Origin of the sequence: Brachybacterium sillae (assembly GCF_025028335.1) — a bacterium.
GTDB classification, from domain to species: Bacteria; Actinomycetota; Actinomycetes; order Actinomycetales; family Dermabacteraceae; genus Brachybacterium; species Brachybacterium sillae.
Genome location: NZ_JAFEUW010000001.1, coordinates 2,510,480 through 2,564,803, shown reverse-complemented (window position 1 = coordinate 2,564,803; position 54,324 = coordinate 2,510,480). Strand labels below are relative to the sequence as shown.

General features: G+C 70.8%; 59 protein-coding genes, 2 tRNA genes and 1 pseudogene (1 of these 62 running past the window's edge). 29 read left to right on the top strand and 33 right to left on the bottom strand.

What is annotated here, in order from left to right:
* Positions 1-493: 493 nt before the first annotated feature.
* The 4 genes from JSY14_RS11860 (at position 494) to JSY14_RS11845 (ending at position 5,131) form a co-directional block, all read left to right on the top strand.
* The gene (locus JSY14_RS11860; RefSeq protein ID WP_017824292.1) at positions 494-817 is read left to right on the top strand and encodes a cation transporter; all 324 of its coding nucleotides are present in this window, start codon (positions 494-496) and stop codon (positions 815-817) included.
* Between the two features lie 214 nt (positions 818-1,031).
* Entirely contained in the window at positions 1,032-3,284 is a 2,253-nt protein-coding gene (locus tag JSY14_RS11855; protein ID WP_432803639.1) for a heavy metal translocating P-type ATPase, read from the top strand.
* Positions 3,274-3,987 carry a response regulator transcription factor gene (locus tag JSY14_RS11850; RefSeq protein WP_259559363.1) on the top strand — a complete coding sequence of 238 codons (714 nt, stop codon included), beginning with the start codon at positions 3,274-3,276 and terminating at the stop codon, positions 3,985-3,987. The genes JSY14_RS11855 and JSY14_RS11850 overlap by 11 nt, the downstream gene beginning before the upstream one ends.
* A 67-nt stretch (positions 3,988-4,054) precedes the next feature.
* Positions 4,055-5,131 carry a sensor histidine kinase gene (locus JSY14_RS11845; protein ID WP_259559688.1) on the top strand — a complete coding sequence of 359 codons (1,077 nt, stop codon included), beginning with the start codon at positions 4,055-4,057 and terminating at the stop codon, positions 5,129-5,131.
* 26 nt (positions 5,132-5,157) lie between these two features.
* On the opposite strand, the gene JSY14_RS11840 is transcribed toward JSY14_RS11845, so the two are convergent.
* The 4 genes from JSY14_RS11840 to JSY14_RS11825 all read right to left on the bottom strand — a co-directional run bounded on the left by JSY14_RS11840 (position 5,158) and on the right by JSY14_RS11825 (position 7,827).
* Positions 5,158-5,925, bottom strand: coding sequence for a cytochrome c biogenesis CcdA family protein (locus JSY14_RS11840; RefSeq protein ID WP_259559361.1), 768 nt, complete (start codon positions 5,923-5,925; stop codon positions 5,158-5,160).
* Positions 5,925-6,521 carry a TlpA family protein disulfide reductase gene (locus JSY14_RS11835; RefSeq protein WP_259559359.1) on the bottom strand — a complete coding sequence of 199 codons (597 nt, stop codon included), beginning with the start codon at positions 6,519-6,521 and terminating at the stop codon, positions 5,925-5,927. Before JSY14_RS11835 ends, JSY14_RS11840 begins: the two co-directional genes overlap by 1 nt.
* Before the next feature lie 59 nt (positions 6,522-6,580).
* Positions 6,581-7,117, bottom strand: a complete 537-nt coding sequence (locus JSY14_RS11830) for a CueP family metal-binding protein (protein WP_259559686.1) — start codon at positions 7,115-7,117, stop codon at positions 6,581-6,583.
* 113 nt (positions 7,118-7,230) lie between these two features.
* Complete coding sequence (locus JSY14_RS11825) at positions 7,231-7,827, bottom strand: YdhK family protein (protein ID WP_259559358.1); 597 nt, start codon at positions 7,825-7,827, stop codon at positions 7,231-7,233.
* Between the two features lie 221 nt (positions 7,828-8,048).
* Here JSY14_RS11825 and JSY14_RS11820 point away from each other — a divergent pair, with 221 nt between their 5' ends.
* On the top strand, positions 8,049-8,459 hold the full coding sequence (locus JSY14_RS11820) for a four-helix bundle copper-binding protein (RefSeq protein ID WP_259559356.1): 411 nt from the start codon (positions 8,049-8,051) through the stop codon (positions 8,457-8,459).
* A gap of 76 nt (positions 8,460-8,535) precedes the next feature.
* Here JSY14_RS11820 and JSY14_RS11815 read toward each other — a convergent pair whose 3' ends face one another.
* A complete protein-coding gene (locus tag JSY14_RS11815) occupies positions 8,536-8,772 on the bottom strand; it encodes a C40 family peptidase (RefSeq protein WP_259559683.1) in 237 nt (78 codons plus the stop codon).
* Here JSY14_RS11815 and JSY14_RS11810 point away from each other — a divergent pair.
* From JSY14_RS11810 to JSY14_RS11800, 3 genes and pseudogenes are all read left to right on the top strand, one after another.
* Positions 8,741-8,866 carry a hypothetical protein gene (locus JSY14_RS11810; protein ID WP_259559711.1) on the top strand — a complete coding sequence of 42 codons (126 nt, stop codon included), beginning with the start codon at positions 8,741-8,743 and terminating at the stop codon, positions 8,864-8,866. The genes JSY14_RS11815 and JSY14_RS11810 overlap by 32 nt on opposite strands.
* 218 nt (positions 8,867-9,084) lie before the next feature.
* Entirely contained in the window at positions 9,085-9,447 is a 363-nt protein-coding gene (locus JSY14_RS11805) for a transposase (RefSeq protein WP_259559354.1), read from the top strand.
* A gap of 42 nt (positions 9,448-9,489) precedes the next feature.
* Positions 9,490-10,110, top strand: a pseudogene (locus tag JSY14_RS11800) (IS3 family transposase); the annotation flags it as partial.
* A 301-nt stretch (positions 10,111-10,411) separates the two neighbouring features.
* On the opposite strand, the gene JSY14_RS11795 reads toward JSY14_RS11800, so the two are convergent.
* From JSY14_RS11795 to JSY14_RS11785, 3 genes are all read right to left on the bottom strand, one after another.
* Positions 10,412-11,392: a ribose-phosphate diphosphokinase gene (locus JSY14_RS11795; RefSeq protein WP_259559352.1), complete on the bottom strand. Its 981-nt coding sequence runs from the start codon at positions 11,390-11,392 to the stop codon at positions 10,412-10,414.
* Positions 11,389-12,849 (bottom strand): bifunctional UDP-N-acetylglucosamine diphosphorylase/glucosamine-1-phosphate N-acetyltransferase GlmU, encoded by a 1,461-nt coding sequence (gene glmU, locus JSY14_RS11790; protein WP_259559680.1) that lies wholly within the window; start codon positions 12,847-12,849, stop codon positions 11,389-11,391. Before glmU ends, JSY14_RS11795 begins: the two co-directional genes overlap by 4 nt.
* A gap of 108 nt (positions 12,850-12,957) precedes the next feature.
* A tRNA-Gln gene (locus JSY14_RS11785) sits at positions 12,958-13,029 on the bottom strand.
* 76 nt (positions 13,030-13,105) lie between these two features.
* Here JSY14_RS11785 and JSY14_RS11780 point away from each other — a divergent pair.
* The 3 genes from JSY14_RS11780 to JSY14_RS11770 all read left to right on the top strand — a co-directional run bounded on the left by JSY14_RS11780 (position 13,106) and on the right by JSY14_RS11770 (position 16,144).
* Positions 13,106-13,753, top strand: a complete 648-nt coding sequence (locus tag JSY14_RS11780; protein WP_259559350.1) for a TetR/AcrR family transcriptional regulator — start codon at positions 13,106-13,108, stop codon at positions 13,751-13,753.
* 64 nt (positions 13,754-13,817) lie between these two features.
* Entirely contained in the window at positions 13,818-14,342 is a 525-nt protein-coding gene (locus tag JSY14_RS11775; RefSeq protein WP_259559348.1) for a MarR family winged helix-turn-helix transcriptional regulator, read from the top strand.
* Positions 14,342-16,144 carry an ABC-F family ATP-binding cassette domain-containing protein gene (locus JSY14_RS11770; RefSeq protein WP_259559346.1) on the top strand — a complete coding sequence of 601 codons (1,803 nt, stop codon included), beginning with the start codon at positions 14,342-14,344 and terminating at the stop codon, positions 16,142-16,144. The genes JSY14_RS11775 and JSY14_RS11770 overlap by 1 nt, the downstream gene beginning before the upstream one ends.
* A 48-nt stretch (positions 16,145-16,192) precedes the next feature.
* Here JSY14_RS11770 and JSY14_RS11765 read toward each other — a convergent pair whose 3' ends face one another.
* The 3 genes from JSY14_RS11765 to JSY14_RS11755 are packed head-to-tail and all read right to left on the bottom strand — an operon-like array spanning position 16,193 to position 18,839.
* Positions 16,193-17,131 (bottom strand): 4-(cytidine 5'-diphospho)-2-C-methyl-D-erythritol kinase, encoded by a 939-nt coding sequence (locus JSY14_RS11765; protein WP_259559345.1) that lies wholly within the window; start codon positions 17,129-17,131, stop codon positions 16,193-16,195.
* Positions 17,128-18,021 (bottom strand): 16S rRNA (adenine(1518)-N(6)/adenine(1519)-N(6))-dimethyltransferase RsmA, encoded by an 894-nt coding sequence (gene rsmA, locus JSY14_RS11760; protein WP_259559343.1) that lies wholly within the window; start codon positions 18,019-18,021, stop codon positions 17,128-17,130. The genes JSY14_RS11765 and rsmA overlap by 4 nt, the downstream gene beginning before the upstream one ends.
* Entirely contained in the window at positions 18,006-18,839 is an 834-nt protein-coding gene (locus tag JSY14_RS11755; protein WP_349773614.1) for a TatD family hydrolase, read from the bottom strand. Before JSY14_RS11755 ends, rsmA begins: the two co-directional genes overlap by 16 nt.
* 417 nt (positions 18,840-19,256) lie before the next feature.
* Here JSY14_RS11755 and rpmF point away from each other — a divergent pair, with 417 nt between their 5' ends.
* Positions 19,257-19,427, top strand: a complete 171-nt coding sequence (gene rpmF / locus JSY14_RS11750) for a 50S ribosomal protein L32 (protein ID WP_259559341.1) — start codon at positions 19,257-19,259, stop codon at positions 19,425-19,427.
* Positions 19,428-19,564: 137 nt separating this feature from the next.
* Here rpmF and rsmI read toward each other — a convergent pair whose 3' ends face one another.
* Positions 19,565-20,425: a 16S rRNA (cytidine(1402)-2'-O)-methyltransferase gene (rsmI, locus tag JSY14_RS11745; protein WP_259559339.1), complete on the bottom strand. Its 861-nt coding sequence runs from the start codon at positions 20,423-20,425 to the stop codon at positions 19,565-19,567.
* Between the two features lie 116 nt (positions 20,426-20,541).
* Here rsmI and JSY14_RS11740 point away from each other — a divergent pair, with 116 nt between their 5' ends.
* Both JSY14_RS11740 and malQ read left to right on the top strand, forming a co-directional pair.
* On the top strand, positions 20,542-22,128 hold the full coding sequence (locus tag JSY14_RS11740; protein ID WP_259559337.1) for a dolichyl-phosphate-mannose--protein mannosyltransferase: 1,587 nt from the start codon (positions 20,542-20,544) through the stop codon (positions 22,126-22,128).
* Between the two features lie 126 nt (positions 22,129-22,254).
* The gene (malQ, locus tag JSY14_RS11735) at positions 22,255-24,390 is read left to right on the top strand and encodes a 4-alpha-glucanotransferase (protein WP_259559327.1); all 2,136 of its coding nucleotides are present in this window, start codon (positions 22,255-22,257) and stop codon (positions 24,388-24,390) included.
* Between the two features lie 31 nt (positions 24,391-24,421).
* Here malQ and JSY14_RS11730 read toward each other — a convergent pair whose 3' ends face one another.
* The 3 genes from JSY14_RS11730 to JSY14_RS11720 form a co-directional block, all read right to left on the bottom strand.
* Positions 24,422-24,895, bottom strand: coding sequence for an S-ribosylhomocysteine lyase (locus JSY14_RS11730; RefSeq protein ID WP_259559325.1), 474 nt, complete (start codon positions 24,893-24,895; stop codon positions 24,422-24,424).
* Between the two features lie 111 nt (positions 24,896-25,006).
* On the bottom strand, positions 25,007-25,837 hold the full coding sequence (locus JSY14_RS11725; protein WP_259559324.1) for a uroporphyrinogen-III synthase: 831 nt from the start codon (positions 25,835-25,837) through the stop codon (positions 25,007-25,009).
* 52 nt (positions 25,838-25,889) lie between these two features.
* Positions 25,890-26,441, bottom strand: coding sequence for a LysR substrate-binding domain-containing protein (locus JSY14_RS11720; protein ID WP_259559321.1), 552 nt, complete (start codon positions 26,439-26,441; stop codon positions 25,890-25,892).
* A gap of 52 nt (positions 26,442-26,493) precedes the next feature.
* On the opposite strand from JSY14_RS11720, the gene JSY14_RS11715 reads away from it, so the two are divergent.
* The gene (locus JSY14_RS11715; RefSeq protein WP_259559320.1) at positions 26,494-27,144 is read left to right on the top strand and encodes a class I SAM-dependent methyltransferase; all 651 of its coding nucleotides are present in this window, start codon (positions 26,494-26,496) and stop codon (positions 27,142-27,144) included.
* 38 nt (positions 27,145-27,182) lie between these two features.
* On the opposite strand, the gene JSY14_RS11710 is transcribed toward JSY14_RS11715, so the two are convergent.
* A complete protein-coding gene (locus JSY14_RS11710; protein WP_259559317.1) occupies positions 27,183-27,884 on the bottom strand; it encodes an alpha/beta fold hydrolase in 702 nt (233 codons plus the stop codon).
* Positions 27,885-28,071: 187 nt separating this feature from the next.
* Here JSY14_RS11710 and JSY14_RS11705 point away from each other — a divergent pair, with 187 nt between their 5' ends.
* The 4 genes from JSY14_RS11705 to JSY14_RS11690 all read left to right on the top strand — a co-directional run bounded on the left by JSY14_RS11705 (position 28,072) and on the right by JSY14_RS11690 (position 30,865).
* Positions 28,072-29,385, top strand: coding sequence for an O-acetylhomoserine aminocarboxypropyltransferase/cysteine synthase family protein (locus JSY14_RS11705; RefSeq protein WP_432803659.1), 1,314 nt, complete (start codon positions 28,072-28,074; stop codon positions 29,383-29,385).
* A 222-nt stretch (positions 29,386-29,607) separates the two neighbouring features.
* Positions 29,608-29,862, top strand: coding sequence for a type II toxin-antitoxin system Phd/YefM family antitoxin (locus tag JSY14_RS11700; RefSeq protein WP_259559314.1), 255 nt, complete (start codon positions 29,608-29,610; stop codon positions 29,860-29,862).
* A gap of 3 nt (positions 29,863-29,865) precedes the next feature.
* Positions 29,866-30,126 carry a Txe/YoeB family addiction module toxin gene (locus JSY14_RS11695; RefSeq protein WP_259559311.1) on the top strand — a complete coding sequence of 87 codons (261 nt, stop codon included), beginning with the start codon at positions 29,866-29,868 and terminating at the stop codon, positions 30,124-30,126.
* A gap of 379 nt (positions 30,127-30,505) precedes the next feature.
* The gene (locus JSY14_RS11690; RefSeq protein ID WP_259559308.1) at positions 30,506-30,865 is read left to right on the top strand and encodes a glutaminyl-peptide cyclotransferase; all 360 of its coding nucleotides are present in this window, start codon (positions 30,506-30,508) and stop codon (positions 30,863-30,865) included.
* 247 nt (positions 30,866-31,112) lie between these two features.
* Here the strand turns inward: JSY14_RS11690 and JSY14_RS11685 are convergent, their stop codons facing one another.
* From JSY14_RS11685 to JSY14_RS11650, 8 genes are all read right to left on the bottom strand, one after another.
* Complete coding sequence (locus JSY14_RS11685) at positions 31,113-31,427, bottom strand: hypothetical protein (RefSeq protein WP_259559306.1); 315 nt, start codon at positions 31,425-31,427, stop codon at positions 31,113-31,115.
* 383 nt (positions 31,428-31,810) lie between these two features.
* Positions 31,811-31,883 (bottom strand) — tRNA-Ala (locus JSY14_RS11680).
* 138 nt (positions 31,884-32,021) lie between these two features.
* Positions 32,022-32,876, bottom strand: coding sequence for an inositol monophosphatase family protein (locus JSY14_RS11675; RefSeq protein WP_259559304.1), 855 nt, complete (start codon positions 32,874-32,876; stop codon positions 32,022-32,024).
* A gap of 47 nt (positions 32,877-32,923) precedes the next feature.
* Entirely contained in the window at positions 32,924-34,231 is a 1,308-nt protein-coding gene (locus tag JSY14_RS11670) for a D-arabinono-1,4-lactone oxidase (RefSeq protein ID WP_259559303.1), read from the bottom strand.
* Positions 34,232-34,275: 44 nt separating this feature from the next.
* Complete coding sequence (locus JSY14_RS11665; protein WP_259559301.1) at positions 34,276-35,229, bottom strand: type III PLP-dependent enzyme domain-containing protein; 954 nt, start codon at positions 35,227-35,229, stop codon at positions 34,276-34,278.
* A gap of 58 nt (positions 35,230-35,287) precedes the next feature.
* Positions 35,288-36,106: a hypothetical protein gene (locus JSY14_RS11660; protein WP_259559299.1), complete on the bottom strand. Its 819-nt coding sequence runs from the start codon at positions 36,104-36,106 to the stop codon at positions 35,288-35,290.
* Between the two features lie 5 nt (positions 36,107-36,111).
* Positions 36,112-36,303 carry a hypothetical protein gene (locus JSY14_RS11655; RefSeq protein WP_259559297.1) on the bottom strand — a complete coding sequence of 64 codons (192 nt, stop codon included), beginning with the start codon at positions 36,301-36,303 and terminating at the stop codon, positions 36,112-36,114.
* 56 nt (positions 36,304-36,359) lie between these two features.
* Positions 36,360-37,007, bottom strand: a complete 648-nt coding sequence (locus tag JSY14_RS11650; protein ID WP_259559295.1) for a GNAT family N-acetyltransferase — start codon at positions 37,005-37,007, stop codon at positions 36,360-36,362.
* Between the two features lie 35 nt (positions 37,008-37,042).
* On the opposite strand from JSY14_RS11650, the gene JSY14_RS11645 reads away from it, so the two are divergent.
* The 5 genes from JSY14_RS11645 to JSY14_RS11625 all read left to right on the top strand — a co-directional run bounded on the left by JSY14_RS11645 (position 37,043) and on the right by JSY14_RS11625 (position 40,593).
* A complete protein-coding gene (locus JSY14_RS11645) occupies positions 37,043-37,687 on the top strand; it encodes a 5-formyltetrahydrofolate cyclo-ligase (protein WP_259559294.1) in 645 nt (214 codons plus the stop codon).
* Between the two features lie 100 nt (positions 37,688-37,787).
* Positions 37,788-38,213 (top strand): FmdB family zinc ribbon protein, encoded by a 426-nt coding sequence (locus JSY14_RS11640; RefSeq protein WP_259559291.1) that lies wholly within the window; start codon positions 37,788-37,790, stop codon positions 38,211-38,213.
* Between the two features lie 162 nt (positions 38,214-38,375).
* On the top strand, positions 38,376-39,047 hold the full coding sequence (locus JSY14_RS11635) for an SAF domain-containing protein (RefSeq protein ID WP_259559289.1): 672 nt from the start codon (positions 38,376-38,378) through the stop codon (positions 39,045-39,047).
* A gap of 63 nt (positions 39,048-39,110) precedes the next feature.
* Positions 39,111-39,545: a large conductance mechanosensitive channel protein MscL gene (gene mscL / locus JSY14_RS11630; RefSeq protein WP_259559286.1), complete on the top strand. Its 435-nt coding sequence runs from the start codon at positions 39,111-39,113 to the stop codon at positions 39,543-39,545.
* A 142-nt stretch (positions 39,546-39,687) separates the two neighbouring features.
* On the top strand, positions 39,688-40,593 hold the full coding sequence (locus JSY14_RS11625) for an HhH-GPD family protein (RefSeq protein WP_259559285.1): 906 nt from the start codon (positions 39,688-39,690) through the stop codon (positions 40,591-40,593).
* A gap of 4 nt (positions 40,594-40,597) precedes the next feature.
* Here the strand turns inward: JSY14_RS11625 and JSY14_RS11620 are convergent, their stop codons facing one another.
* The 5 genes from JSY14_RS11620 to JSY14_RS12600 all read right to left on the bottom strand — a co-directional run bounded on the left by JSY14_RS11620 (position 40,598) and on the right by JSY14_RS12600 (position 46,147).
* Positions 40,598-41,101, bottom strand: a complete 504-nt coding sequence (locus JSY14_RS11620; protein WP_259559284.1) for an amino-acid N-acetyltransferase — start codon at positions 41,099-41,101, stop codon at positions 40,598-40,600.
* The gene (locus JSY14_RS11615; protein ID WP_259559283.1) at positions 41,098-41,820 is read right to left on the bottom strand and encodes a DedA family protein; all 723 of its coding nucleotides are present in this window, start codon (positions 41,818-41,820) and stop codon (positions 41,098-41,100) included. Before JSY14_RS11615 ends, JSY14_RS11620 begins: the two co-directional genes overlap by 4 nt.
* A 78-nt stretch (positions 41,821-41,898) precedes the next feature.
* Positions 41,899-44,490 carry an ATP-dependent Clp protease ATP-binding subunit gene (locus JSY14_RS11610; RefSeq protein WP_259559280.1) on the bottom strand — a complete coding sequence of 864 codons (2,592 nt, stop codon included), beginning with the start codon at positions 44,488-44,490 and terminating at the stop codon, positions 41,899-41,901.
* Between the two features lie 606 nt (positions 44,491-45,096).
* Positions 45,097-45,855, bottom strand: coding sequence for a hypothetical protein (locus JSY14_RS11605; RefSeq protein ID WP_259559278.1), 759 nt, complete (start codon positions 45,853-45,855; stop codon positions 45,097-45,099).
* 7 nt (positions 45,856-45,862) lie between these two features.
* Positions 45,863-46,147, bottom strand: coding sequence for an alpha-L-fucosidase (locus JSY14_RS12600; RefSeq protein WP_432803658.1), 285 nt, complete (start codon positions 46,145-46,147; stop codon positions 45,863-45,865).
* A 137-nt stretch (positions 46,148-46,284) separates the two neighbouring features.
* Between JSY14_RS12600 and JSY14_RS11600 the strand changes: the two genes are divergently transcribed.
* Genes JSY14_RS11600 through JSY14_RS11580 form a run of 5 tightly spaced genes read left to right on the top strand, consistent with a single transcriptional unit; the run spans position 46,285 to position 51,828 of the window.
* Complete coding sequence (locus JSY14_RS11600; protein WP_259559276.1) at positions 46,285-47,772, top strand: malate:quinone oxidoreductase; 1,488 nt, start codon at positions 46,285-46,287, stop codon at positions 47,770-47,772.
* A 39-nt stretch (positions 47,773-47,811) separates the two neighbouring features.
* On the top strand, positions 47,812-48,597 hold the full coding sequence (locus JSY14_RS11595) for a (Fe-S)-binding protein (protein WP_259559275.1): 786 nt from the start codon (positions 47,812-47,814) through the stop codon (positions 48,595-48,597).
* On the top strand, positions 48,594-50,162 hold the full coding sequence (locus JSY14_RS11590; protein ID WP_259559273.1) for a lactate utilization protein B: 1,569 nt from the start codon (positions 48,594-48,596) through the stop codon (positions 50,160-50,162). Before JSY14_RS11595 ends, JSY14_RS11590 begins: the two co-directional genes overlap by 4 nt.
* A complete protein-coding gene (locus JSY14_RS11585) occupies positions 50,159-50,890 on the top strand; it encodes a LutC/YkgG family protein (RefSeq protein ID WP_259559271.1) in 732 nt (243 codons plus the stop codon). The genes JSY14_RS11590 and JSY14_RS11585 overlap by 4 nt, the downstream gene beginning before the upstream one ends.
* On the top strand, positions 50,887-51,828 hold the full coding sequence (locus tag JSY14_RS11580; RefSeq protein ID WP_259559269.1) for an aldose 1-epimerase family protein: 942 nt from the start codon (positions 50,887-50,889) through the stop codon (positions 51,826-51,828). The genes JSY14_RS11585 and JSY14_RS11580 overlap by 4 nt, the downstream gene beginning before the upstream one ends.
* A gap of 88 nt (positions 51,829-51,916) precedes the next feature.
* On the opposite strand, the gene JSY14_RS11575 is transcribed toward JSY14_RS11580, so the two are convergent.
* The 4 genes from JSY14_RS11575 to panC all read right to left on the bottom strand — a co-directional run.
* On the bottom strand, positions 51,917-52,249 hold the full coding sequence (locus tag JSY14_RS11575) for a histone-like nucleoid-structuring protein Lsr2 (protein WP_259559267.1): 333 nt from the start codon (positions 52,247-52,249) through the stop codon (positions 51,917-51,919).
* Positions 52,250-52,402: 153 nt separating this feature from the next.
* Entirely contained in the window at positions 52,403-52,609 is a 207-nt protein-coding gene (locus JSY14_RS11570; protein ID WP_259559266.1) for a hypothetical protein, read from the bottom strand.
* Position 52,610: 1 nt separating this feature from the next.
* On the bottom strand, positions 52,611-54,119 hold the full coding sequence (gene lysS, locus JSY14_RS11565) for a lysine--tRNA ligase (RefSeq protein ID WP_259559265.1): 1,509 nt from the start codon (positions 54,117-54,119) through the stop codon (positions 52,611-52,613).
* A 58-nt stretch (positions 54,120-54,177) separates the two neighbouring features.
* Positions 54,178-54,324, bottom strand: the 3' portion of a protein-coding gene (panC, locus tag JSY14_RS11560) for a pantoate--beta-alanine ligase (protein ID WP_259559264.1). The gene runs 690 nt beyond the window's last position; only the last 147 of its 837 coding nucleotides appear in the window; the start codon falls outside the window, past its right edge — the gene reads right to left on this strand; the stop codon is at positions 54,178-54,180.

Here is a 54,324-nt window from a genome sequence, read left to right as displayed (position 1 = left end):
AGCTCCCCTCGCCGAAGTACCCCGACATCGTAGCGCCCCGCCGGTGGGCCGTCAGCAGTCCGGGACCGCCCGGGGCTGCGAGGTCGATCACGGCCCACGCATGCGCCGAGGCGGCGGAACCGGAGTTCCGCCGCCTCGGGGGGGCAGCTCCGCGGCCGGAGGCCGGGATGGTGCGTCGGGGACGCCGCCGCGCTCAGTAGCGGGCGACCTTAATAGCTCAAAAGCGGCTGCCCGGGCCGCGGGCGTGATTTCAGGGGTTCCTGCTAATGGCGGCGCCGCACGCAACTGCGAGCAGCAGGACGGGCAGGCTCGGCCGTTCGTCGATCGCGGACGAGAGCGTGTCCGACGACAGCCGCGCAGCCGGCACCGAGCAACCGGTCGACCCCATGCTCCCGCAGTGGATCACTTGCCAAATACCCCCGGGGGGTATAAAACTGAGGGGAGCAACGACAGTTTCCGCCGCTGCTGCACCCTCTGATGCGAGGAGTACCTCATGAGCCCCGAGACACTTCGACCCCTGCCGATGGCTTCCACCGGCTGTTCCTGCTGCGCCACCGCCCCGGTGGAGGACCGCGCCGCTGCTGAGGCGACTGCGACGTCCGCGGCCGAGACCACGACGTACCCGGTGCGGGGCATGACCTGTGGTCACTGCGCCGACAGCGTGACCACGGCAATCACCGTTCTCGAGGGCGTGGAGGAAGTACGGATCGACCTGGCGCCCGGTGGGATCTCCACCGTGACCGTGGCCGGAGCTGCCGCACCGGCCGCCGTCCGCGCCGCCGTCGCGGAGGCCGGCTACACCGTGGCCGACGCCTGACCCACCCCGGCAACACCCAGCCCCGTCCGGGGCCTTGCGGAAGGGACACCATGAGCACCCCCACCACCACCGCCACGACCACCCGGTTACCCCCGAACCCGACCACGCCGGGCACGACATGGCCCAGCACGGGCATCACCGCGGCACGGGCCCACACGGCCCGGCGGACGCTCCGCCGGGCGGGGACCGTCATGGCGGCTACGATGCCGAGCAGATGGCGCACGAGGGGCATGCCCTGCCGACCGCCACGCACACCGGCCATGACATGACCGGGCACGGTGAGCACGACATGACGGGCCACGAGCACCACGACCCGCACGCGGGGCACGACATGTCGGGTCACGGGGGCCATGCGGGTCATGGTGATCACGTGGGGATGTTCCGTCGGCTGTTCTGGATCATGCTCGTCCTTGCTATCCCGACGGTACTGCTGAACGGGATGTTCGCCGACCTGCTCGGCTATGCGCTGCCGGACGCGGCCTGGGTGCCGTGGGTCTCGCCGGTCATGGGCACGGTCATGTACCTGTGGGGCGGTCGACCGTTCCTGACCGGAGCGATCGAGGAGATCCGGGACCGCAAGCCCGGCATGATGCTCCTGATCGGGATGGCGATCACGGTCGCCTTCGTCTCCTCGCTCGGCGCCAGCCTCGGACTGCTCTCCCACGAGCTCGATTTCTGGTGGGAGCTCGCCCTCCTGATCGCGATCATGCTGCTGGGCCACTGGCTCGAGATGCGCTCCCTCGCGCAGACCTCCTCCGCGCTGGATTCCCTGGCCGCGCTCCTGCCCGACCAGGCCGAGAAGATCGAGGGCGAGGACATCGTCGCGGTTTCCCCGGCCGAGCTGCAGCTCGGAGACGTCGTGATCGTGCGACCCGGTGGCCGGGTCCCGGCCGACGGGGAAGTCATCGATGGTGGCGCCGACGTCGACGAGTCGATGATCACCGGCGAGTCCAGCCCCGTGCGTCGCGAGATCGGTGATCAGGTCGTCGCCGGCACGGTGGCCACGGACAACGCGCTGCGCGTGCGCGTCACCGCGATCGGTGAGGACACCGCCCTGTCCGGCATCCAGCGCCTGGTCGCCAACGCCCAATCCTCCACGACCCGGGCCCAGCTGCTCGCGGACAGAGCCGCCGGTTGGCTGTTCTGGTACGCGCTGATCGCGGCGATCGTCACCGCGATCGTGTGGACAGTCGTCGGGGTGCCCGAGAGTGCACTGGTCCGCGCGATCACCGTTCTGGTCATCGCCTGCCCTCACGCGCTAGGTCTGGCGATCCCGCTGGTGGTGTCCATCTCGACCGAGCGGGCCGCGAAGGGCGGCGTCCTGGTCAAGGAGCGCGCCGCCCTGGAGCGGATGCGCACCATTGACACCGTCCTGTTCGACAAGACGGGCACGCTGACCAAGGGCGAGCCCGCCCTGAACCACGTCACCACCGTCGGCACCCTGGACGAGGACGAGCTGCTCGCGCTGGCCGCCGCGGCCGAGGCCGACAGCGAGCACCCGCTCGCCCGGGCGATCGCCGCCGCTGCCGCGGAACGCGGACTCGACGTGCCGCGCGCCACCGAGTTCCAGTCCACCACCGCAGTCGGCGTCAGCGCGACCGTGGACGGGCGCACCGTCCAGGTCGGCGGACCCAACCTGCTGGCCGAGCACGGTCACCAGCCGCTGCCGGCGACCGGGTCGTGGTCGGCCGACGGAGCGATCGTCCTCCATGTCCTCCTCGACGGGCAGGTCACGGGAGCGATCGGCCTGGCCGACGAAGTGCGCCAGGAATCTCGCGAGGCCGTCGACGCCCTGCATGAGCTGGGAATCCGCGTCGTCATGATCACGGGCGATGCCCAGCCCGTTGCCCGCGCCGTGGCCGGCGAGCTCGGTATCGACCAGGTCTTCGCCCAGGTGCGCCCGGAGCACAAGAGCGAGAAGGTCCTCGAGCTCCAGCGCGACGGACGAGCCGTGGCGATGGTCGGCGACGGCGTCAACGATGCCCCCGCCCTCGCGCAGGCCGACGTCGGCATCGCGATCGGTGCCGGCACCGACGTCGCGATCGCCTCCGCCGGCGTGATCCTGGCCTCCGACGATCCCCGCTCGGTGCTCTCGGTAATCCAGCTCTCCCGTGCCAGTTACCGCAAGATGAAGCAGAACCTGTGGTGGGCTGCCGGGTACAACATCGCCGCCGTTCCGCTGGCCGCCGGTGTCCTGGCGCCGATCGGGTTCGTGCTGCCCATGTCGGTCGGCGCGATCCTGATGTCGTTGTCCACTGTCGTTGTGGCCTTGAATGCGCAGATGCTGCGCCGACTGGATCTGACCCCTGCCAAGAGCGCGGCGCGCCTGGCCGGCCGCGAGAGCTCGACCTCGGTGTCGACGACCCAGTCTTCGAGCCGCGCGGGCTCGGCCAGCTCCCGGTCGGACTCGAGCAGGACCTCCACGGCGCCCAGGAACGGAGACCAGACTGGAGCCCATGAGGAGTGAATCGGCTCGAGTTGCAGCGACGGTTCTCGTTGTCGAAGACGAAGTCGCGCTCTCGGACGTCGTGCAGGCATACCTCGTGAAGGCCGGCTACGCCACGGGGAGCGCGCGAAGCGGTCCGGAGGCGGTGGAGGTAGCCCGCGCCTTGTCACCGGACGTGATCATCCTCGATCTCGGCCTGCCTGGCCTCGATGGCTTGGAGGTGATGCGGAGGATCCGCGCCTTCTCCGACTGCTACGTGCTGATCACGACGGCGCGATCAGAGGAGGTTGATCGTCTGGTGGGACTGTCGGTGGGCGCGGATGACTACCTCACCAAACCGTTCAGCGTGCGTGAACTTGTCGCCCGGGTCCAGGCCGTGCTGCGGCGGCCCCGCGGCGAGCCCGGGACCGCGCCTTCGGGCACGGTGCGCGCGTTCGGAGAGCTTGAGATCGATACGGCCGCCCAGGAGGTGCGGCTCGCTGGCCAACCAGTCCCGCTGACCCCCACCGAGAGGGGACTGCTTATGACTCTGGCCCGTCGGCCGGGCCAGGTCTTCAGCCGCCACCAGCTGATGGAAGCCGTCTGGGGTGGTTCCTGGATCGGAGATGACCATCTCGTCGATGTGCATATTGCCAACCTGCGACGAAAACTGGACGAGACAGCGGGTTCGGCACGGTATGTCACCACGGTCCGCGGTATCGGGTACCGGATGGGGAAGGGGTGAGGGCGTGACTGATCCCCGCTCATCGGCCAGAACGATCCGCCCCGGCACGAGCCTCGCCTCACGTTTGATGATCGGCCAGCTCATCGTGCTGTGTGCCGGCGCCGTCAGCATCACCGCTCTGACGGTGATGATCGGACCCGCCGTCTTCCACTATCACCTGCTCCAGACTGCTCTTCCGGTGGGCAGCGCTGAGATTCTGCATATCGAGCGCGCCTACCGTGACGCTCTCGCCCTCGCCCTGGGGGTCGGACTGGTGGTCTCCCTCCTAGCGGCAGGCCTGGTCACCTGGAGACTGGCGCGACGACTCCGGCAGACGCTCCACCGCCTCACCCTGGCCGTGGACGAACTCTCCCGAGGCCACTACTCCACTCGGGTGCCCGCCCTCGGCGCGGGAACCGAGCTGGACTCTCTGGCCGCCACGCTCAACGACATGGCTGCACGCCTAGATGCCGTCGAAGAGAATCGCCGCCGGCTGCTCTCTGACCTCGCCCACGAGCTACGTACTCCCATTGCTACTCTCTCGGCACATCACGAGGCGATGGCTGATGGTGTCATCGAGCCGGAGGCGGCCATGCCCATCCTTGCCGGTCAGACCATACGCCTGTCCCGGCTGACCGACGACATCAGCGAGGTGTCCCGTGCCGAAGAGGGACAGCTCCCGGTCGAGCTGCGGCCAACGTCGGTCCGCGACCTGCTGGGCTCAACACTCCAGGAATGGGAGGAGAGGTTCGAGGCAGCGGGTGTGGCATTGCGACGAGATTTCGTTATGCGCCGATCACCGATCATTCACGCCGACCCGGACCGCCTCGCCCAGGTACTCGGAAACCTCCTGAGCAATGCCCTGCGGCACACCTCGCCCGGAGGCACCGTCACGCTTTCGGCCACGATGGAGGGCGGCACCGTGGTGATCTCTGTGGCGGACAACGGCGAGGGTTTCACCGCCGAGGACCGGTCACGCCTGTTCGAACGTTTCTTCCGCGCCGACAGCGCTCGCACCCGTGAGGACTCCGGGTCAGGTATCGGTCTGACGATCAGCCGCGCCCTGGTCGATGCGCACGGTGGAACCATGTCCGCAGCCAGTGAGGGGCCCGGACAGGGAGCCACCTTCACCATCCGGCTTCCTGGAGCGACCGCTGACCGCTGAGCCCGCCGCGCACGGAGGGCCGCCCCTTAGACGATCGTGGTGAAGTTACCGACTCGTACCTGCAGCAATGCCATCCACTGCTCCCACACCCCGGAGACCAGCAGCAGCCCGATGGTGATCAGGACGGACCCGCCGACGATCTGCAGCGTGCGGCGATGCCGGGACAGCACTCTGGAGATGCCCAGGGCTCGCCGGAACACGAGGGCGAAGAGGATGAACGGGACCCCGAGCCCGATCGCGTAACCGAAGGCGAGGAGGGCGCCGCGGCTGGCAGAAGCCTCCCCGAGGCTGAGCGCCGCGACCGCGGCGAACGTCGGGCCGATGCACGGGGTCCAGGAGAAGCCGAACGTGATCCCAAGCAAAGGTGCGCCGGCGAGTCCGGCATCGGGGCGCTTCCGGATCCGTTTCTCACCCGAGAGCCGGGGGAAGATCCCCACGAACACCAGGCCCATGAGGATGACCAGCACCCCGGAGATCCGATTGATCGCGCTGGTGTACTGGACGATCAGCGCCCCGATCGCGCCGACGAATCCGCCGATGACCAGGAATACCGCGGTGAACCCGGCGACAAACAGCACCGCGCCGGCGACCAAACGCCCTGGACGCTCACCCGGATCGCTGGGACTGCGCGGGCTGGTGTTCTGTCCGGTGAGGCCGGTGATGTATCCGAGGTAGCCAGGAACCACCGGCAGCACGCACGGGGAGAGGAACGCGACCAGACCGGCCACCATCGACAGCAGGAGCGCCACGGCCAGGGGCCCACTCAGCACGGTGGTGGCGAACATTTCACCCATCAGGCACCCTCCTCCAGCACGGCGTCCAGGAGACTCTCCAGGGTGCTCTGGTCGGCCGCGCCCGTGATCCGGGCAGCTACTCGCCCTTCAGCATCGAGGATCAACGTCGTGGGGACCGCGTTGGGCGAGACGCTGCCGTCCATCGACGCGATCACGGCCCCGTCGGGGTCTGGGATCGATGGATAGGTGATCCCGAAGGTCTCCTCGAACGCGGCAGCCGGCCCGGCCTTATCTCGGGTGTTCGCGCCCACAAATTGCACGCCCAGGGAGCCGTATTCGGCGTGCACGGCCTTCAGCGCCGGCGCTTCAACCCGGCATGGCGGACACGACGCATACCAGACGTTGATCAGCAAGGGTGCACCGCGCAGCGCCGTGGAGTCGAAGTCGTCGCCGTCGTCGGTGGTTCCCCGAATCTCCAGAGGATCGGCGCGTCCCTCCGGGGGGATCTCGACGACGACACCATCGCCGGAGACGTACCCGGCGTTCGCCTCGCTCGCGGCGTCCGAAGAACTGCTGCACGCCGCAAGAAGGGGCGCGAGGACGAGCAGGCTCCCGCCCAGTCGGAGCGTGGTCCGACGACTCAGGCGTGGTGTCACGCTCCGCCCAGTTGGGCTGACCACCGAATGCCAGAAGGCGGACCGGGTGCTTCACCTGCTCACGTCAGCTGGAGACTGGTCAGACAGGTCAGATCATCCTCCGCCTGGGTCGAGATGGACGCGGTCCCTGTGACGTCCTCGAGGGCGCACGTGAGCTCGGCGGTGATCCCGCGCGGCAACCAGAAACCGACAAACCCGTTGTCGTGCGTGGTGCGAGTGCCCTCCTCAAGGACCTCGCCCGAGCTGCTGTCGACCACGCTCACGGTGAGCTCGCGGCTGCGCAGTTCTCCGCGGCACGTGGTCAGGCTGTGGAAGGCGCACTCGTGGGTGGTCTCGACGAACGGGGCCACCGACAAGTAGAACTGGTCCTCGGGAAGGGGCAGCTCGGCCTCGCGCCCTGCATCGTCACTGAGCTGAAGGGATGTCGCGGTGACGCTGGCGATCAGGTTCTGCGGTCGCTCAGCCACCGGGAGCGCTTCAAGCTGGTCGATGATCTCCTGTGCGTCGGCGTCAGCGAACCCATGTTCCCGGAGCAGGTCCTCATCTCCCGTGACGGGAGCGTCCTCAGCTCCGCGGATCCCACAGCCAGCGACCACGAACGGGAGCAGTCCGACACCGATCAAGAGTGATCGTCGGGGCAGCTGGCCGATCCCGCGGCGGGATCCACCGCCGGAGGGACCCAACGCGCTACGCGGTCTTGCCGGGGAGTTCACTGGAGGGGCTCGATCTCGCTCTCGACGACCCACTTGTGGTTCGTCATCATCATCCCGTCGGCCTCGAAGTCGACCATGTACACGGTCTCCTCGGTGGCACTGTCGATGGTGGCCTCAGCACCCTCCATACCCGCCATGTGATCGGCGATGATCACCACCTCGGTGCCCTCCGCCAGCGGTGCCTCGCCCGGGTCCTCGAGCTCCTCGTGAACAACCCACTTGTGGTCGGTGACCGGATCGCCACCATCGGTCGGGGTGAAGCTGACCGCGTACGTGGTGGTGTCGAAGGCACCGGAGATCGTCGCCGTCGCGCCCTCCATGCCCTCCATGTGGTCCGCCGTGAGCGTCACCTCCGTGCCGACAGGGAACTCGGGATCCTCCGCCGGTGCCATCCCCTCCGGTGCCGGGCCACCATCCATCGGATGCTCCATGCCCCCGTGGCCGCCACTATCGGACGCTTCGGACGTCTCGGCCGCCGCCGACCCGCCCGAGGTCTGACCTTCGTCAGACCCGCTGTCAGTGCATCCGGCAAGCACAATCGCACCGGTGACGACGACCGCCGCGAAACGACCGAAAGAGCGACGAGAACGCATGATTTCTCCTAGCCAGAGGACATTTTGCACGAGCCTAGGACCCCCAGATCAAGGTCCCCTCAAGATCACGTCTCGATGTCTTGAGCACAGCGCTGACCAGTCTCTTCGTCCTGCCTCCGAACGCACGGTCCACTCGCTTCCGTCTCTCGTGATGGCCTGACTATCGTCGTCAGGGCGGGCCGCTATCCGCCGGTCCGTTCGGAGCGAGAAGGAGCAGAACCATGACCCATCACGTCGCATCCATGCTTCAGACCTACCCCAAGGACCTCGGCAGCATCGACCAGCAGAAGCTCGCTGAGTGCATCGAGGCTTGCTTCGAGTGTGCCCAGACCTGCACCGCCTGCGCGGACGCCTGCTTGGCCGAGGACATGGTGGCGGAGCTGACCCAGTGCATTCGCCTGAACCAGGACTGCGCCGACGTCTGCGCGACGACCGGTCGGGTCCTGTCCCGTCAGACGGGCACCAACGTTGCCCTGAACCGTGCTCTGCTCGAGGCGTGTCGGGCAGCGTGCCGTTCCTGCGCCGAGGAGTGCGAGAAGCACGCCGGCATGCACGAGCACTGCAACGTCTGTGCCGAGGCCTGCCGACGCTGCGAGAAGGCCTGCGCCGAGCTGCTCGCCTCGATCGGCTGACACCGCTGCCTCTGCACGTAGAGGGAGCCCCGACCGGTGGTCGAGGCTCCCTCTACGCTGGCGTCGTGGCGTGCTGTCAGCGGAAGGTGACGAAGGTCGGCGAACCCCAGATGGTGCGCTCGCTGACGGAGCCCTTGCTGTTGCCGGCGTCGATCACCGTGTTGCCGCCCGCGTAGATTCCCAGGTGGCTCGGCCACACCACGAGGTCACCCGGCTTAGCCTCGGACTTCGAGATCGTGGTGCCGGCCGCCTCCTGCTGCGACGAGGTGCGAGGCACGGCGATGCCGGCCTGCGCGTACGCGTACGAGCTCAGCCCCGAGCAGTCGAAGCTGACACCCGGCTTGGAGGTCCCCCACGAGTACGAGACCCCGACCTGGCTGCGCGCGGCGTCGACGATCGCCTGCTGAGAGTTCGTCGCAGAGTGCGCCGGAGCCGGAGCAGACGTTCCGCCGGTAGAGATCGAAGCGCCCCCGCCGTTCAGTGCACCGCGGGTCTGCGGGCCCACCCTGTGCGTCAGGATGGGGTGAGACACCAGCACTGCTGACCTTCGCACTGCCCGGGGCGAGAACGGACCAATACTGAGATGACGATGACGGTTGCTGACGTCGGCACCGATGATGGGGCTATGGCTCCTCGTGCTGACCGGCCCAAGAGGCGGACGTTCACCGCCGAGTTCAAAGCGGCGATCCTGGCCGAGTACGACGCCGCGGACCGCTCTGGGCGGGGGGAGATCCTGCGCCGGGAGGGCCTGTACACCTCCCACATCATCGAGTGGCGCAAGGCCGCGGCCGCCGGCTCGCTGTCCGGGCTGGGCAGCAAGCCGCGGGACCGGCGCGAGCGGGAGCTGCAGGCGCTACGGGCCCGGGCGGAGAAGGCCGAGGCCGAGCTGGCCAGGACCAGGGCGGCGCTGGACCTGATGGGAAAGGCACACGCGCTCTTGGAGACGCCCTCCGAGAGCGCGGACAAGCCGCCGCGGTCGCCGCGGTGATCAACCCGGCCGTCGACGGGCTGGCCGAGCACGTCGGCACCGCGGCTGCAAGGAATCCGGGGCTATGTGAAGAAGCGGCGGGTGCGGACCACGATCCCCGAACCGTCTGGCCAGAAGTACCCCGACCTGCTCAAGAGCGACTTCACCGCCCCGGCGCCAGGGCTGCGCTACGTCGGCGACATCACCTATCTGCCGATCGCCGACGGCACGAACCTCTACCTGGCGACCGTGATCGACTGCTACAGCCGTCGGCTTGTCGGGTGGGCCATCGCTGACCACATGCGTACCGAGCTCGTCGAGGACGCGTTGAAGGCCGCCTCCGCAACCCGGGGCACCCTCAAGGGCAGCGTATTTCACAGCGACCACGGGTCGGTCTACTGCTCGAAGGACTACGCCAAGCTCTGTCGCAAGCTCGGCGTCACCCAGTCCATGGGCGCCGTCGGGTCCAGCGCGGACAACGCGTTGGCCGAGTCGTTCAACGCCACCATGAAGCGCGAGGTTCTCCAAGACGCCGCCTGCTGGAGCAACGAACTGGTCTGCCGCCGGCAGGTCTTCAGGTGGCTCGTCCCCTACAACACCAAGCGACGCCATTCGTGGTGCCGCTACGTCCCGCCGGTCCTCTACGAGACCGGCAACACCGCTACGCTGCCGACGGCTGCGTAATCACACCCCGTGTCCAAGATCCGGGGGTAGGGCCCGTCGGTGTGACGAATTCCGTCTGGCAGACCGCAGACATGTTCCACAGGACCTTCATCCCGTATCCCCAGCGTTTTCCCATCCGTTCATGGTGGGGCCACCGGAACCGCTTGGTGCGGTCGAGCAGCCGTGACCAGCCCGAGGGCGATGACACCACGAGGACCCCGCAGCCTCGTGGGGAGGCTGCGGGGTCCTCGAGCAGGGGCGGTCAGGGACGCGGTCTCGGTGCAGCGCGCCGCGCCTGGGGAGGCGCCGCGGCGCCGCGGGCTCAGACCTCGCCGTCGAAGAGGCTCGTCACGGAGCCGTCGTCGAACACCGCGCGGATGGCGCGGGCGATCAGCGGCGCGATCGACAGCTGCGTGAGGCCCTCGAACTGCTTCTCCGGCGGGATCGGCAGGGTGTTCGTGCAGATGACCTCCCGCAGACCGGCGGTGCGCAGACGCTCGGAGGCGGGGTCGGAGAAGATCGGGTGGGTGGTCGCGACCACCACGGAGTTCGCCCCGTGCGTCTTCAGGGCCTCCACGGCCTGCACGATGGTGCCGGCGGTGTCGATCATGTCGTCGACGAGGATGCAGGTCTTGCCGCTGACCTCACCGATGACGCGCTTGGCCACCGCCTGGTTCGGGCGCTTCGGGTCACGGGACTTGTGGATGAACGCCAGGCCGACGCCGCCCAGGCGCTTGGCCCACTGCTCGGCGACACGGATGCGGCCGGCATCCGGGGAGACGACCGCGATGTCCTCCTGGCCGTACTGCGTGCTCACGTAGTCGGCGAGGATCGGCAGCGCCATGAGGTGGTCGACGGGCCGGGCGAAGTAACCCTGGACCTGCGGGGCGTGCAGATCAACGGAGATCATCCGGTCCACACCGGCGGTCTCGTAGAGGTCCGCGACCAGGCGGGCGGAGATCGGCTCACGGCCGCGGTGCTTCTTGTCCTGACGGGCGTAGGGGAAGCTCGGGGCGATCGCGGTGATGCGCTTGGCGGAGGCTCGCTTCAGCGCATCGATCATGATCAGGTGCTCCATCAGCCAGGTGTTGATGGGGGCGGGGTGGGACTGCAGCACGAAGGCGTCGGTGCCGCGCACGGACTCGCCGTAGCGCACGTAGATCTCGCCGTTGGCGAAGTCCCAGGCGTCCATCGGGAGCACCTCGACGCCGAGCTCCTCGGCCACCTCCTGGGCGAGGACCGGGTGGGCGCGGCCCGTGGCGAGGACCAGTCGCTTCTCTCCTGTGGTGACGATGCCGCTCATCGGTTCTCCCGCTCCTCGGTGTCGGTGGTGCCGGCGTCGGTGATGCCGGCGTCGGGGGTGCTGCCGTCGCCACGGCCGTTCGTCTGCGCGGTGAGGGCCTGTCGGGCCGCCTCGTCGGCAGCGGTCCCGCCCCGGCGACGCGCGGTCCATCCTTCCACGTTCCGCTGCGGTCCGGCGGAGACGGCCAGGGCGCCCGGGGGCACGTCCTCGCGCACCGTGGTGCCGGCGCCGGTCGCGGCGCCATCGCCGATGGTGACGGGCGCGACGAGCGTGGTGTCGGATCCGACGCGCACGTGCCGGCCGACCACGGTCCGATGCTTGTGCACGCCGTCGTAGTTGGCGGTGACGGTGCCGGCGCCGAGGTTGCTGCCCTCCCCGATCTCCGCATCCCCCACATAGCTGAGGTGCGGGACCTTCGCGCCGTCGGCGATCTGCGCGTTCTTCGTCTCGACGAAGCCCCCGATCTTGCCCTTGCGGCCGAGCACGGTGCCGGGTCGCAGGTAGGTGAACGGCCCGACGGTCGCCTCGGGCCCGATCTCGGCGAGCACGGAATGGGTCCGCACGACCTCCGCTGCCTGACCGACCGTGGTGTCGCGCAGGGTGGAGTCCGGGCCGATGACCGCGTCCTGCGCGATGCTGGTGGCCCCGAGCAGCTGCACGCCGGGAAGGATCGTCACGTCCTGACCGATGGTGACCTCGGTGTCGATCCAGGTGGTGGCCGGGTCGACGATCGTCACACCGGCGCGCATGTGGCGCTCCAGGATGCGGCGGTTCAGTTCCGCACCGAGCTGCGCCAGCTGCACCCGATCGTTGGCGCCCTCGACCAGGATCGCGTCGTCGGTGACGCTGGCGCGGACGCTGCGGCCGTCCTGGCGGGCGATGCCGAGCACGTCGGTGAGGTACATCTCGCCCTGGGCGTTGTCGGTGCCGATGCGGGTCAGGGCGTCGCGCAGCACCTCGAGGTCGAAGGCGTAGATGCCGGAGTTGATCTCGTCGATGGCGCGCTGGGCCTCGGTGGCGTCCTTGTGCTCGACGATGCCGAGCACCTCGCTGCCGTCCTCGCTGCGCAGCACGCGGCCGTACCCGGTGGGGTCCGCGATGTGCGCGGTGAGCACGGTGACCGCGGCGTGGGTGCTCTCATGCTCGGCCACCAGGGCCTGCAGGGTGGGCGTATCCAGCAGCGGCACGTCACCGTAGGTCACGAGCACGGTGCCGGCGGCGGCACGGACCTTCTCCAGGCCGCACTGCACGGCGCGGCCGGTGCCGGGGATGTCGTCCTGATCCGCGATGGCGACCTCGGGGGCGGCCTCGGCGAGATGCGTGACGACACGCTCGCGTTCGTGACGCACGACGGCCACCAGCTCCGCGGCCCCGACGCCGCGGGCCGCAGTGATCGCGTGCATGAGCAGCGAACGCCCACCGATCTCGTGGAGGACCTTGGGGGTGGCGGAACGCATGCGCGTGCCGGCCCCGGCGGCGAGCACGATGACGGCGGCGGGTGCGGGAGGGGCAGCGAGGGTCACAGGATCTCCTGGGGGTCGGCTGAGCCGCGGTTCTCACGGCCGTTCCGCCATCAGGACTCGAACCTGAAACATCAGAACCAAAATCTGAGGTGTTGCCGATTACACCATGGCGGATCGCCCGGCGGGCGCGGGCCCGATCCTATCGTCGTCCGCGCCCCGACCCCTGGTGGCCCTGTGCGATCATGCGGCCATGCCCGCCGAGGAGAGACGTCGCGCCCGCACCGCCCGGATGACCGGGCGAGAGCGACGCGAGCAGTTGGTGGACGTGGGCCGCCGCCTCTTCGCGGAGAAGGGGTACGACGCCACCTCCGTGGAGGAGGTGGCCGCGGCCGCGGGCGTGTCGAAGCCGATCGTCTACGGACACTTCGGCGGCAAGGAGGGCCTGTATGCGGTGGTGGTCGACCGGGAGACCGGGACCCTGCTGCGCGCCCTGGAGGACTCCCTGCAGGAACCCCGCGCCCACCCGCGGGTGCTGATGGAACGCGCCGCCCTCGCCTTCCTCACCTACATCGATGAGCACGAGGACGGCTTCAGGATCCTCGCCCGGGACTCCCCCGGTGTCGGCGACGGCGGCACCCTGTCGGTGCTGCTGGGGGAGGTGGCGCGGAACGTGGAGCGGATCCTCGGGGTGCAGCTGAAGCAGCACGGGTATCCCGTGCGGGACGCGGGCATGTATGCCCAGATGCTGGTGGGCATGGTCGCCTACACCGGCCACTGGTGGTTGGAACACCGCAAGCCCGCCAAGGAGGAGGTCGCGGCGCGGCTGGTGAACCTCTCCTGGTATGGGCTCGGAGCCCTGGAGAAGCAACCGCGGATCAGGGCGCAGCGCGCCTCATGACCGGGACGCGGCACTGAGGCGCGGCCTGGGGGGCACTGTCGGCGCACCGCCTAGACTTCCCCCCATGCCCACCCCGCCCCCCAGACGTCCCGATGAGGTCGATCGCATCCTCGCCGGGTGGGAGCGCGCCCGGCCCGATCTCGACACCACCCCCATGGCGGTGATGTCACGGGTGCATCGTCTGGCGCGTCACCTGGAGGCGGCGCGGCGTGAGGCCTTCACCCGCGCCGAGCTCGAGGCCTGGGAGTTCGACGTCCTGGCGGCGCTACGCCGCACCGACGGCGGTGTCGCGAGCCCCGGTGAGCTGCTGCGCTCGACCCTGGTCACCAGCGGCACCATGACCACGCGTCTCGACAAGCTGGAGCGGAGGGGCCTGGTGCGCCGTGAACGTGATGAGCGCGACCGTCGCAGCGTGCGGGTGCACCTGGAGGCGGCGGGCGCAGCCGCAGTGGACACCGCGATCGAGGGGCTGCTCGCAGCGGAGCGAACGCTGCTGGCGCCGCTGGGGACCGCGGAGGCGACCGCCCTCGCCGGGGCGCTGCGCGCCCTCCTGCTGCAGTTCGAGGACGACCCCGTCGAAGGATCCTGATGGCCCATCTGCTCGGCGCTGAGGCGCTGCATCTCGCCCTGCCCGATCGTGTGCTGCTCGACTCCGTCACCCTCGGTATCGAGGACGGCGATCGCATCGGTGTCGTCGGCCGCAACGGTGACGGCAAATCCACCCTGCTGCGGCTGCTGTCGGGGCAGGCCGCGCCCGATTCCGGCCGCGTGACCGTCCGCAACGGCGTGCGGGTGGGAGTGCTGCGGCAGCAGGACGAGGCCACCGCCGACACCACGGTGCGGCAGCGTGTCGTCGGTGACCGGCCCGAGCACGAGTGGGCCGGTGACGCCCGCATCCGTGACGTCCTCGCCGGTCTGCTCACGGGGGTCGACCTGGAGCAGCCGTTGCAGGCCCTGTCCGGTGGGCAGCTGCGCCGCGTGCACCTGGCGTCGCTGCTGGTGCAGGAGCATCACGTGCTGTTCCTCGACGAGCCGACGAACCACCTCGACGTCGAGGGCATCGCCTGGCTCGCCGAGCACCTGCGCCGCCGCTGGTCGGCCCGGTCCGGCGGTCTGGTGGTTGTCACCCACGACCGCTGGTTCCTGGACGAGGTCTGCACCCGGATGTGGGAGGTGCACGACGGAGTGGTCGACCCCTTCGAGGGCGGCTATGCCGCGTACGTGCTGCAGCGGGTGGAGCGGGACCGGCAGGCCGCCGCCGTGGAGGCGAAGCGCCAGAACCTCCTGCGCAAGGAGCTGGCGTGGTTGCGTCGCGGGGCGCCCGCCCGCACCTCGAAGCCGAAGTTCCGGATCGACGCCGCGAACGCGCTGATCGCCGGGGAGCCGCCGGTGCGCGACACGGTGGAGCTCACACAGCTGGCGACCAGCCGTCTGGGGCGGCAGGTGATCGATCTGGAGGATGTCACCGCCGGGTACCCGTCGGCCTCCGGGGATCCGACGGTGGTGCTGCAGGACGTGACGCTGCACATCGGTCCCGCCGACCGCATCGGGGTGCTCGGGCCGAACGGCGCCGGGAAGTCGACCCTGTTGGCCCTGATCACCGGAGACCTGGAACCGCTGGTCGGGAGGGTGCGACGTGGCACCACGGTGAGCGTGCGGCAGGTCTCTCAACGTCTCGAGGGTCTGCAGGACCATCTCGAGGAGCGCGTCAGCGAGGTCGTCGGCCGGTATCGCACCGCGTATCGCGCGGGGAAGGATGAGGTCTCGCCCGGCCAGCTGCTGGAGCGGCTCGGCTTCACCGCAGCCCATCAGAAGGTGCAGGTGAAGGCCCTCTCCGGTGGTCAACAGCGGCGGCTGGACCTGCTGCTGACGCTGCTGGAGGAACCGAACGTGCTGGTGCTCGATGAGCCGACGAACGACATGGACACCGACATGCTCGCGGCGATGGAGGATCTGCTCGACACCTGGCCGGGGCCGCTGATCGTCGTCTCCCACGACCGGTACCTGCTGGAGCGGGTGACCGATCTGCAGTACGCGGTGCTGGACGGCCGGGTGCGGCACCTGCCCGGTGGGGTCGACCAGTACCTGCAGCTGCGGGCGCAGGGAGCGGGGACGTCCGGGCCGTCCCCGAGCGGGGCGTCGACAGCCTCCGGTGACGGGGGGCTGTCGGGGCGCGAGCTGCGGGACGCACAGAAGGAGCTCGCGGCCCTCGAACGGAAGATGACGCGTCTGCGGGACCAGGTGGCCACGGCGAAGGCCGACATGGCCCATGTGGATCCGACAGACTTCGAGACCCTCGCGGCGCGGATGCGGGAGATCAGCGGCTGGGAGGACGAGGCCGATGCCCTCGAGGAGCAGTGGCTGGAGCTGTCGCTGCAGGTCGAGGGCTGAGCACGCCGCAGCGGGGCCGCCCCCGCCGCGTCCCCCTTCGGGCCCCGTCTACTCCTCGCTGATCACCCGGGCACCGGGAGCGGAGCCGGTGGTGGTCAGACACTGCTGCGCCACGCCCTCGGCACGCAGGAGGGCCGCCAGCTGCGCGGCATGGTCAGCATCCCCGGCGAGCACCGCGATCGTCGGCCCGGACCCTGAGACCAGCGCCCCGTAGGCCCCGGAGCCCTCCGCCAGCTCGCACACCGGCGCGAGGCCGGGGCGGAGGTGGAACGCCGCGGCCTGCAGATCGTTGTGGAGCGTCTCCCCCAGCAGGGCGACGTCCGCGGACCGCAGCGCCTGCACCTGCCGGTCGTCGGGCTCGGGCACCGCGGCCGGCTCCCGTCCCGCCTGCCGGACGAGCTCGTCGTGCGTGCGATACACCTCGGGGGTGGACAGGTGTCCCCCGGGCACCGCGAGCACCCAGTGCCACTCCCCCGTCACCAGCAGCGGGCTGAGGTCGTCGCCGTTGCCGCGTCCCAGGGCGGTGTGGCCGGTGAGGGCGAAGGGCACGTCGGCGCCGAGGCGCCCGCCGAGCTCCCGCAGCGCGGCGGGTTCCAGATCAAGCTCCCACAGGCGGTTCAGGGCGACCAGGGCCGCGGCAGCGTCAGCCGAGCCGCCGCCCATGCCACCCGCGACCGGGACGGTCTTGTCGATGTGCAGGGCGGCTCCGGCGGTGATCCTATGCTCCTGCTGCAGCAGACGGGCGGCGCGCAGGGCGAGGTTCGTGCCGTCGGTGGGAACGTCCCCGTCGACATGGGAGGTGACGGTGAGGTGGAGGTCATCGGCGGCCTGCGCGGTGACGGTCTCCATCAGATCCACTGCCTGGAACACGGTGGCCAGGGCGTGGTATCCGCGGTGGTCGACGGCGCCGACGTGCAGGGAGAGGTTGATCTTCCCCGGGGCCTGGGCGACCACGCGCCGGCGCTCTGGGGACATCGTCGTGCTCATCGAGGCACCTCCGCATCGGCGCGGGCGATCTCGAGGAACTGGGCACAGGTGAGGGTCTCTCCCCGGGCGGCCGGGTCGATCCCGGCGGCGGCGAGCACGTCCCCGGCACGCGGGGCACTGCCCGCCCATCCGGCGAGGGCGGCACGCAGGGTCTTGCGACGCTGCAGGAACGCGGCATCCACCACGGCGAAGGTGTGCTCCCGCTCGGCCTCGGTACCCAGTGGCTGCGGGTGACGCCGCACCTCCACCAGGGAGGAGTCGACATTCGGGACCGGCCAGAACACCTGGCGGGAGATCTCCCCCACCCGGCGGGCGGTGCCGTACCACGCGGTCTTCACGCTGGGGGCGCCGTAGATGCGGGAACCGGGACCGGCGGCCAGGCGGTCCACCACCTCCGACTGCACCATCACCAGCGCCGCCTCCAGGGCGGGGAACCGCTCCAGGAGGGTCAGCAGGATGGGGGTGGCCACGTTGTACGGGAGGTTCGCCACCAACCGTGTCGGGATCAGGCCGCGGGGTGTGGCCGGCAGCTCGGTGAGGGTGAGGGCGTCCTGGTGGATGACGCTCCAGCGGTCCTCGGCGACACCGCGGGCCCGGAGCGTGACGGGCAGCAGCTCGGCGAGTCCGCGGTCGAGTTCGACGGCGACCACGTCGGCACCGGCCTCCAGCAGACCGAGGGTGAGGGACCCCAGCCCCGGGCCGACCTCCAGCACGGTGGCGGCGTCCGGCAGGTCGGCGCGCTCGACGATGCCGCGCACCGTGTTGGGGTCGGTGAGGAAGTTCTGGCCGCGCTGCTTGCTGGGGCGGATGCCGGCGGCGTCGGCGAGATCGCGCAGGTCGCGTCCGCTAAGCAGCCCTGGGCTCGGCGCGGCGGTCATGCCGCCGGCCATCCGTACACCTCGGTGGCGGTGGCACGCACCGACCGACAGGCGTCCTCGAGGGTCTGCCCGGTCACCTCGGCGATGGTCTGCATCGTCAGCGGGATCAGGTAGCTGGAGTTGGGGCGACCCCGGTACGGGACGGGGGTGAGGAACGGGGCGTCGGTCTCCACCAGGATCCGGCCGGGTCCGGCCTCCGCACAGCCGGCCCGCACCCCGTCGGAGTTCTTGAAGGTGATGGTCCCGGCGAAGGAGAGGTAGAACCCCCGGTCGACGCATTCCCGGGCGAACTCGGCGTCCCCGGAGAAGCAGTGGAGCACGGCGCGCTCGGGGGCACCGTCGGCATCGAGGACCTCGAGGACGTCGCGGTGGGCGTCCCGGTCGTGGATCTGCATCGGCAGGCCGAGTTCCTTGGCCAGAGCGATGTGCGCACGGAACGCGTCGATCTGGGCGGTGCGGGCCCGTTCCTCGCGGCGGGAGGTGCGGAACCAGTCCAGCCCCGTCTCCCCGACGGTGATGATCCCGGGGGTGCGGGCGAGGTCGGCGATCTCCGCCAGAGCCTCGTCGAGCGGCACCAGGGGCGTGCCGTCGTGGTCGTGACCGCGGGCATGCAGGGCGGCGTCGTTGGGGTGCAGGGCGACGCCCCCGCGCAGGCTGTCGGGACGGGCGGGATCCTGCATCAGGCGGGCGGTCCAGCGCGCCCCGGGCAGATCGCAGCCGATGGTGATCTGGCCGTCGACCCCTGCGGCGGCGGCACGCCGGGCATGCTCGGCGACATCCATCTCCTCGTCGCCGTCGGCGAAGTCCAGGTGGCAGTGGTCGTCGATCACCGGGAACGGCAGCGGGTCCGGGATGGGGGCCAGGAGCGGTCACGCTCACGACCGGAGGAGTCGACCTCCGCGCGGGCGTGCACCGGGCTCGACGAGGTGCTCGACATGTCCCCCATGGTAGGAGGCGCCCACCGGGGGTGCTGAACCGCTGGCACCCCGCAGGTCGCACCCCGGCGTCCGCTTCCTGGGCGGCGGGCGACGGCCGGTGCGGGGCGTCCCTGCCACCGGCCATGCGCCTGGGCGGTGGTGGAGGTCACCGCCGTGACCGGGGACGGGGCGGGCCCCCTGTGGCACAATGGGGTGCTGTTGTGCGTGCTCCTGCGCGCCCGGGTGACCCCTCCGTCGGGCTGTCCCCGGGGAGCCTGCGGGGTCGCACCGCCCCGGACTCATCGCCACATCGTCGCAAGGAGCGTTCCCATGGCAGTGCCCAAGTTCAAGATGTCGCGGGCCCGCACCCGCTCGCGCCGCGCCCAGTGGAAGGCCAGCGCCGCCGACCTGGTGCAGGTCACCGTGCGCGGTCGCACCGCCTCCGTGCCGCGTCGCCTGGCCAAGGCGTACCAGCGCGGTCTGCTGCAGATCGACGACTGATCCCGCGGCGCCCTCGGGCGCCCCGGGCGAGGCCGGTCGCCGAGACGACGCCGCCCGATCCTGACCACCGGTGAGCCCCGGTCCCCTGCGGACCGGGGCTCACCGCATCTCTGCGGGAGGGCTCCCGGGCTGCTGCGTCAGGCTGTGGGGCCACCGTCCTGCCGGGCGGCGAGCGCCCGCTCGTACAGGTCGCGGGCGCTGATCCCCGACCGTCCGGCGGCGACGGCCTTCGCGGCGTCCTTCAGCCGCTCCCCCGCGGCGGCACGTTGCAGCACCTCGTCGAGGAGATCCTCCGGCCGGGGGCTCACCTCGTCGGCCCCGCTGATCACCAGCACCACCTCCCCCAGCACCTCGGTGGCGTCGGCATGCTCGGCAAGCTCGGCGAGGGTGCCGCGCACCACCTCCTCATGCGTCTTGGTCAGCTCCCTTGCGAGGGCCGCCGGTCGATCGGGGCCGATCTCGTCACGCAGCACCGCGAGGGTCGCGGCGGTGCGGCGCGGGGATTCGAACAGCACCACCGTGCGGCGCTCGTCGCGCAGGGCGCGGGCCGCCGCCCGCAGTTTCCCCTCCGTGCGGGGCAGGAACCCGTCGAAGGCGAAGCGGTCGGTGGGCAAGCCGCTCGCGGCGAGCGCGGTGAGCACCGCGGACGGACCCGGCAGGACGGTCACCGGCAGGTCGGCGTCGATCACCGCGCGCACCGCCCGGTACCCGGGGTCGGACACCGTCGGCATCCCGGCATCGGTGACGATCACCACCCGTTTCCCGTCCCGCACGGCCTCGACGATCTCCGCGGCCCGCGCGGACTCGTTGTGCTCGTAGTAGGAGATGACCCGGGCGGCGGCGGTGACGTCGAGCTCGCTGAGGAGGCGGCGCAGACGCCGGGTGTCCTCGGCCGCGAGCACATCGGCCTCCTGCAGGGCCCGCACCAGACGCTGTGACGCGTCAAGGGGGTTCCCGATGGGGGTGGCGGCGAGGGTCAGCACTCCGGGCTCCAGCATTCCTCGATCGTAGGGCCGGGCGGTGCGACACCGCGCCCCACGGCCCGGTCGTGACAGCGGTCCGGTCACGGAGGCATCCCGGTCGACGCGGCAACCCGGTGACCTAGCATGGCCGGGTGCCTGCCGCCGACGCCCCCACCCACCGCGCCGAGGATCCCCGCAGCATCGCCGCCCGGGAGGACGAGCTGCGTCGTCGTCTCGGCATCGTCCCCCTCTCCGGCGGATGGCCGGCGTGGCTACCGGCGCTGGCGGTGACGGCCCTCGCGGTGGTGCTGCGGTTCTGGCATCTGGGGGACATCCACGAGCTGATCTTCGACGAGACGTACTACGTGAAGGACGGCTACACCCTGTGGCAGAACGGGGTGGAGATGGCCTGGCCGGAGGAGCCGAACCCGGCGTTCGAGGCCGGACGGGTCGACACCTACCTGCCGGAGGGCGCCTACGTGGTGCACCCGCCGGTCGGCAAGTGGGTGATCGGCGCGGGCATGGCACTGCTGGGAGCGGACTCCTCCTGGGGATGGCGGCTGTCGGTCGCGGTGCTCGGCTCCCTCTCGGTGCTGATGCTGGCGCGGATCGGTCGGCGGCTGCTGCGCTCCACGGCGCTCGGGGCGATGGCGGGTCTGTTGCTGGCGATCGACGGCCTGCACCTGGTGGAATCCCGCACGTCCCTCCTGGATCTGGTCCTGATGGTCTTCGTGCTGGCGGCGTTCGGCTGCCTGCTGCTGGATCGCGACGCGTTTCGAGAACGCCTGGTGCAGCAGGTGGCACGGGGCCTCGACGGGTCCGCGCTCGGGGTGGCCGGGGGCCTGCGGCCGTGGCGTCTGACCGCCGGCGTGCTGCTGGGCCTGGCGTGCGGGGTGAAGTGGTCGGGGCTGTATGTCCTGGCGGTGTTCGGCATCCTCACCGTGGTGTGGGACTGGGCGGCGCGTCGCGCTGTCGGTGAGCGTCACTGGTTCCTGGCGGGCCTGGTGCGCGACGCGATCCCCGCGTTCGTGGCGATGGTCGGTGGTGCCCTGCTGACGTACATCGCCTCGTGGGCCGGATGGTTCGCGACCGATAAGGGTTACGGCCGGCGGTGGTGGCGCACCGAGGCGCCGGAGTCGGGTCCCGTGCTGGGGGCCCTGCGCTCCCTGTGGCACTATCACGCCAGTGCCTACGAGTTCCACGTCTCGTTGGATGCGGAGCACCCGTATGAGGCGAGCCCGGTGGGCTGGCTGCTGCAGATCCGTCCGACGAACTTCTACTACCGCGAATTCGACTACGGGCAGGCCGGATGCCAGGTCGCCAAGTGCGCGGCCCAGGTGGTGGCGCTGGGGAATCCGGCGATCTGGTGGCTGGGCACCGTCTGCCTTCTGGTCGCGCTGATCGCGGCGATCGTGCGGCGCGACGGCCGCCCCGCAGCGGCCCTGGCCGGGGTGGTCGCGGGCTATGCCCCATGGTTCCTGTACCTCGATCGCACGGTGTTCACCTTCTACGCGGTGGTGTTCGAGCCGTTCCTGATCCTGTGCCTGGTGTATGTGCTGGGTCTGGTGCTGGGGCCGCCGCAAGCGTCGTCGGATCGCCGCCTGGCCGGGGCGCTGGTGGTGGGGTCCCTGCTGACGCTGATGGTGCTCGTCTCGGCGTTCTTCTGGCCGATCTGGACGGGCCAGGTGATCGACCAGTCACAGTGGCAGTGGAGGATGTGGCTGCCCAGCTGGCCGTGACCTCCGCAGGGTGTCGGGCATGGCCGTGGTGTCGGCGCCCCCGGCCTTCCCGGGTCGCGGCCGCGTGGGTCACGGACCGGTGCTCCTGGGGGTCTGGAGTGTGGCGCCCGCCGATACGATGTGCCCATGTCTGTGGATCCCCGCGCCCTGCGTGACCTCGCCCGCGACCTCGGAGTCGGCACCGACTACTGGGGCTGGGACGGCACCCGCAAGGAGGTGTCGGAGCAGACGCTGCTGAAGGTGCTGGCCGCTCTGGGCCATGACGTGCGCGACTCCACCGACATCACCCGCATCCGCACCGAGCGGCACCGCGAAGCCTGGCTGCGCACTCTGCCGGAGATCACGGTGTCGCGGCAGGACCGCGAGAGCACCCTCCCCGTGCACGTGCCCCACGGCAGCGCCGTGACGGTGCACGTGGTGTGGGAGGACGGGACCCGGGCCGACCTGCAGCAGGTGCAGGACGACACCCCGCCGCAGGAGGTCGAGGGCGCCTGGTTCGGACAGGCGTCGTTCCGCCTGCCGGTGGGGATGCCGCTGGGCTGGCACCGGGTGGTGGCCCGCACCGAGCGCGGTGACGTGGAGGCCGACCTGGTGGTGACGCCGGCGCGGCTGACCACGGTGGAGGCGCTCGGTGCGCACCGCGCGATGGGGGTGCAGGCGCAGCTGTACTCGGTGCGGTCGCGACGCTCCTGGGGGCTGGGCGACCTCGGGGATCTGCGCGACCTCGCCACCCTCACCGGTGCCCATCACGACGCGGACTTCCTGTTGGTGAATCCGCTGCACGCCTCCTACCCGGCACCGCCGGTGGAGCCCTCCCCGTACCTGCCGGTGACCCGGCGGTTCACCGACCCGATCTACCTGCGCATCGAGGATGTCCCGGAGTACCGGGACCTGCCGGAGTTCGCCCGGCAGCGGTTCGGTCTGCTGGCCGAGGAGGCCCGCGCCGCGAACGCGGACGGCCGGCTGCTGGAGCGCGATCCGGTGCTGGAGGCGAAGCGCGCCGCCCTGGAGGAGCTGTACGCACGGGGGATGGACCCGGCACGGGAGGCCCTGTTCGAGGCCTACCGCCGACGCGAGGGGAAGGGCCTGGAGGACTTCGCCACCTGGTGCACCGTCGCCGAGGGGCTGCGGGTGACGGACCCGGCATCGCTGCGCGACCTGGAGGATGCGGTCGTCGATGCCGCCCGGCGCGACCACCCGGAGCGGATCCGCTACCACGCGTGGGTGCAGTTCCTCCTGGATGAGCAGATGCGCGGGGCGCAGGCGGCCGCGCGGGCCGCCGGCATGCGGATCGGCATCATGCATGACCTCGCCGTCGGGGTGGAGCAGACCAGCGCCGATGCGTGGATGCTGCGCGGCGCCCTGGTGCAGGGCGTCGGCGTCGGCGCCCCGCCGGACCAGTACAACCAGCAGGGCCAGAACTGGGACCAGCCGCCGTGGCATCCCGAGGGTCTGCGCCGCGCCGGGTACCGGCCGTGGCGGGACATGCTGCGCTCCCTGATGCGGCATGCGGGGGCGCTGCGGATCGACCATGTGCTGGGGTTGTTCCGTCTGTGGTGGATCCCGGAGGGCAACTCGCCCACCGACGGCACCTACGTGTACGGCGACCATGCGGCGATGGTGGGGATCCTCGCGCTGGAGGCGCAGCGCTCCGGCACCATCGTCATCGGTGAGGACCTCGGCACCTTCGAGCCGTGGGTGCGGGAGTACCTCGCGGACCGCGGGATCCTCGGCACGTCGATCCTGTGGTTCGAGAACGACTCCGAGGGGCGGCCGCTGCCTCCGTCGCAGTACCGCCGACTGTGCCTGGCGAGCGTGAACACCCACGATCTGCCGCCGACCGCCGGATACCTGGCCGGGGACCATGTGCGGGTGCGGCACGAGCTGGGACTCCTGGAACGGGACGTCGAGGAGGAGGCCGCCGCCGATCGCGCCGCCCAGGAGCGCATGCTCGACGCGGTGCGGGCCGAGGGTCTGCTGACCGACGGCGCCGGCGAGGAGGAGACCATCATCGCGTTGCACCGGCATCTGGCCGCCGCCCCGTCCCTGCTGCTCGGGGTGTCGCTGGTGGACTGCGTCGGTGAGCGGCGGATGCAGAACCAGCCGGGCACCGACGAGGAGTACCCGAACTGGCGCATCCCCCTCGGGGACAGCGGCGGCCGCCCGGTGATGCTGGAGGACCTCGCCGCCGATGAGCGCACCGCCCGGCTGCTCGGCGCGGTACGGCAGGAGATCAGCGCCGCGGAGGCCGCCCGGGGTTGAGTCCCCCACCGGGGCGCCCCGGGCGGCGCGGTCAGTTGTCTGCGGGGAACACCTCGAGCCACTGGTCACGCTGGGCGAGGAACTCACGCGCGGCGGCCTGCGCCCCCTCCAGGGTGTGGTGGGCGCCCCAGCCGCACTGCACCTCGTTCGCGGCGGGCACCTCGGTGGCATCGAGCACGTCCCGCAGCGTCGCCTCCAGCAGCGGGGCGAAATCCTCCGTGGTCACCTCACCCAGCAGCAGCGCGTAGAACCCGGTGCGGCACCCCATCGGCGAGACGTCGATGACGGCGTCGGTGTGGTTGCGCAGCAGCTCCGCCATCAGATGCTCCAGCGAATGCACCGTCTCGGACTCCAGATGCGCGGTATTCGGCTGGGTGAAACGGACGTCGATCTTGGTGAGCACGTCCCCGCCGGTCAGCTGCTTGCGGTCGGCGATCCGCACGTACGGGGCGCGCACGGCGCGGTGGTCGAGGTTGAAGCTCTCGACGTTCATGCGGTCGGTCATCGGTCGGCTCCTTCGAGTGGTCGAACGGGGGTGCGGCCCGAGGCCGCGTCGTGCGACACGAATCTACGTCGGTGGCGGCGGCCGCTGACGCGGCGCGGCGCTGCCCGTGCCTCACCCCGGGGCGCCGAGCACCTCGATCATGCGCTTCACCATCGCCCCCATGCGCTCCCGCTCCGGGGTGATCGGGGTGATACCGGCGGCCTGCAGCGGCTGAGCGGTGACATGGCCCACCGCGACCGCCCGGCAGCGGCCGGAACGCAAAGCCTCGAGCAGGTCCCCGCGCAGCCCGCGACGATCCGCCGCCTCCCCCAGGGCGTCCACGGCGGGGGCGGCGGTGAAGGTGAGGGCATCGAGACGGTCTGCGAGCACCTCGTCGATCAGGGCGTCGACAGCCGCCGGGTCCGGGCCGGGCACCCACCGGTACGGCTGGACGACGTGCAGGCTGCAGCCTGCCGCCCGCAACCGCTCCACCTGCACCGGGTCGAGCCACCCGTGGCGCTGCAGGGCGACGGGCTCGTGCGCCACCCCGGCCTGGAGCGCCAGGTCCACCAGCGACTGTGTGGTCTCCCCCGGTGCGGCGGGCCAGGAACCGAAACCGGCACCGGCGACCGCGCCGCGGGCCTTCGCCCCGCGGCAGAACAGGCGGCTGCTGCGGATCTGCACCTCGGTGCGGTCCCGCAGCGGAGACGGCAGAGCGGCCAGCCAGTCGCGGAACCCCTGGCCGGTGGTCACCAGCAGCACACGGGGATCGGCGGCGAGCATCCGCTCCGTCTCGGCGATCAGCTCGGCATCGTCCTCGACCGGGACGATCTGCATGGTGGCGGCGTGCAGCACCTCCGCACCCTGCCGTTCCAGAGCGGTGATGAGGTCCTCGGCACGACGGTGGCTGGTGACACCGATGCGCAGACCGGCGAGGGCGAGGCGTGGGGCGTCGGGGCTCATCCGACCATCGTAGGCAGAGGAGCACCGGCGCCCCCGGGCCGAACAGCCCTGTTCAGCTGCGGGAGGAGCGGGCCGTGCGACCCCGCACCACCCCGACGAACTCCTGCCGGATCGGGTCGTCGGCCTCCCGAGGCCACACCAGGGCGACGCGGGTCGGTTTCGCGTCGCGCAGCACCCGATGCTCGGTGTCCTTGCGGTGGTGCAGCCGCGCCAGCGACATCGGCATCGGCGCATACCCGACGCCGGTGGCGACCACGGCGATGCGGTCCGCGGCGTCATCGAGGGACTGGGCGGGGATCTCGACCTCCTCGGTGAGGTCATCCGCACCGAGGTCATCGAGGACGGTCAGCACGTTGTCTCGGGCGACGACCACCACGGGCCGCTCCTCCCACAACGGCACCACATGCAGGGGCTCGGGGCTGTTCAGGGGCAGGCGCGCGAAGACCATGTCGACCTCCCCGCCGACGAGGGCCTCCTCCTGGCGGCTCCACGCCACCGGCAACAGCTCCAGACGGGCCGGTCGGCGTCCCGTGCGCCAGCGTCGCAGGAACCGGTCGGGTTCGACACCGGGCACGAAGCCGACGCGCAGCACAGGGTGGGACATGCGCCCAGCGTAGACGGCGGGACCGGCGCCGCCAGGGACGACAATGGTCCTCATGTCGACCTCTCCCCCGGACACCCCGCCCGCCACTTCCGAGACGCCCGAGGATCGGTTCTCCGCCGCCCATTGGGACGCCCGGTACGCCGGGACCGCCATCTGGAGCGGCGCCCCGAATACTTCGCTGACCACCGAGGTCTCCGCCCTTCGCCCTGGCCGCGCTCTCGACGTGGGCTGCGGTGAGGGTGCCGACGCGGTCTGGCTCGCCGCCCAGGGGTGGGAGGTGACGGCCCTGGACATCTCCCGCCGTGCCGTGGAGCGTGCCGAGAACGCCGCCGAGGCGGCCGGTGTCACCCTCCACACCCTCGTGGCCCCGTTCCTGGAGGCGGACCTTCCCCCTGAGGGATTCGACCTCGTCTCGGCGATGTACCCGGTGATCCCCCGGGAGCAGAGTGCCGCAGCGCTCCACCGTCTGGCCGGTCTGGTGGCACCCGGCGGGACCCTCCTGTTCGTCCACCACGACCTCGCCGCCGACGACGAGCATCATCACCACGTCCTGCGGGAGATCGTCACCGATCCCGCCGAGGTGCGCGCCGTCCTGGATGAGAGTTGGGTCATCGACACGGAGGAACGCCGCGAACGCCATGTCCCCACCGGGCAGGGCGCCGGGCATCGCTGGGACCTGGTGCTGCGCACCCGGCGACGCTGACTCACCTCCCGGCGGGCCGGTCGCCGCACCGTGGTCGCTCAGGTGGCGCGGGCGGCGTCGACGATGATGCGGGTGAAGCGCTTGGGCCGGTTGAGGTTCGCAATGTGACCGGCGTCCTCGAGGATCCGCAGCCGACCCTCCCGCGCCGCGGCCTGGCAGCGCTGCTCGTGACGGCGGAACGGGTCGTGCTCACCGTTGACGAAGGTGATCGGCATGTCGATCGCGGCGATGTCGGCCAGCAGGTCGATGCCCCCGACCATGCGGGTGACACCCCGCACCACCCCGTGGGCACGACCCCCTCCGTAGTACCGCTCGGCGGCCTTGCGGGAGTTCACTCGCGCGAAGGTGCGGTGGGAGCGGGCGTCGGAGTCCCGCGGCAGCAGGTCCTTCGCCAGCAGCCACGCCCCGTAGGCGCCCGCGAGGGCCGGGCCGGGCACGATTGTGCAGTCGGCGGCGACCACCGCATGCAGCCGCCCGGGTGACTGCGCAGCCCAATGGAGCGTGAGGTAGCCGCCGAGCGACAGACCGACGAGGACCGGCGGCTCCGGGCACCGGGCGACGGCCGTACCGATCGTCGCCAGCGCACCCTCCGGGGTGAACTGCTCCCCGGGCCGCTCGCCGTGACCGGGGAGGCTGGGGGCCTCCACATGGAACCGGCGGTCCCGCAGACGGCGTTCCTGCCCCTCCCACATCGTCGGGGAGGAGCGCACGGCGTGGATGAGGACGACGGAGCGGGTCATGCGGGAGTGGGTGCTCCGGGGCTGTGCGGCATGCGGTCATGGCAGGGGCCCGTGCTGGGTGAGTGGGGTGGGGCCGGCGTGACGGCGTGTGAACAGGAGATGGCCGTCGTGTGGAACCGCGTGCCAGGCTCGGGCAGCGACCGTCCCGCACCGCACTGAGGAGGCCCCTGTGAGCACCGACGCCGACATCCGCTCCGCCTGGGATTTCGCGACCCGCCAGATCCACGCCGGTTCCGAGCAGCCGCACACCTTCGGGGCGACGGCACTGCCGATCGTGCAGACCACATCCTACGACTTCCCCAGTTCGCAGGTCGCGGCCGACCGGTTCGCCCTGGCCGACCTCGACCCCCTGTACACCCGCATCGGCAACCCCACCCAGGATGTGGTGGAGCGGAAGATCGCGTCGCTGGAGGGCGGGGTCGGCGCGCTGCTGCTCGCCTCCGGTCAGGCCGCGGTGTCCTTCGCGATCCTGAACCTCGCCGGGGCCGGTGATCATGTCGTCGTCTCGGCCTCCCTGTACGGCGGCACCCAGAACCTGTTCAAGCACACCCTGGCGAAGGTCGGGATCGAGACCACCTTCGTGCAGGATCCCGACGACCTCGACGCCTGGCGCGGTGCCGTGCGGCCCACCACGAAGGCGTTCTTCGGGGAGACCCTCGGCAACCCCCGCGGGGATGTGCTCGACGTGCCGGGGATCTCCCGAATCGCCCACGAGGTCGGCGTGCCGCTGATCGTCGACAACACCCTCGCCACCCCGTACCTGCTGCAACCGATCGAGCACGGTGCCGACGTGGTCGTCCATTCCGCCACCAAGTACCTCGGGGGCCACGGCACCTCCATCGCCGGGGTGATCGTCGACTCCGGCCGCTTCGACTACGGCGCCCACCCGGAGCGGTTCCCCGGTTTCACCGAACCGGACACCTCCTACAACGGCCTCGTGTATGCGCGGGATCTGGGGGCGGACGGGCCGCTGGGGGCGAATCTGTCGTACATCCTCAAGGCGCGGGTGCAGCTGCTGCGGGACTACGGCTCCGCGATCTCCCCGTTCAACGCGTTCCTGGTGAACCTGGGGCTCGAGACGCTGTCGCTGCGGATGGAACGGCATGTGTCCAACGCCCGCCGCGTGGTCGAGTTCCTGGAGGGGCACGCGCAGGTGGAGTCGGTGGCGCACCCCTCGGCGTCGACCAGCCCGTGGCGTGAGCGTGCCGCGACGCTGCTGCCCCGGGGCGCGGGTGCGATCGTAGCGTTCGAGATCGCCGGGGGCCGTGACGCCGGGGCCCGCTTCGTCGACGCCCTGCAGCTGCACCACCACGTGGCGAACGTCGGCGATGTGCGGTCGTTGGTGATCCACCCGGCGTCGACCACGCACTCGCAGCTCACCGAGGACGAGCAGCGCGCCGCCGGAGTCACCCCCGGTCTGGTGCGGCTGTCCGTCGGCATCGAGGCGATCGACGACATCCTGGCCGACCTGGAACGGGGCTTCGCCGCGGCGGCGGGGTGAGCGGGTCGAGCCGAATTCGCGAGGGTAAGCGCGCTGGGACCGCCTCGACCCCCATCCGGCATCCGCCGGTGGTGGTGGAGGCGCAGACGCGACTTTCTCCCGTGACGGGGGCAGGCGGCGCGATCCAGGCCGTGTGGGGAGCGTCTGGGGTGTGCGGAGCCCCTCAGACCTCTTGCCGCGAGACAAGCACCTCTGTACAGTTTCACGTACAGGAGGTGAGCTGTGAAGACCATGAGCTACACGGAGTCTCGCGCGAACTATGCGCAGGTGCTCGATGATGTCGTGAACAATCGGGAGGAGACCATCATCACGCGCGCCGGCCATGAGCCCGTCGTGCTCGTCTCCCTGGCGGACTATGAGTCCTTGCGAGAGACCGCTTACCTTCTCCGCTCCCCCACCAACGCGCGTCGACTCCTGGACTCCATCGAGAACCTGGAGCGCGGTGGCGGAACCCGTCACGGCCTCATCGAGGAGTGAGGCGTGGTCCTCGTCTGGGATGAGGCGGCCTGGGAGGACTACCTGTGGTGGCAGACCGAGGATCGTCGCACTCTCAAGCGCATCAACCAACTCATCAAGGACATCTCCCGCAACGGAAATGAGGGCATCGGAAAACCCGAGGCACTGAAGCACGGACTTTCCGGCTACTGGTCGAGACGCATCACCGACGAGCACCGACTGGTCTACAAGGTCGTCCAGAATGAGATCCGCATCGCCAGCTGCCGCTATCACTACGGGCCGTGAGGGAAGCGCCGAGTCCGGCGTGCTCACCGCAGGCCATAGCGCCTGTGCGGCGCCATTACATCACTCTCGCCCTGGTGGATCTCCTTCCCGTCGGGTGTGCCTTCCAGAGTGAGGGAGATGTCGAGGTGGTGAGATCGATCCCCGTATCACCCGAGACGGTCCAGGGGTTCGAGAGTGTTCGTGTGGACGGAAAAGTCCTTCTGGCCCAGACGGTGGTGGACGACCCGGAAGCCCCGCGCAATCGATCACTGACCCTCGCGTCCTCCGGCACATCGGCCTTTGGCCTTCTCGATCCATCCACGGGAGACGAGGTGCAACGACTCGACATCCCGGGGAGACCTTCTCCGAAGGGCTCACGGCCACCTCGGAGGGCCACCTGATGATCGGTAGCCTCGACGGCGCTACGGCCTGGAGCGTTGCACCGGAAGACGAGTCCGTCGATCCCCTCCCCAGCACGGGCGTGGTCTGGGGGATGTGCATGGTGGACGGGGCGATCCTGGCCGTGCCTGACGGTTCCTCCACCCTGCACCTCGTCGATCCGACCACCGGGGATGTCTCTCGTTCGTGGGACCTCTCCGACATCGCTGAACTCGAACGGCGCACACAGACCCCGAAGGGGTCCGGTGACCACCGTCGTGCGCTCAACGGCATCGCCACCGATGGCGAGGACCCCGGCTTGGTATGGGTCACCGGCAAGCAGTGGCGATCCGCATATCTCGTTCGACTGCCGAGCGATTGAGAGGGCCCCACGACCGCCTCCCGTCACGCCACCATACGCATCGCCCGCGCCCCCACGGTGGCAGCCGGCGACCGCATCGGCCGGCTCGTCGTCCCGCCCCTTGCGCCGGTCGAACTGCGGGAGGCGCGGCCCCCGACACCATGGAGTGCGCGGACCTGGGACCCGGGATCAGTGGGCGATGGAGCGGGGGTTCGCCGCGGCGACGGGGTGAACGGATCGGGCCGGGGATTGCTGTCCCCGGGCGACATCAGGAGGCCGCCGCGATCAGCTCGGTGAGCGCGTCCACGCCGCCCTGCCGGTAGGCGCGGGCTTCTCCTTCGGGCCCGGCGACGGGCCTGTCCTGCCACTGGTCCCGCAGGCGTGTCGCCGAGACGACCAGGTCATCGTCGGCGGTGCGCAACAGTTCCCCGAGGGCGGCTGTCTTCCCCTCCCAGAACTTGCCGGCCGGGAATGCCTCTCCCGACTTGGCGCGGGCGCACGCGTTGCGGTCACCCATCACCTCGCTGTGGGCACGGGCCGCTTCCGCCCGCGCAGCCACGACGTCGTCTCGTGTGATGCCCATCCTCACCTGCCCTCGCTGCTGGGGTGTCGTCGCGTGGAGACCATGATGCTGGACGGCAGGCTTCCCGGGGGTCGACGCCCGGCGCGACACCCGGCCCGTTCCACGCGTGGAGGATTTCGTGGGGAATCCGCCGTCCATTCCCCACGAAATCCTCCACGCATCGGGGTCGCGGGGCCGGACCCACGGGGAACGGACCCACGGGGGTGGGACGTTCGGGGCGCGGGGAGGGGAACGGTGCCCCTGGGCAGCTCCACGGTTCGACGGCTCGCCGACACGGCGCTGCGGCCCGTACTCTCCGGGATCACCCCGTCCCAGCCGTGGCCCCCAGCCAACAGAAAAGTCGCGCCACCGTTTTCCAACGATGATGCGACTCTCAGTATCCGTGGAGCTAAGGGGAATCGAACCCCTGACCTTTTCATTGCGAACGAAACGCTCTACCAACTGAGCTATAGCCCCGTGTCGCGTGCGACCGTACGAGCCTAGCACCCCTCAGGGGCGACCCGCCGCCCAGCCGTGCCCCGGCGACGAGGATCACACACCCGAGGGCGGCTGTCGGCTCGCCGCTGCCAGCGCGGGCGCCTTCATCCGCGGCCGTCAGCTCGTGACCTGCCGGGCGGCCTGCACGTCCTCCTGCAGCTCATCCAGCAGCGGAAGCCGCTCGGGCCCGGTGCAGGCCACATAGGCGGGGCGCTCATGGTCGGGGGCTGAGGGGTTACCGGTGCCCGGCCAGGTGCGCACGCTGCCACCGGCCTGCCGCACCAGGTGGAACCCGGCCGCGACGTCCCACGGCTTGATCGAGGTGAGCGCGGTGGCGTCGGCCCATCCGGCGGCGACCCACGCGAGTTCCAGGGCCGCCGTGCCGAGACCCCTCACGGCGGAATGCTCGGTGCGCAGCCGCGGGAGCCACTGTCGCGCGACCTCCGGGATGCTGCGCAGATCCCGAGCAGAGGGGAAGTCGCTGAGCACCATCGCCTGGTGCGCCGGGCGGGTCGGTCGTGGCGGCAGGTCGCGGCCGTTCAGGCGCGTGGGTCCGTCGTCGGCGGTGAACACCTGCCCCAGCAGAGGGGCATCGACCACGCCGGCCACCAGCTGTCCGTCGACGGCCGCGCCGATGCTCACGCAGAACAGCGGCAGCCCGGCGGCGAAATTACTCGTGCCGTCGATCGGGTCGACGAAGAGGGTCAGCCCCGAGGCGGCGCCGCGGTCCTGGTCGGCGGCGTCACGGGCGCCACCCTCCTCCCCCACGATCCGCGCCTGGGGCAGCAGGTCACGCAACCGGGCGACGATCATCCCCTCGCAGGCGCGGTCATGCTCGGTGACGATGTCCTGGAACCCGGTCTTCTCCTCACGGGCGAGGCCGCGGGTGTCGACGGTGCGCAGGTGATCTGAGGCGAGCGCGGCGGCCTCCGCGCAGGCGTCGAGGATCTGGGACGGGGCGGGGGTGCTCATGGCTCCAGCCTAGGAGGCAGGGCACCGAGGCACGACCCGACCCGCGGTCAGCGACCGAGGAGGCTGCGCAGGTACGGGGTGAGGAACACGCCGTCGGGATCGACCCGGTCCCGCTGGGTGAGGAAGTCATCGAACCTCGGATACAGCGGCCGCAGCTGCTCGGCCCGCAACCAGTGCATCTTCCCCCAGTGCGGGCGGCCCTCGAACGACGTCATGACCTCCTGCACCAAGCGCAGGTACTCGGTGGCATCCTGCCGGTAGTACTGGTGCGCGGCGATGTAGACGCTCTCCCGGCCGTGGGCGGTGGACAGCCACACATCGTCGGCGGCGACACGGCGCACCTCGATCGGGAAGGTCACGCGCATCCGCTCCGCGGCGAGACGCTCCCGCAGTGCGGTGAAGGCCTCCTGGAACCGTTCCGCGGGGATCGCCCACTCGGACTCGTGGAACCGCACGCGGCAAGGGGCGGTGAACACTCGCGGCGAATCATCCGTGAAGGGGGCCCCGGCGAACAGGCGCGAACCGATCTCGGCCACGGGCCCGCGGGCCGCGGGCAGCGCGGAACCGGCCCGGCACGCCAGTTCCCACACCCCGTTGGCGAGGACCTCCCGGCTCAAAAACTCCGCCACCGGGTGGGGGCGGGAGCGGGGGGTCGATGCGGGCACCCGGTCGGTGATCCGGACGGTGGTGCGGTCGGTGCCGACGAACCAGTAGAACTCGCGGTGGTCGTCGCGGTCACAGTCGGCGAGGAAACCACCGACCGTCTCTCTCAGCGGTCGGGTCTCCTCCCGCAGGGCGAGGCGGAATCGCGGCACCATCCGCATCGTCACCTCGAGCACCACCCCGAGCGCCCCCAGGTTCACGCGGGCGGCCTCGAACAGTTCGGGCTCCTGCTGGGCGGACAGGTCGACGATGCTGCCGTCGGCGAGGGCGATCCGCAGGCCGGTGACCATCGCTGCGTATCCGGTGAAGGCGGCGCCGGTGCCGTGGGTGGAGGTGGCGATCGCACCGCCGACGGACTGTTTGTCGATGTCCCCCATGTTCGCCAGCGCCAGCCCGAACGGCTCCAGCAGCTGGCGCAGCTGCCACAGGCGGGTACCGGCACGGAGCGTGACCTCCCCCGTCTCCGCGTCGACCCGCACCACGCCCTGTTGACGGTCCAGCGACAGCAGGATCCCGTCCGCCGCGGCCAGTGGCGTGAAGGAGTGGCCACCGCCGATGACCCGCAGGGGGTGGCCGTGTCGGCGGGCGGCGGCGAGGGCGTCGAGGACGTCGCGTTCCGAGGCCGCGAGGATCGTCTCGGCCGGGCGCAGTGCGACGGCGCCGGACCAGTTGCGGGTGGGGAGGGTGGTCATGGTGACTCCTTCGTCGCCGGGCCCCGGGCGGTCGCCGGCGCGGATCACAGGAAGAACTGTCCCTCGCCGCGGTAGGTGGGCAGCGCGGTGACGACCTCGTCGCCGCGCACGGCGTGGTACCGCAGGGCATGTTCCGCGGGCTCCCCGGATTTCGCGTGGCGCAGCCACACCAGGTCACCCAGGCGCAGCGCGTCCGCGGCGGGGCCGATCACGGGGGTCTGGACCTCACCCGGTCCTTCCGTCGGGGCGTAGCTGAGGCCCTGCGGCACGGCGATCGTGGGCAGGCGGTCGGCCCCGGCAGGACCGGAGGCGATCCAGCCGCCACCCAGCAGCGTCGCGGTGTTGCGGGCGGGGCGGCGCACCACCGGGAAACCCATCAGCACCGCCGGGGTGGGGGTGAAGGCCCGGTAGCCGTCGAACAGGGCGGAACCGATGAGACCGGAGCCGGCGGCGATCTCCGTGACGGCCTCTTCGGTGCGCGTGGTCTCCAGGGACCCGGTGCCACCACCGTTGACGAACTCGAGGTCGGCGATCTCTCGTACAGCGGCGACGGCCGCTGCGCGGCGGGGCGCGATCTCCGCCGCCGACAGACGCTGCATGGTCCGCACGGCCAGGCCGTAGGGGGTGCGGGCACGGTCCCCGACCCCGGCGATCTGCCCCTCGTACGCCATCAGACCCACCAGGTGCAGGGCCGGGCGGCGCACGACCTCACGGGCGAGGTCGGCGAGCTGTTCGGGGGTGCGCGCCGGGGAGCGCAGCGCCCCAAAGCGTGTACCCGAGCACCCCCTGCATGCCGGGGACGGCGAGCGCCCGCTCCACCAGACCCGCACCCGCAGAGACTTGGAGGCCACGCGGATCGGCCGACCCTGGGCGCGGCGCACCAGGTCGCCGGCGTTCGCATCGAAGGCATCGAGATCGACGACCACGACGGGCCGCTCGCATACCCCGGCACGGTCCAGGGCGTGTTTGATGTGGCGGACGCGGTCGGCGAGACTCATGGCTCCCCCTCGAGCCGGCTCGGATGCGGACCCCGACCGATGCGGTGCCCGCGTCGGATCAGGCGCGCCGACGCTCCAGCACCTCGTCGAGATGGAGCTCGGCCGGGGCGGCGAAGCCGGCGGCCGCTCCTGGGACCACACGGTAACCCACGCGGCGGGACTCGTCGTCGGCCTCGATCTCCTCGACTCCGTCACGCTCCAGCGCGGTCACCGCGGCGACCATGGAACGGTGCTGGTCATGGCGGGTGCCCAGGTCATCGACCGCGCCGCGCAGCGAGTACGTGGGAACGGGCACCGGGCGGGGCATCCACTCCCCCGGCTGCAGCGCACGGGCTGCCTGGGCGGGGGCGGTCTGAGGGGCGTCAGCGTCGGACACGTGATCCGCATCCGCAGCGGAGACGCGCCCGGAGCCGAACTCGGTGTCGCCGGCGGCCGACGCCGACACGGCCCCGCGGCCGGAGGGGTCGGCGAGATGGCGGGGGCCGACCTGTCCGGCACTGCTGCGGACCACGGTGCTGCCGGCGGCGGCTCCACCGTCCCGGGAGGAGCGGCCCGATCCGGGCGTCCACTCCCGCTCCTCAGCCAGCGCGCGGGCGCGGGCGCGGGCCGCACGGCGCTGCACCTCCGCGCGCCGCAGCGCCGCGATGAACACCACGAGCGCCGCACCGGGGGCCACGGGGGCCCACCAGGGCAGGGGGCCGATCGCGGCGACCACTGCCGCGATGGTCAGCAGCGCGAGAGCGGCGAGCGCCAGGCGGAGCACCCGGCGGCGGCGCTCCCCGTGCATCTCGAGATCGACGACGCGGCCCCCGTCCTCATGGAATCGCGGGCGGGCCGTCGGATCGGCGGGGCGCATCAGCAGACGGTCGTGGGACATGGTGGTCACCTCGGGGGATCCGTGCGGGGGCGGGCGAGGGGTGTGAGCTCCCGGGCCGCGGCTGAACTGCGGGTGCGGGCGACCTCCTGGGCCGCACCGGCGAGGTCCCGACGCTCCGCGACGCGCGGCACGACGTAGGCCACCCACAGCAGCAGCAGGAGGGCGAAGGCGATCGCGCCGAGGTTGAAGGAATCCACTCCCCCAGACTAATGACACCGATGTGATTTCCCTGGTCACCGAGCGGGCGTGTCGGTCACGAGACGTCGTGCGGTCTCCGCGCGGGGCCGTCGGCATCGGCGTCGGACTGCAACAGACGCACCAGCGGGTGGACGCCCTGCACCCCGGGCGTGAGCTCCTCGGCGGTCACCGCGAAACAGCGGTGGTCACGCCAGGCACCGTCCACGTGCAGGTACCGCTCACGGGTCCCCTCATCCCGCAGCCCCAGTTTCTGTGCCACCCGCAGACTGGCGGTGTTCTCCGGCCGGATGCACACCTCCACCCGGTGTAGCCCCATCGCCCCGAGCAGGTGCTCGATGAGCAGCGCCACAGCACGAGGGGCGATCCCCCGGCCGGCGACGCCACGGTCGACCCAATACCCCACCGACGCACTCGAGATGGAACCGTGCAGCACCGGGGAAGCGGACACCTGCCCGGCCAGCCGGCCATCCACCACGATGACGAGCGAGTACCCGGCGCCCCGCCGCGCCTGGTCACGGCTCCACCGCAGGAGAGTGGCGAAGGGGGGTCGCAACCTCCCCAGATGGGGGTCGGTGACATCCCAGGGCTCCAGCCAGTCCCGGTTGTGCTCCCGCAGACGCTCGTACGCCCGGCGGTCACGACGCTGCAGCGGGCGCAACTCGAGATCACCGTGGCGCAGCGTGAACGGCCAGAGGTCGGGCATGGGCCGATCGTACGGCGGCGTGCCACGATGACCCCATGAACGAACACGAGAACACCAGCCCGGGGTCGTCGACTGCGGACGCGAAGAAGGAGCTGCGCCGCTCTGTGCGCACCGCCCGCAAGACCACCTACGGCGGGGAGGACGGGGCGCGTCGTCGGGCCGAGGAGGCCCAGCAGCTGCGCTCCCACGGTGCCGCCCTGATCGCCGCGCTGCGTGAGGACGCCCCGCTGACCCGCGTCGCCGCCTACCGTCCCACCCCCACCGAAGCCGATGTCATGCCGCTGCTGGAGGACCTGCGCTCCCAGGGCATCGAGTTGATCTTCCCGGTCAGCGCCGGCGAGGACCTGGAGTGGGTGCTGTGGGACGGCGGTGAGTTCGTGCCCTCCCCCGGCACGGGGTTCGGGGATGAGCCGCAGGGCGAGCGTCTGGGTCGTGATGCCCTCGGGACGGTCGATCTGGTTCTCGCGCCGGCGGTGGCGGTGGATCTCACCGGCAGCCGCATCGGCCATGGTGCCGGGTTCTACGACCGGGCCGTCGGTCACCGTCGCCCGGGCACCCCGGTGGTCGCGGTCGTGCACCCGGAGGAACTGCTGCCCCCAGGGGAGGTCCCGATCGATGACGGAGATGCCCCGATCGACGGGGTGTTGACCGCCGCGGGCTACCGGGCACTGTCCGCCTGAGACGTCGGCGTCCCCGGATCGGGGTGCCGTCCCCGCGCGCCGTATAGTGAGCTGGCCTCGCAGCGGCGAGGCCCCGCTGTGTGCTCTCCCGGAGGATCTCGTGCCCACCTATGTCTACGCGTGCAAGAACTGTGGCCACCGCTTCGAGCAGTACCAGGCCTTCACCGATGACGCCCTGACCATGTGCCCCCAGTGTGGCGAGCCCGCACTGCGCAAGGTCTTCAACTCGGTGGGCATCGTGTTCAAGGGGTCCGGGTTCTACAAGACCGATTCGGCGCAGGGCAGTGCGGCCACGGCGCCCGGCGGGTCGGGTTCCGACGCGGCCGGTTCCGACTCCGGCACCGGGTCCTCCGCCGGTGGCACGGACGGCTCCGGGGGGTCCTCCGCCGGTGGCACGGACAGCTCCGGGGGGTCCTCCGCCACCGGTGCGGCGGGCTCCGGGACCGGCAGCAGTGCCAACGGCGGCTCGACCGGCGGGTCGACCGGCGGTTCCTCGTCCCCCGCCTCACCGTCCGCCTCCGTCTGAGCCCCCTCCCGCACAGGACGTCCCGCGGGCCCACCATCGACATATGCGTGGGTCATCCGCCCCCGGATGACACGCCACCAGGTCTCCTCCCCAGGGCCGGGTCATCCCCACCCCGGGTGCTTGTCCGGCCTCAGAGGAAGGCACGTCGGTAGCGTCCGTCGCATGGTCGCCGTCCTCGCCCGCATCCCCTGGTCCCACTGGCGTCGTGCCCTGCGGCGCCGACGCCGCCTGCTCACCGTGCTGCTCCTGGTGCTGGCCTTGGCGGCGGTGCTGCCGGACCTGGTGCCACCCTCGCACCGAGGAGTTCCCGTGGTGGTGGTGCGCGAGGATCTCCCGGCCCGCACAGCCCTGGACGGTGATGACCTCACCGTCCGTCGAGTGGCCCCGGAGCTCGCCCCTGCCGGATCCGTCACGGACCCTGCCACGGTCACCGGGCGACGCACCGTCGTGCCTCTTCCGGCCGGCACCCCGCTGCAGGCGGCCCTGCTGGAGGACAGCGCGCTCGTCCTCCCCCAGGGTGGTGCCCTCGTGGTGGTGCCCGCGAACCCCGCCCTCGCCCCGCATCTCGGACCCGGGGCCCGCGTGAGGATCGTGCCCGGACCGTCCTCCGCTCTCGGCGACGCACCGCCACTGCCCGCCGACGGACTCGAGGCCGTGGTGGTCGAGGTCACCACCGAGGCCGCCGGTGGTGCGGCCCCCGGGCTGGGATCCACCTCGGGCCTGAGCGTGGTTGTCGCCGTTTCCGCAGATCAGGGGGCAGCCGCCGCGGCAGCCGTCAGCGCGGGTGATGCGTCTCTCGTCGTCGTCCTCGCGTCGTCCCGGGCTCCGGACTAAAGTCCCTGGGGGCCGGTCGCAAGCGCGCCCGGCGCATCCCGCCCCCAGAACAGGAGCATGCCCATGAAGGGTTTCAAGGACTTCATCATGCGCGGCAACGTCATCGACCTCGCGGTCGGTGTCGTGATCGGCAGCGCCTTCACCGCGCTGGTCACCGCCTTCGTCGACAACCTGATCCAGCCGATCATCAACGCCGCCGGCGGCCCGCAGAACCTCGGCCTCGGTTTCCTTCTGCGCGACGGCAACCCGGCCACCTTCGTGAACATCGGCGCGATCATCTCCGCCATCATCACCTTCCTCATCACCGCCGCGGTCGTGTACTTCGTGTTCGTGATGCCGATGACCAAGGCCCGCATCATGGCCCGCCGTCGCCGTGGCCTGCCGGACGAGGAGGAGGACGCCGCCCCCGAGGATGTCGTGCTGCTCACCGAGATCCGCGACCTGCTCGCGCAGCGCGGCCAGACCGGCACCACCGGCGTTGCCACCGAGCGTCTCTGAGACTCCCCGTCGTGACCCCCGCCCGGGGGTGACCACGACGGACCAGGGGAAGGGATCCGCGTCCCGGCGGACCGCCCCCACCACCTCCCAGCAGGGCGGGGCCACTCGGCCCCGCCCTGCTGTCGTGCGGTAGGTTCACCGGGTGCTCCAGCCCGCCGACATCGACCGCCTCCACCAGTTGCTCCTGGACTGGTACGGCCATGCAGCCCGCGACCTGCCCTGGCGGGAGGGCCGCACCTCCGACTGGGGTGTCCTCGTCTCCGAGGTGATGCTGCAGCAGACGCCGGTGGTGCGGGTCCTGCCCCGATGGCTCGCCTGGATGGAGCGATGGCCGGATGCTGCCTCCCTCGCCGAGGCCCCCACCGCGCAGGTCCTGCAGATGTGGGACCGTCTGGGGTACCCGCGCCGTGCCCTGCGCCTGCAGGACTGCGCGCGGGAGGTGCTCCAGCGCCACGGCGGAACCCTCCCCCGCGGGGAGCAGGAGCTGCGGGCTCTGCCGGGGATCGGCGAGTACACCGCGGCCGCCGTCACCTCCTTCGCCCACTGGGAGCGCGCCGTGGTGGTCGACACGAACGTCCGGCGCGTGCTGGTGCGGGTTCTGACCGGTGCCCCTCTGCCCGCCCCCGGCTACACCGCGGCGGAACGGCGACTGGCCACGTCCGTGCTGCCGCAGGAGGCGGACCGGAGCGCGCGCTGGAACCAGGCGGTGATGGAGCTCGGCGCCCTGGTGTGCACCGCCCGCTCCCCCCGCTGCGGGGAGTGCCCCCTCAGCGCCGCGGGGCTGTGCGCCTGGTTCGCGGCCGGTCGACCGGCCCCGGACCCGCAGACACCGCGCCGTCGTCAGCTGTTCGCAGGGACGGACCGTGAGATGCGCGGTCGCATCATGGCGCTGCTGCGGGCATGCCCCGATGACGACGCGGTGACGCGTCAGGAGATCGACGCGCTCGACCCGCGCGATCCGGAGCGGGTCGAGCGATGCCTCGCGTCCCTGCGGGCGGATGGCCTGGCGCAGCAGGATCCCGAGGGGCGGTTCCACCTGCCGCGATGACCGCTCACAGATGAGCGATCATGCGGGTGTTGCCGAGGGTGTTGGGTTTGACCCGGGCGAGATCGAGGAACTCGGCGACCCCGGGATCCAGGGACCGCAGCAGTTCGGCGTAGGTCTCGGCGTCGACCCCGTCACCCTCGAGTTCGGTGAACCCGTGCCGGCCGAAGAAGGCGGTCTCGAAGGTCAGACAGAACACCCGTTGCAGGCCGAGGTCCCGGGCACGCTGCAGCAGCGCATCGAGCAACCGGTGACCGACCCCCAGGCCGCGGACATCCTCGGCGACCGCCAGGGTGCGCACCTCGGCGAGGTCCGCCCACATCACGTGCAGGGCGCCGCACCCCACGACCCGGTCCTGCGCGTCGACAGCCACCAGGAACTCCTGGATGGCCTCGTAGTAGGCGACGAGGTCCTTTCCCAGCAGCACCTGTCGCGCGGCCAGCGGCTGGACGAGCGCGTCGATCGCCGGGACGTCGGCGGGCAGCGCCGGGCGGAGACGGATCTCGCTCACAGCTCGTCCTGTCCGCTCGGTGCCGCCTCATGGTCACCTGTCGGGCGAAGGGTGCCGCGGTGAGAGGCCCCGGCCGTGCGGTGGTGCGCCGCCGCGGCGGCCTCCCGACGCTCGGCCCGGCGGTCCAGGGAGGTGTGGAGCCAGGTGACCACTCGCTCTGCGATCAGGGCGATCACCACCGCCAGGACCAGCGCCACGGTGATGCCGACGAGATGGTTGTTCTCGAACCAGGTGCCGGCCACCACCCCGATGGCGCACGAGTACACGGCCCACACGAGCGTCGACAGCAGGGACCGGTGCCAGAACTTCGAGTGCGGGTAGTGCACCGCTCCCGCGACGAGATTCACGGCCGTGCGTCCGAAGGGGATGTACCGCGCGGTCATGAGGAACAGCAGCGCCCGGCGGCGCAGGCCCCGCTCGGCCGCGTCGACGGCGGCTCGTCCGCGACCCTCCCGCAGGAACCGGAAACGATCCACCCCGATCGCCCGCCCGATGGCGTACCCGATCTGGTCACCGCTGAACGCGCCCGCCCATGCGGCCAGCGCCACCAGCACGATGGAGGGCTGTCCGGAGGAAGACCACAGGGAGCTGAGGGTCACCACGATCGATTCGCTCGGTACGGTGGGGAAGAAGCCGTCGAGGGCGGAGAACACCAGCACGACGAGGTGGACCCACCAGGCATCGGCGATGCCCAGGATCCACTGATCGAGTCCCTTCACGGTCTCCCCTCCCTCCGGTGTGAGACCGGGCCCAGGGCGCCACCGGCATCGGGCCGGTGACGCCCCGGGCGTCCGCTGTCAGTTCTGCTCGCCGGTGCCGGGCAGGCTGGAGCCCGGTTCCACGTCGGCGTCGGCGTCCGGGTGGGTCACCTCGTCCGCGCGGGCCTGGGTGATCTGCTCGACGTCGACCTCGTCGGAGATCGGCTCCAGGGAGCCGCCCTCGGAGCGGCGGGAGAAGGTGAGCTCCCCGAGGATGCCCTCCCCCTCCGCGTCGATCACGAGGCGGTCACCGGCGCGCACCTGCCCGAAGAGGATCTTCTCGGAGAGGGCGTCTTCGATGTCCCGCTGGATGGTGCGGCGCAGCGGTCGGGCGCCGAGCACAGGGTCGTACCCCTTCTCCGCGAGGAGGGACTTCGCCGCCGGGGTGAGCTCCAGCGTCATGTCCTTCTCCGCGAGACGGCCGCTGAGGCGACCCACCATGAGGTCGACGATCTGGATGATCTCGTCCTTGCTCAGCTGCGGGAACACGACGACGTCATCGACACGGTTGAGGAACTCGGGCCGGAAGTGCTGCTTGAGCTCCTCATGGACCTTCGCCTTCATCCGCTCGTAGTCGGTGGACAGGTCACCGCCGGCCTGGAAGCCCATGGAGACACCCTTGGCGATGTCCCGGGTGCCCAGGTTGGTGGTCATGATGATGACGGTGTTCTTGAAGTCGACGGTCCGGCCCTGCGAGTCGGTGAGGCGACCGTCCTCGAGGATCTGCAGCAGCGAGTTGAAGATGTCCACGTGGGCCTTCTCCACCTCGTCGAACAGCACCACGCTGAACGGCTTCCGGCGCACCTTCTCGGTCAGCTGACCGCCCTCGTCGTACCCGACGTACCCGGGGGGCGAGCCGAACAGACGCGAGGCGGTGTGCTTCTCGCCGAACTCGGACATGTCCATCTGGATGAGGGCGTCCTCGTCACCGAAGAGGAACTCGGCGAGGGCCTTGGCCAGCTCGGTCTTGCCCACGCCGGTGGGGCCGGCGAAGATGAACGACCCGCCGGGGCGCTTCGGGTCCTTGAGGCCGGCGCGGGTACGGCGGATGGCCTGGGACAGTGCCTTGATGGCCTCGTCCTGACCGATGACCCGCTTGTGCAGCTCGTCCTCCATGTGGAGCAACCGGGAGGACTCCTCCTCTGTCAGCTTCACGATCGGGATGCCCGTCGCGGAGGCCAGCACCTCGGCGATGATCTCCTCCGACACCGTGGTGACGGCGTCGTTCTCGCCGTTGCGCCAGGCCTTCTCCTTCTCCTCGCGCTCGGTGCGAAGAGCCTGCTCCTCATCGCGCAGGGTCGCGGCCTTCTCGAAGTCCTGACCGTCGATGGCCTCCTCCTTGCGGCGGCGCACCTCCTCGATCCGCCCCTCGTAGGCCTTCAGCTCCGGCGGGGCCGTCAGACGGCGGATCCGCAGTCGGGCACCGGCCTCGTCGATCAGGTCGATCGCCTTGTCCGGCAGGAAGCGGTCGTTGATGTAGCGGTCGGCGAGGTTCGCGGCGGACACCAGGGCACCGTCGGTGATGGTGACCTTGTGGAACGCCTCGTAGCGGTCCCGCAGGCCCTTGAGGATCTCCACGGTGTCCGCGACCGACGGCTCGTTGACCATCACCGGCTGGAAGCGACGCTCGAGGGCGGCGTCCTTCTCGATGTGCTTGCGGTACTCCTCGAGGGTCGTCGCCCCGATGGTCTGCAGCTCACCGCGGGCGAGCATCGGCTTGAGGATGCTCGCGGCGTCGATGGCGCCCTCGGCGGCGCCCGCCCCGACGAGGGTGTGGATCTCGTCGATGAACAGGATGATGTCGCCGCGGGTGCGGATCTCCTTGAGCACCTTCTTCAGACGCTCCTCGAAGTCGCCGCGGTAGCGGGAGCCCGCCACCAGCGACCCGAGATCGAGGGTGTACAGCTGCTTGTCCTTGAGGGTCTCCGGCACGTCGCCGCGGACGATGGACTGGGCCAGGCCCTCCACCACTGCGCTCTTGCCAACGCCCGGCTCTCCGATCAGCACCGGGTTGTTCTTGGTGCGGCGGGACAGCACCTGCATGACGCGCTCGGCCTCGTGCTCGCGACCGATGACCGGGTCGAGCTTGCCGTCGCGCGCCGCCTGGGTGAGGTTGCGACCGAACTGGTCGAGCACCAGGGACCCGGACGGCTGCCCCTCGGCGGGACCACCGGCGGTGGCGGGCTCCTTGCCCTGGTAACCGGACAGTCGCTCCAGAACCTCCTGCCGCACCGCAGACGGCTCCGCGTTCAGGCGCGACAGCACCTTCACGGCCGTGCCCTCGGTCTCGCGCAGCAGGCCCAACAGGATGTGCTCGGTGCCGATGTAGTTGTGGCCCAGTTGGAGGGCCTCCCGCAGCGACAGTTCCAGCACCTTCTTCGCCCGCGGGGTGAAGGGGATGTGCCCGGTGGGCGCCTGGTTGCCCTCACCGATGATGTCGCGCACCTGGTCCCGGGCGGCGTCGAGCGTGACGCCCAGGGCCTCCAGGGCCTTCGCCCCGACGCCCTCAGCCTCGTGGATCAGCCCCAGCAGGATGTGCTCGGTGCCGATGTAGTTGTGGTTGAGCAGGCGTGCTTCGTCCTGCGCGAGCACGATGACGCGGCGCGCGCGATCGGTGAAGCGCTCGAACATGGTCCTCCCCCGTCCGATGGTCGTGTTCCGCATGAGACTACGCGGACGGGCAGACACACCTTCCCCGTGTTCGCCGCGGGCGTGAGAACCCGACCAGCCGCCGGCCGACGCGCGGGACCGCGCCAGCGCCCCGACCTGCTGGTAGAACTGCCGGTCAGGGTGGCTGATGGGCCGTACGGTGAGGCGACCCCCGATCGCGGTGACCATTCCCGGTGCCGCAGGGGACGCCAACAGGAAGGAGCCCCAATGGGCGCCATCGTCGGAGGAGTCATCCTCTTCGTGATCGGGGCGATCGTCCGCTTCGCCCTGGAGATCGACCTGCCCGGTCTGGAGGGTGGAACGCTCGGTCTCATCCTCATGGGGCCGGTGCGCTCCTCTTCCTCATCGGCCTCATCCTGGCCTTCACCTCCCGCCGCACCACGGTGCGCACGCAGCACGACGCCACGGCACCGTGAGCGAGCGTCGGGATCCCCCGACCACCATCTGACACGCGGGCCCCGTGGGGACCTGCATTCGAGAGGGCCGCGACGAGCGATCGTCGCGGCCCTCTCCGCATCTGAGGACACGCCTCCATGCGCCCAGTCTGCCCGCCGATCCGTGTGCTGGTCAGAGGAAGGCCGCGACGCCGTCCAGACGGGGGTCGTCTCCGTCCAGTTCCACCGTCAGACAGGTCAGGTCCGCGCCGTCGGGAACTGGATGGATACGCCGCACCCCGACCGACCGGCCCTCTGCGACCACCCGGCCGTCCGCATCGCGGACCCGGTGAGCGAGGATGCGCTGCCCCCGGGTCAGGTCCTCGCGCAGCTCGAGACGGCGCGCCTCCGCCGGTCCGCCGCCGAATCTCGTTCCGCATCCGTCCGTGCCGAGCATCTCCAGTTCCCGGCGACGGCCGTAACGGCTGTCGAGCGCTGCTGCCAGGTCGTCGAGGCGGCGAGCGTCATGGGGATCGATCCGGCCGCGGGTATCCGGCGGAATGTTCAGCAGAAGACCCGCGCCGAGCCCCCAGGAACGGTCGTGGATGGTGAGCAGGTGGTCGAGGGTCTTCGGGGCGTCCTGCGCGTTCCAGAACCAGCCCGTGCGCAGGGACACATCGCATTCCGGCGGCAGATATCGGGCTGTCCCGAAATCCACCGTCGCGTCGTCGTGGACGTTCAGGGCGGAGTCCCGCACGACGTAGTCGACCGGGTCGCTGGCGAGACCGTCCTCATTGCCGATCCAGCGGATCGTCGCGGGCCCCAAGTGGAAGACCATCGCCTCCGGCTGTGTCTCCTGCACGAGTCGTCCGATGCGCTCCCAGTCATACTCCCGTCCCGCCGATCCGGCGCCGTCGAACCAGATCTCATCCAGCGGCCGTACCCGGTGCACAGCTCCCTCAGCTGCGCCGCGTAGTAGTCGTCGTAGGCGGGCGGATCGTCATAACAGGGCGCATGCCGGTCCCAGGGGGACAGATACACCCCGAACCCCACTCCGGCCGCCCGGCATGCCTGTTCCACCTCCCGGACCACATCCCCGCGGCCCCACGGAACGGCGAGGACGCGACCGAGTAGTCCGTGGTGGCCGTGGGCCACAGGCAGAACCCATCGTGATGCTTCGCGGTCAGGATGACGCGGGAGGCGCCGAGGCGGTCCGCCGCCGCGACCCATTCCCCCGCATCCAGATCAGACGGGTCGAACAGGGTGGGCGGTCGAGCGGCAGACGCCGCTGCGCGCCTGTCGCTTCCGACGACTAGGCTCAGGGGACACCGGTCTGCGGGCCGCGAGCCCGCACCAGGACGACGGACGGAGACGGAGAGAGATGGCGGACCTGAGGGTGGACGTGGAGCGCGCGGACGCCGTCCTGATCGGCGGCGGCATCGCCAGCGCGACCCTGGCAGCGCTGTTGAGCCGTCTGGAACCGGACTGGGACCTGCGCGTCATTGAGCGGCTGGACGGACTGGGTCTGGAGTCCAGCGACGGGTGGAACAACGCCGGCACGGGCCATTCCGCCCTGTGCGAGCTGAACTACACCCCGCAGGACGTGGACGGTTCCGTCAGCCCCGCGAAGGCGATCAGCATCAACGAGCAGTTCCAGGTCTCCCGTCAGTTCTGGGCCGACCTGGTGCGTCGCGGGGACCTGGCCGACCCGACGCGTTTCATCCACGCGGTGCCGCATATGAGCTTCGTGCGGGGCGTGGAGAACGTCGACTACCTGCAGCGGCGCCATCAGGCACTCTCGGAGAACCCCCTGTTCGACCGCATGGAGTTCACCACCGATCATGCGCGCCTGCAGGAGTGGGCGCCCCTGGTGAGTGAGGGCCGTCCGGTCACGGAGAGCATCGCCGCGACCCGCTCCCCCGACGGCACCGACGTCGACTTCGGCCGCCTGGCCCGTGAGCTGTTCGACTACGCGCAGCGGGTCGGCACCACGGTGACCACCGGCCGTGAGGTGTTCTCGCTGCGGCGTATGGGCTCCGACTGGGGGGTGATGAGCCGTGATGCGAACGGCTCGGTGCACGTGGTGCGCGCCCCCTTCGTGTTCGTCGGCGCCGGCGGATACGCCCTGCCGCTGTTGCAGAAGGCCGGGATCGAGGAGATCCGCGGTTTCGCCGGGTTCCCGATCTCCGGGGAGTGGCTGCGCTGCACCAACCCGGAGGTCATCGCCCGGCACGACGCTAAGGTGTACGGCAAGGCCGCGGTGGGGGCACCGCCGATGAGCGTACCGCATCTGGACACCCGCTTCATCGGTGGCGAGCGCGGCCTGCTCTTCGGCCCGTACGCCGGGTGGACGCCGAAGTTCCTCAAGACGGGTCGGCTCACCGACCTGCCCGCATCGATCCGCCGCGACAACCTGGCACAGATGATCGCCGTCGGCCCGCCGAACCTCGACCTCGTCACCTACCTCTTCGGGCAGCTCGCGGCGACGCGGCGCCAGCGCTTCGCCGCCTTGAAGGAGTACATGCCCGAGGCCCGCGAGGAGGACTGGGAGCGGGTCGTGGCCGGTCAGCGCGTGCAGGTCATCGCTCCAGACCGCTCGAAGGTCGGTGTGCTGCAGTTCGGCACCCAGGTGATCGCTGCGAAGGACGGTTCCATCGGCGGCATGCTCGGCGCCTCCCCCGGCGCCTCCACCGCCACCGGCATCATGCTCGATCTGATGCAGCGGACGTTCCCGCAGCGCATGGAGCGCTGGCGGCCACGTCTGCAGGAGATGATCCCCTCGTTCGGGCGCCGCCTGGCCGACGACCCCGACGAGGCCCACCGCTCTCTCGCCGCGACGGCCGAGGCCCTGCGCCTCGAACCCCGCTGAACCCACCCCGTTCCACCCCGCACGCGCGCAGGAGGATCGATGCGCATCTCTCTCATGGCCACCTGTCTGGCTGACGTGATGGCCCCCGACGTGGCCCGCTCCACCGTGGAGGTCCTGGAGCGCCTCGGCCACGAGGTGGTCTTCGATCCGCGGCAGACCTGCTGCGGCCAGATGCACACCAACACCGGGTACTACCACGAGGCCGCCCCCGTGGTGCGTTCCTTCGTCGACACCTTCGAACGGCAGCTCGACGACGTCGATGCGATCGTGTTGCCCTCGGGCTCGTGCACCGGATGCGTCCGCGAGCAGCATGCCCTGGTCGCTCGGCACGAGGGAGATGAGGATCTGGAGCGCCGCGCGGCGGCGGTGGCCGCCAAGACCTATGAACTGTCGGAGCTGCTGGTCGACGTGCTGAAGGTGACGGACGTCGGCGCGTACTTCCCGCACACCGTCACCTACCACCCCACCTGCCATTCCATGCGGGTGCTGAAGGTGGGGCCGCGCCCGCTGAAGCTGCTGCGGGCGGTGGAGGGCATCGAGGTGGTGAACCTGCCCGAATCCGACACCTGCTGCGGTTTCGGCGGCACGTTCTCGGTGAAGAACGACGCCACCAGCAATGCGATGGTGACGGACAAGGCCGCGAATGTGGTGCGTTCCGGCGCCGAGTACGTCGTGGCCGGGGACGCCTCCTGTCTGATGAACATCGGCGGCAAGCTCTCCCGCAACGGGGACGCCCCACGGGCGATCCACCTGGCACAGATCCTCGCCTCCACACGGGAGGCGCCGTACCGTCCGTCCGAGACCATCCTCGGGAGGGAACGATGAGCCCCGTCGACCTGGGCATGCCCACCGTCCGCCCGCAGCACGCCTCCGCCCTGTCGTCCCGTCTGCGCGGCGGGGAGGGGTTCCCCGAGCATGCGCGCCAGGATCTCACCGATCCCGTTCTGCGACAGAACCTGCGGCACGCCACCGGCACCATCCGCGCCAAACGGGCGCAGGCCGTGCGGGAGATGCGCGACTGGCAGAAGCTGCGTGACGCCGGATCTGCGATCAAGCACCAGGTCACCGATCATCTGCCCGAACTGTTGGAGCAGTTGGAGGCCTCGGTGCAGCGCGCCGGCGGGGTGGTGCATTGGGCGCGCGACGCCGAGGAGGCCGGGGAGATCGTCACCCGCCTGGCCCTCGAGCGCGGCGCCACCGAGGTGCTGAAGGTGAAGTCGATGGCCACGCAGGAGATCGGGCTCGATGAGACCCTCTCCCACGCCGGCATCCACGCGCTGGAGACGGACCTCGCCGAGCTGATCGTGCAGCTCGCCGGGGACACCCCCAGCCACATCCTGGTGCCCGCCATCCACCGCAATCGGGCGCAGATCCGCGAGATCTTCCTGCGGTCCATGCCGGACATCGACCCGGACATCACCGACGACCCCGCCCAGCTCGCCGGTGCCGCGCGCCGGTTCCTGCGCGAGAAGTTCCTGGACCTGCCCGGCGGCGTGGCGGTCTCCGGGGCGAACTTCGCGGTGGCGGAGACCGGAACCCTGGTGATCGTCGAATCCGAGGGGAACGGCCGTATGTGCCTGACCCTGCCGCGGACCCTCATCTCGGTGGTGGGCATCGAGAAGATCGTGCCGACCTTCGAGGACCTGGAGGTCTTCCTGCAGCTGCTGCCGCGGTCCTCCACCGGGGAGCGGATGAACCCGTACACGACGCTGTTCACCGGCGTCCACGAGGGCGATGGTCCGGAGGAGTTCCACCTGGTGCTGTTGGACAACGGACGAAGCGCCGTGCTGGAGGACCCGGAGGGCCGCACCGCCCTGCACTGCATCCGCTGTTCGGCCTGCTTGAATGTGTGCCCGGTGTACGAGCGGGCCGGTGGCCACGCCTACGGCTCCACCTACCCCGGGCCGATCGGCGCGATCCTCTCCCCGCAGCTGACCGGTATCACCGATGCCGACGACCCCAACGCCACCCTGCCGTACGCCTCGAGCCTGTGCGGCGCCTGCTACGACGTGTGCCCGGTGAAGATCGACATCCCCAGCATCCTGGTGCACCTGCGAGCGACGGAGGTCGACCGCCGGCGCGAGACCCGCGGCGAGTTCCACGGCACCTGGGATGTGGCGATGCGGTCCATGAGCCGTCTGATGAGCACCCCCCGCGCCTATGACACGGTGGTCCGCTCCAGTGGGACCGCCCGCCGACTCCTTCGCCGGGCGAACATCGGGCCGGTGCCCGGACTGCTGCCGCTGGTGCCGGGATGGACCGACCATCGTGACCTTCCCACCCCCTCGGGATCCTTCCGCAGCTGGTGGGCCGGCCGCGAGCGCGCGGCCGACTCCGCCGCGACCGATGACGGGCCGAGCAGCCCCCACGACCCGGAGGAGGCACGATGAGCCGCACCGCCCAGGATCCGTTCCCCCACCGTGTGGCGGGGATGAGCGCCAAGGAGGAGATCCTCGCCCGCGTGCGCACCGCCCTCGCGGTGCCGCGCCGCGATGAGGTGATCGACGCCGCCGACGTGCCGCGCTCCTACCAGCGGGCCGATGACCGTCAGGAGACCGGAACCGCCCCGGAGAAGGTGCGGCAGGTGCTGGTGGACCGTCTGGAGGACTACACGGCCACGGTGCACCGCACCGCCCCGGAGGATCTCCCGTTCACCATCGCCCGCGCCCTCGGCGATGACGCCGAGGTGGTGGTGCCGTCGGCACTGCCGGAGGAGTGGTTGCGCGCCGTCCGCACCTCGGTGCGGCGCGACGACGGTGACCTCGGGCCGCGGGAGCTCGATCGGATCCCGGCCGTCCTGACCGGGTGCCACACCGCGATCGCCCTCACCGGCACGATCGTGCTGCGCAGCGACGGCCTCGGGGGCCGCCGCATCCTCACCCTGGTGCCGGACCACCACGTGGTCGTGGTCCACGCCGATCAGGTGGTGCTCGGGGTGCCGAAGGCCATGCAGCGCCTGGCGGAGGACCCCACCGCCGCGTGGACGATGATCTCGGGGCCCAGCGCCACCAGTGACATCGAACTGGACCGGGTGGAGGGCGTCCACGGACCGCGCCGGCTCGACGTCATCCTCGTGGAGGACACGCCCGATCCCGCCGACTCCGAGGACATGGCATGAACACCGGCTCGATGACAGATCGCTGCGGCGACCGCGGCCGGATCCTCACCCTCACCGCCGGCCCGTACACCGCGCAGGTGGCGAGCGTCGGCGCCGGTATCGAATCCCTGACCGTGGACGGCCGTGACCTGCTGGTCCGCAACCCCCCGACCGGCCCCGCCCTGCTCTCCCGCGGTGCGATCATCGCCCCCTGGCCGAACCGCATCGGCGACGGCACGTACACCTGGGACGGGCGAGAGCTTCAGGTGCCGCTGTCGGAGCCGGAGCGCGGGAACGCCCTCCACGGGCTCGTCTCCCACCTCCCCTATGACGTGGTGCAGACCGGAGCGGACCGGGCGGTGCTGCAGCTGGAGCTGTTCCCCTCCCCCGGCTACCCGTTCCACCTTCTGCTCACGGTCACGCATCGGGTCGACGCCGACCTGGGTCTGCTCACCACGGTGCGGGCGGAGAACCTCGGCCTTGACGACGCCCCCTACGGGGTGTGCCCCCACCCGTACCTCATCGCCGGCCCCGAGTCCCTCGACACGTGGACGTTGCAGGTCGCCGCGAACCGCGTCCTCGAGGTCACCGGGGACCGGCTGCTGCCGACGGGTCTGTCCCCCATCGCACCCGGCAGCGCGCTGGACTTCGCCGAGGGGTCGGTGATCGGCGACCGCCGCCTGGACCATGCCCTCACCGGTCTCGCCCGCGACGCCCACGGCGTCGCCGAGGTGACCCTCACCGCCCCCGGTGGTACCGGGGTGCGGATGCGATTCGACGAGCGCTGCCCCTGGCTGCAGCTGCACACCGCCGACCGGCCCGAACCCGAGAACGACCGGGTGGGGCTCGCCGTCGAACCGATGACGTGTCCGCCCGATGCCTTCCGCAGCGGCACGGACGTGGTGCGCCTGCCCCCGGGGCGGCCCCACGAGGCGTCCTGGAGCATCAGCGGCTGGTGAGGCCCCCACCGCACACGCGCCCCGCAGACGCGTCGCGGCCCCGCATCCTGAGGGATGCGGGGCCGCGACGCGTCTGCGGGAGGTCGACTCAGTGAGCGGCCTCGTAGGCCTCGCGCAGCTCTCGGGAGATGCGGCCACGGTCGGAGACCTCATGGCCGTTCTCGCGCGCCCAGGCGCGGATCCGGCGGGTCTCTTCCGCGGAGGAATGGTTCGCCGACGAGCCACCGGAGGACCGGCGACGGGAGCCGCTGACGCGACGGGCCTTGGAGACCCACTCGCTGAGGGCCTCACGCAGCCGCTCCGCGTTCGCGTCGGTCAGGTCGATCTCGTACGCCACCCCATCCAGGGAGAAGGTCACGGTCTGATCGGCGCGACCGCCATCAAGATCATCCACCAGTTCCACAATGGTCTTCCGAGCCATGTCACGTCCTCAGTCTCGATCGGGCACCCCGGGGAACCGGAATGCGGTCACGGACCATACTGCCGCGCATTTCTCTGGGAATCAACCGGACATCCCGGCCCTGTGAATTCCGCCCCAGGAAAACGGGGTCGAGGCGCTCGGTGCCGGATGCCGTCAGCCGCCGGGGTGTGAAGGGCTGGGCCCGGTGCCGGAATTCCCCTCGCGCCGCGCCGCCCGTTCCGCTCGCAGCTCCTTCTCGATCTGTGCCTCGGTCTCCCGCTGGCGGCGATCCGCTCGCAGGATCGCCCGCAGCACCAGCCAGAACAGAATGCCGGTGCCGACCGGCGCGATGAGGGACCCGAGTTCGTAGGCGAGATCCATCTCAGGCACCCGGCTTCACCAGCGGGAAGAGGATGGTCTCACGGATACCCAATCCGGTGATGGCCATCAGCAGGCGGTCGATACCCATGCCCATGCCACCGGTCGGCGGGAGCGCGTACTCCATGGCCTCCAGGAAATCCTCGTCCAGACGCATGGCCTCGTCGTCACCGACGGCGGCCAGACGGGCCTGCTGCTCGAAACGCTCGCGCTGCACCACCGGATCCACCAGCTCCGAATATCCGGTCGCCAGCTCCATGCCGCGCACATACAGATCCCACTTCTCGACCACCCCGGGGGTGCTGCGGTGGGCGCGCACCAGCGGGCTGGTCTCCACCGGGAAGTCCCGCACGAACGTCGGCTCCCACAGGTCGTCCCCCACAAGATGCTCGAACAGTTCCTCGACCAGCTTGCCGTGCCCGTACTTCGGGTGGTCGAGATCCAGGCCCTGGGCGCGGGCGATCTCCCGCAGACGCTCCACCGGGGTCTGCGGGGTGACCTCCTCCTCGAGCGCCTCCGACACCGAGCCGTACACGGTGATCGAGGACCATTCCCCACCGAGGTCGTACTCCGTGCCGTCGGCGAGGGTCACCAGAGTGGAACCGGTCGCCGCGCGTGCGGCCTCCTGCACCAGATCCCGGGTGAGATCCCCGATGGAGTCGTAATCCCCGTACGCCTGATAGGCCTCGAGCATCGCGAACTCCGGCGAATGCGTGGAGTCGGCGCCCTCATTGCGGAAGTTCCGGTTGATCTCGAACACCCGCTCCAGCCCACCGACAGCGGCGCGCTTCAGGAACAGCTCGGGCGCGATCCGCAGGTACAGATCGATGTCGAAGGCGTTCATATGGGTGACGAACGGACGGGCGGCGGCCCCCGAGGGGATCACCTGCAGCATCGGCGTCTCGACCTCGACGAACTCCCGCTGATGGAAGGACTCGCGCAGGGAGCGCATGACCTCCGCACGCAGCCGGACCGTGCGCCGCGCCTCCTCCCGCACAATCAGATCGGCGTACCGGCGGCGCACCCGCGACTCCTCGGACAGCCCCGCATGGAGAACCGGCAGCGGTCGGATCGCCTTGGCGGCCATGCGCCATTCGTCGGCGAACACCGAGAGCTCCCCTCGTCGGGAGGCACCGATCCGGCCGTGGAAGAACACATGATCGCCGAGATCGACATCGGCCTTGAACCGGGCCAGGGAGTCCTCCCCCACCTCGGCAAGGCTCAGCATGATCTGCAGGCGCTCCCCCGCGCCGTCCTGGATCGTCGCGAAGCACAGCTTGCCGGTGTTGCGCTGGAACACCACCCGGCCGGCAACACCGACGACATCCTCGGTCTCCTCCCCGGCGGCGAGACCGTCATGGTCGGCGCGGATCTGCGCGACGGTGTGCGTCACCGGCACGCTGACGGGGTACGGCTCCTCACCGCGGGCCAGAAGCCGCTCGCGCTTGGACCGGCGGACGGCGATCTGGTCGGAGGTGTCCAGGGCATCGGGAGCGGGCTGCGCGTCGGTCATGGGGTCGATTGTCCCACGCGGGCCCCTACCGTCACGGGCCTGCGCCATCCCGGACAGCTCAGGGCGCGGAGAGCTGCACCACAGTGGTGTCGAGCAGACGCACGCCCTGGACCCGCGCGGTCATCACCACGACGGTCTCCCCGCGGTGGTCGGACCCGATGGGCGCGAAGGTGGCCGGATCCACAGCTGCGGCGTACTCCCAGTC

Bases quoted from the DNA above. Each gene is read 5' to 3' on its own strand.
- JSY14_RS11645 (WP_259559294.1), top strand. From the start codon at position 37,043: ATGAACGAACACGAGAACACCAGCCCGGGGTCGTCGACTGCGGACGCG.
- JSY14_RS11820 (WP_259559356.1), top strand. From the start codon at position 8,049: ATGACCCATCACGTCGCATCCATGCTTCAGACCTACCCCAAGGACCTC.
- JSY14_RS11720 (WP_259559321.1), bottom strand. From the start codon at position 26,441: ATGTCCCACCCTGTGCTGCGCGTCGGCTTCGTGCCCGGTGTCGAACCC.
- JSY14_RS11840 (WP_259559361.1), bottom strand. From the start codon at position 5,925: ATGGGTGAAATGTTCGCCACCACCGTGCTGAGTGGGCCCCTGGCCGTG.
- JSY14_RS11575 (WP_259559267.1), bottom strand. From the start codon at position 52,249: ATGGCTCGGAAGACCATTGTGGAACTGGTGGATGATCTTGATGGCGGT.
- JSY14_RS11715 (WP_259559320.1), top strand. From the start codon at position 26,494: ATGTCGACCTCTCCCCCGGACACCCCGCCCGCCACTTCCGAGACGCCC.
- rsmA (WP_259559343.1), bottom strand. From the start codon at position 18,021: ATGGCCGGCGGCATGACCGCCGCGCCGAGCCCAGGGCTGCTTAGCGGA.
- JSY14_RS11595 (WP_259559275.1), top strand. From the start codon at position 47,812: ATGCGCATCTCTCTCATGGCCACCTGTCTGGCTGACGTGATGGCCCCC.
- JSY14_RS11725 (WP_259559324.1), bottom strand. From the start codon at position 25,837: ATGAGCCCCGACGCCCCACGCCTCGCCCTCGCCGGTCTGCGCATCGGT.
- JSY14_RS11585 (WP_259559271.1), top strand. From the start codon at position 50,159: ATGAGCCGCACCGCCCAGGATCCGTTCCCCCACCGTGTGGCGGGGATG.
- mscL (WP_259559286.1), top strand. From the start codon at position 39,111: ATGAAGGGTTTCAAGGACTTCATCATGCGCGGCAACGTCATCGACCTC.
- JSY14_RS11795 (WP_259559352.1), bottom strand. From the start codon at position 11,392: ATGAGCGGCATCGTCACCACAGGAGAGAAGCGACTGGTCCTCGCCACG.
- JSY14_RS11610 (WP_259559280.1), bottom strand. From the start codon at position 44,490: ATGTTCGAGCGCTTCACCGATCGCGCGCGCCGCGTCATCGTGCTCGCG.
- JSY14_RS11710 (WP_259559317.1), bottom strand. From the start codon at position 27,884: ATGACCCGCTCCGTCGTCCTCATCCACGCCGTGCGCTCCTCCCCGACG.
- JSY14_RS11825 (WP_259559358.1), bottom strand. From the start codon at position 7,827: ATGCGTTCTCGTCGCTCTTTCGGTCGTTTCGCGGCGGTCGTCGTCACC.
- JSY14_RS11675 (WP_259559304.1), bottom strand. From the start codon at position 32,876: ATGAGCACCCCCGCCCCGTCCCAGATCCTCGACGCCTGCGCGGAGGCC.
- glmU (WP_259559680.1), bottom strand. From the start codon at position 12,849: ATGCGTTCCGCCACCCCCAAGGTCCTCCACGAGATCGGTGGGCGTTCG.
- JSY14_RS11780 (WP_259559350.1), top strand. From the start codon at position 13,106: ATGCCCGCCGAGGAGAGACGTCGCGCCCGCACCGCCCGGATGACCGGG.
- JSY14_RS11850 (WP_259559363.1), top strand. From the start codon at position 3,274: ATGAGGAGTGAATCGGCTCGAGTTGCAGCGACGGTTCTCGTTGTCGAA.
- rsmI (WP_259559339.1), bottom strand. From the start codon at position 20,425: ATGCTGGAGCCCGGAGTGCTGACCCTCGCCGCCACCCCCATCGGGAAC.
- JSY14_RS11650 (WP_259559295.1), bottom strand. From the start codon at position 37,007: ATGCCCGACCTCTGGCCGTTCACGCTGCGCCACGGTGATCTCGAGTTG.
- JSY14_RS11775 (WP_259559348.1), top strand. From the start codon at position 13,818: ATGCCCACCCCGCCCCCCAGACGTCCCGATGAGGTCGATCGCATCCTC.
- JSY14_RS11580 (WP_259559269.1), top strand. From the start codon at position 50,887: ATGAACACCGGCTCGATGACAGATCGCTGCGGCGACCGCGGCCGGATC.
- JSY14_RS11690 (WP_259559308.1), top strand. From the start codon at position 30,506: ATGATCGGTAGCCTCGACGGCGCTACGGCCTGGAGCGTTGCACCGGAA.
- JSY14_RS11590 (WP_259559273.1), top strand. From the start codon at position 48,594: ATGAGCCCCGTCGACCTGGGCATGCCCACCGTCCGCCCGCAGCACGCC.
- JSY14_RS11665 (WP_259559301.1), bottom strand. From the start codon at position 35,229: ATGAGTCTCGCCGACCGCGTCCGCCACATCAAACACGCCCTGGACCGT.
- JSY14_RS11860 (WP_017824292.1), top strand. From the start codon at position 494: ATGAGCCCCGAGACACTTCGACCCCTGCCGATGGCTTCCACCGGCTGT.
- JSY14_RS11730 (WP_259559325.1), bottom strand. From the start codon at position 24,895: ATGACCGACCGCATGAACGTCGAGAGCTTCAACCTCGACCACCGCGCC.
- JSY14_RS11810 (WP_259559711.1), top strand. From the start codon at position 8,741: ATGCCGGCCTGCGCGTACGCGTACGAGCTCAGCCCCGAGCAGTCGAAG.
- JSY14_RS11600 (WP_259559276.1), top strand. From the start codon at position 46,285: ATGGCGGACCTGAGGGTGGACGTGGAGCGCGCGGACGCCGTCCTGATC.
- JSY14_RS11770 (WP_259559346.1), top strand. From the start codon at position 14,342: ATGGCCCATCTGCTCGGCGCTGAGGCGCTGCATCTCGCCCTGCCCGAT.
- JSY14_RS11845 (WP_259559688.1), top strand. From the start codon at position 4,055: ATGATCGGCCAGCTCATCGTGCTGTGTGCCGGCGCCGTCAGCATCACC.
- rpmF (WP_259559341.1), top strand. From the start codon at position 19,257: ATGGCAGTGCCCAAGTTCAAGATGTCGCGGGCCCGCACCCGCTCGCGC.
- JSY14_RS11855 (WP_432803639.1), top strand. From the start codon at position 1,032: ATGGCGCACGAGGGGCATGCCCTGCCGACCGCCACGCACACCGGCCAT.
- JSY14_RS11765 (WP_259559345.1), bottom strand. From the start codon at position 17,131: ATGAGCACGACGATGTCCCCAGAGCGCCGGCGCGTGGTCGCCCAGGCC.
- JSY14_RS11660 (WP_259559299.1), bottom strand. From the start codon at position 36,106: ATGTCCCACGACCGTCTGCTGATGCGCCCCGCCGATCCGACGGCCCGC.
- JSY14_RS11685 (WP_259559306.1), bottom strand. From the start codon at position 31,427: ATGGGCATCACACGAGACGACGTCGTGGCTGCGCGGGCGGAAGCGGCC.
- JSY14_RS11635 (WP_259559289.1), top strand. From the start codon at position 38,376: ATGGTCGCCGTCCTCGCCCGCATCCCCTGGTCCCACTGGCGTCGTGCC.
- JSY14_RS11570 (WP_259559266.1), bottom strand. From the start codon at position 52,609: ATGGATCTCGCCTACGAACTCGGGTCCCTCATCGCGCCGGTCGGCACC.
- malQ (WP_259559327.1), top strand. From the start codon at position 22,255: ATGTCTGTGGATCCCCGCGCCCTGCGTGACCTCGCCCGCGACCTCGGA.
- JSY14_RS11805 (WP_259559354.1), top strand. From the start codon at position 9,085: ATGGCTCCTCGTGCTGACCGGCCCAAGAGGCGGACGTTCACCGCCGAG.
- JSY14_RS11670 (WP_259559303.1), bottom strand. From the start codon at position 34,231: ATGACCACCCTCCCCACCCGCAACTGGTCCGGCGCCGTCGCACTGCGC.
- lysS (WP_259559265.1), bottom strand. From the start codon at position 54,119: ATGACCGACGCGCAGCCCGCTCCCGATGCCCTGGACACCTCCGACCAG.